The organism is Pandoraea sp. (genome assembly GCF_004297875.1).
Taxonomy (GTDB): domain Bacteria; phylum Pseudomonadota; class Gammaproteobacteria; order Burkholderiales; family Burkholderiaceae; genus Pandoraea.
On sequence record NZ_SCSK01000020.1, the window covers coordinates 1 to 57,671 of the forward strand.

General features: G+C 63.7%; 45 protein-coding genes, 2 pseudogenes and 1 riboswitch (1 of these 48 running past the window's edge). Of the genes and pseudogenes, 29 read left to right on the plus strand and 18 right to left on the minus strand.

From position 1 onward, the window contains the following. Both EPN80_RS06100 and EPN80_RS06105 read right to left on the minus strand, forming a co-directional pair. Positions 1-119 (minus strand): annotated as a pseudogene (locus EPN80_RS06100) (S-(hydroxymethyl)glutathione dehydrogenase); the annotation flags it as partial. 166 nt (positions 120-285) lie between these two features. Next, complete coding sequence (locus EPN80_RS06105; RefSeq protein ID WP_293024822.1) at positions 286-2,493, minus strand: M60 family metallopeptidase; 2,208 nt, start codon at positions 2,491-2,493, stop codon at positions 286-288. Between the two features lie 261 nt (positions 2,494-2,754). Between EPN80_RS06105 and hemF the strand changes: the two genes are divergently transcribed. The 12 genes from hemF to EPN80_RS06165 all read left to right on the plus strand — a co-directional run bounded on the left by hemF (position 2,755) and on the right by EPN80_RS06165 (position 13,871). Further along, on the plus strand, positions 2,755-3,663 hold the full coding sequence (gene hemF, locus EPN80_RS06110) for an oxygen-dependent coproporphyrinogen oxidase (RefSeq protein WP_293024823.1): 909 nt from the start codon (positions 2,755-2,757) through the stop codon (positions 3,661-3,663). 30 nt (positions 3,664-3,693) lie between these two features. Next, positions 3,694-4,407 (plus strand): nicotinate-nucleotide adenylyltransferase, encoded by a 714-nt coding sequence (locus tag EPN80_RS06115; protein WP_293024825.1) that lies wholly within the window; start codon positions 3,694-3,696, stop codon positions 4,405-4,407. Between the two features lie 12 nt (positions 4,408-4,419). Continuing rightward, complete coding sequence (gene rsfS, locus EPN80_RS06120; protein WP_293024828.1) at positions 4,420-4,866, plus strand: ribosome silencing factor; 447 nt, start codon at positions 4,420-4,422, stop codon at positions 4,864-4,866. A gap of 10 nt (positions 4,867-4,876) precedes the next feature. Further along, positions 4,877-5,347 (plus strand): 23S rRNA (pseudouridine(1915)-N(3))-methyltransferase RlmH, encoded by a 471-nt coding sequence (gene rlmH, locus EPN80_RS06125; RefSeq protein ID WP_293024830.1) that lies wholly within the window; start codon positions 4,877-4,879, stop codon positions 5,345-5,347. A 130-nt stretch (positions 5,348-5,477) separates the two neighbouring features. After that, positions 5,478-6,797: a sn-glycerol-3-phosphate ABC transporter substrate-binding protein UgpB gene (gene ugpB, locus EPN80_RS06130; RefSeq protein ID WP_293024832.1), complete on the plus strand. Its 1,320-nt coding sequence runs from the start codon at positions 5,478-5,480 to the stop codon at positions 6,795-6,797. An 89-nt stretch (positions 6,798-6,886) separates the two neighbouring features. After that, positions 6,887-7,783 carry a sn-glycerol-3-phosphate ABC transporter permease UgpA gene (gene ugpA / locus EPN80_RS06135; protein ID WP_293024833.1) on the plus strand — a complete coding sequence of 299 codons (897 nt, stop codon included), beginning with the start codon at positions 6,887-6,889 and terminating at the stop codon, positions 7,781-7,783. Then, positions 7,780-8,625 carry a sn-glycerol-3-phosphate ABC transporter permease UgpE gene (gene ugpE / locus EPN80_RS06140; RefSeq protein WP_293024835.1) on the plus strand — a complete coding sequence of 282 codons (846 nt, stop codon included), beginning with the start codon at positions 7,780-7,782 and terminating at the stop codon, positions 8,623-8,625. Before ugpA ends, ugpE begins: the two co-directional genes overlap by 4 nt. A gap of 63 nt (positions 8,626-8,688) precedes the next feature. Further along, complete coding sequence (locus EPN80_RS06145; RefSeq protein ID WP_293024837.1) at positions 8,689-9,786, plus strand: sn-glycerol-3-phosphate import ATP-binding protein UgpC; 1,098 nt, start codon at positions 8,689-8,691, stop codon at positions 9,784-9,786. After that, positions 9,783-10,541, plus strand: a complete 759-nt coding sequence (ugpQ, locus tag EPN80_RS06150) for a glycerophosphodiester phosphodiesterase (RefSeq protein ID WP_293024839.1) — start codon at positions 9,783-9,785, stop codon at positions 10,539-10,541. Before EPN80_RS06145 ends, ugpQ begins: the two co-directional genes overlap by 4 nt. Further along, the gene (locus EPN80_RS06155; protein ID WP_293024841.1) at positions 10,538-11,143 is read left to right on the plus strand and encodes a nucleoside triphosphate pyrophosphatase; all 606 of its coding nucleotides are present in this window, start codon (positions 10,538-10,540) and stop codon (positions 11,141-11,143) included. The genes ugpQ and EPN80_RS06155 overlap by 4 nt, the downstream gene beginning before the upstream one ends. Before the next feature lie 72 nt (positions 11,144-11,215). Then, a complete protein-coding gene (rng, locus tag EPN80_RS06160) occupies positions 11,216-12,685 on the plus strand; it encodes a ribonuclease G (protein WP_293024843.1) in 1,470 nt (489 codons plus the stop codon). 31 nt (positions 12,686-12,716) lie between these two features. Next, complete coding sequence (locus tag EPN80_RS06165) at positions 12,717-13,871, plus strand: cation diffusion facilitator family transporter (protein ID WP_293024845.1); 1,155 nt, start codon at positions 12,717-12,719, stop codon at positions 13,869-13,871. Positions 13,872-13,894: 23 nt separating this feature from the next. Here the strand turns inward: EPN80_RS06165 and EPN80_RS06170 are convergent, their stop codons facing one another. Together EPN80_RS06170 and msbA are read right to left on the minus strand one after the other, a co-directional pair. Further along, on the minus strand, positions 13,895-14,482 hold the full coding sequence (locus tag EPN80_RS06170; RefSeq protein WP_293024846.1) for a peroxidase-related enzyme: 588 nt from the start codon (positions 14,480-14,482) through the stop codon (positions 13,895-13,897). 21 nt (positions 14,483-14,503) lie between these two features. After that, positions 14,504-16,246 carry a lipid A export permease/ATP-binding protein MsbA gene (gene msbA, locus EPN80_RS06175; protein ID WP_293024848.1) on the minus strand — a complete coding sequence of 581 codons (1,743 nt, stop codon included), beginning with the start codon at positions 16,244-16,246 and terminating at the stop codon, positions 14,504-14,506. A gap of 269 nt (positions 16,247-16,515) precedes the next feature. On the opposite strand from msbA, the gene recQ reads away from it, so the two are divergent. The 3 genes from recQ to EPN80_RS06190 all read left to right on the plus strand — a co-directional run bounded on the left by recQ (position 16,516) and on the right by EPN80_RS06190 (position 20,213). Next, positions 16,516-18,378: a DNA helicase RecQ gene (gene recQ / locus EPN80_RS06180; RefSeq protein WP_293024911.1), complete on the plus strand. Its 1,863-nt coding sequence runs from the start codon at positions 16,516-16,518 to the stop codon at positions 18,376-18,378. Between the two features lie 165 nt (positions 18,379-18,543). Beyond that, positions 18,544-19,389, plus strand: coding sequence for a glycosyltransferase family 2 protein (locus EPN80_RS06185; protein WP_293024850.1), 846 nt, complete (start codon positions 18,544-18,546; stop codon positions 19,387-19,389). 50 nt (positions 19,390-19,439) lie between these two features. Further along, positions 19,440-20,213, plus strand: coding sequence for a glycosyltransferase family 2 protein (locus EPN80_RS06190; RefSeq protein ID WP_293024913.1), 774 nt, complete (start codon positions 19,440-19,442; stop codon positions 20,211-20,213). Positions 20,214-20,258: 45 nt separating this feature from the next. On the opposite strand, the gene dnaE is transcribed toward EPN80_RS06190, so the two are convergent. After that, positions 20,259-23,723 (minus strand): DNA polymerase III subunit alpha, encoded by a 3,465-nt coding sequence (gene dnaE / locus EPN80_RS06195; protein ID WP_293024852.1) that lies wholly within the window; start codon positions 23,721-23,723, stop codon positions 20,259-20,261. Between the two features lie 92 nt (positions 23,724-23,815). Here dnaE and EPN80_RS06200 point away from each other — a divergent pair, with 92 nt between their 5' ends. Beyond that, positions 23,816-24,703, plus strand: coding sequence for a sulfurtransferase (locus EPN80_RS06200; protein WP_293024854.1), 888 nt, complete (start codon positions 23,816-23,818; stop codon positions 24,701-24,703). Between the two features lie 11 nt (positions 24,704-24,714). Then, the gene (gene gluQRS / locus EPN80_RS06205) at positions 24,715-25,629 is read left to right on the plus strand and encodes a tRNA glutamyl-Q(34) synthetase GluQRS (protein ID WP_293024856.1); all 915 of its coding nucleotides are present in this window, start codon (positions 24,715-24,717) and stop codon (positions 25,627-25,629) included. Positions 25,630-25,651: 22 nt separating this feature from the next. On the opposite strand, the gene EPN80_RS06210 is transcribed toward gluQRS, so the two are convergent. The 3 genes from EPN80_RS06210 to EPN80_RS06220 all read right to left on the minus strand — a co-directional run bounded on the left by EPN80_RS06210 (position 25,652) and on the right by EPN80_RS06220 (position 29,557). Next, positions 25,652-27,076 carry a DEAD/DEAH box helicase gene (locus EPN80_RS06210; RefSeq protein WP_293024858.1) on the minus strand — a complete coding sequence of 475 codons (1,425 nt, stop codon included), beginning with the start codon at positions 27,074-27,076 and terminating at the stop codon, positions 25,652-25,654. A gap of 264 nt (positions 27,077-27,340) precedes the next feature. Further along, a complete protein-coding gene (locus EPN80_RS06215; RefSeq protein ID WP_293024860.1) occupies positions 27,341-28,363 on the minus strand; it encodes a bile acid:sodium symporter family protein in 1,023 nt (340 codons plus the stop codon). A 195-nt stretch (positions 28,364-28,558) separates the two neighbouring features. Continuing rightward, on the minus strand, positions 28,559-29,557 hold the full coding sequence (locus tag EPN80_RS06220; RefSeq protein ID WP_293024863.1) for an MBL fold metallo-hydrolase: 999 nt from the start codon (positions 29,555-29,557) through the stop codon (positions 28,559-28,561). 131 nt (positions 29,558-29,688) lie between these two features. Here EPN80_RS06220 and EPN80_RS06225 point away from each other — a divergent pair, with 131 nt between their 5' ends. Next, positions 29,689-31,371 (plus strand): methyl-accepting chemotaxis protein, encoded by a 1,683-nt coding sequence (locus tag EPN80_RS06225; protein WP_293024865.1) that lies wholly within the window; start codon positions 29,689-29,691, stop codon positions 31,369-31,371. Between the two features lie 6 nt (positions 31,372-31,377). Here EPN80_RS06225 and EPN80_RS06230 read toward each other — a convergent pair whose 3' ends face one another. Continuing rightward, positions 31,378-31,815 carry a carboxymuconolactone decarboxylase family protein gene (locus EPN80_RS06230; RefSeq protein ID WP_293024867.1) on the minus strand — a complete coding sequence of 146 codons (438 nt, stop codon included), beginning with the start codon at positions 31,813-31,815 and terminating at the stop codon, positions 31,378-31,380. A 109-nt stretch (positions 31,816-31,924) separates the two neighbouring features. Between EPN80_RS06230 and EPN80_RS06235 the strand changes: the two genes are divergently transcribed. The 3 genes from EPN80_RS06235 (at position 31,925) to EPN80_RS06245 (ending at position 37,271) form a co-directional block, all read left to right on the plus strand. Then, positions 31,925-33,394 carry a PLP-dependent aminotransferase family protein gene (locus tag EPN80_RS06235; RefSeq protein WP_293024869.1) on the plus strand — a complete coding sequence of 490 codons (1,470 nt, stop codon included), beginning with the start codon at positions 31,925-31,927 and terminating at the stop codon, positions 33,392-33,394. Between the two features lie 86 nt (positions 33,395-33,480). Beyond that, a riboswitch (TPP riboswitch) is annotated at positions 33,481-33,578 on the plus strand. A 193-nt stretch (positions 33,579-33,771) separates the two neighbouring features. After that, positions 33,772-35,688 carry a phosphomethylpyrimidine synthase ThiC gene (thiC, locus tag EPN80_RS06240; protein ID WP_293024871.1) on the plus strand — a complete coding sequence of 639 codons (1,917 nt, stop codon included), beginning with the start codon at positions 33,772-33,774 and terminating at the stop codon, positions 35,686-35,688. A gap of 287 nt (positions 35,689-35,975) precedes the next feature. Next, on the plus strand, positions 35,976-37,271 hold the full coding sequence (locus EPN80_RS06245; RefSeq protein ID WP_293024873.1) for a hemolysin family protein: 1,296 nt from the start codon (positions 35,976-35,978) through the stop codon (positions 37,269-37,271). A 33-nt stretch (positions 37,272-37,304) separates the two neighbouring features. On the opposite strand, the pseudogene EPN80_RS06250 reads toward EPN80_RS06245, so the two are convergent. Next, positions 37,305-38,099 (minus strand): annotated as a pseudogene (locus tag EPN80_RS06250) (NYN domain-containing protein); the annotation flags it as partial. Positions 38,100-38,389: 290 nt separating this feature from the next. Between EPN80_RS06250 and EPN80_RS06255 the strand changes: the two are divergent. From EPN80_RS06255 to infA, 3 genes are all read left to right on the plus strand, one after another. After that, on the plus strand, positions 38,390-38,593 hold the full coding sequence (locus tag EPN80_RS06255; protein ID WP_293024875.1) for a cold-shock protein: 204 nt from the start codon (positions 38,390-38,392) through the stop codon (positions 38,591-38,593). 174 nt (positions 38,594-38,767) lie between these two features. Then, complete coding sequence (locus EPN80_RS06260; RefSeq protein WP_293024876.1) at positions 38,768-38,911, plus strand: hypothetical protein; 144 nt, start codon at positions 38,768-38,770, stop codon at positions 38,909-38,911. 151 nt (positions 38,912-39,062) lie between these two features. Further along, positions 39,063-39,320, plus strand: coding sequence for a translation initiation factor IF-1 (gene infA / locus EPN80_RS06265; RefSeq protein WP_293024878.1), 258 nt, complete (start codon positions 39,063-39,065; stop codon positions 39,318-39,320). Positions 39,321-39,389: 69 nt separating this feature from the next. Here infA and EPN80_RS06270 read toward each other — a convergent pair whose 3' ends face one another. From EPN80_RS06270 to recC, 4 genes are read right to left on the minus strand one after another with little or no spacing between them, the layout of a single operon-like run. Further along, positions 39,390-39,692, minus strand: a complete 303-nt coding sequence (locus EPN80_RS06270) for a YciI-like protein (protein ID WP_293024879.1) — start codon at positions 39,690-39,692, stop codon at positions 39,390-39,392. Between the two features lie 38 nt (positions 39,693-39,730). Next, complete coding sequence (gene recD, locus EPN80_RS06275; protein WP_293024881.1) at positions 39,731-41,695, minus strand: exodeoxyribonuclease V subunit alpha; 1,965 nt, start codon at positions 41,693-41,695, stop codon at positions 39,731-39,733. Next, positions 41,692-45,402, minus strand: a complete 3,711-nt coding sequence (recB, locus tag EPN80_RS06280) for an exodeoxyribonuclease V subunit beta (RefSeq protein WP_293024882.1) — start codon at positions 45,400-45,402, stop codon at positions 41,692-41,694. The genes recD and recB overlap by 4 nt, the downstream gene beginning before the upstream one ends. Then, positions 45,399-48,746, minus strand: a complete 3,348-nt coding sequence (gene recC / locus EPN80_RS06285; protein WP_293024884.1) for an exodeoxyribonuclease V subunit gamma — start codon at positions 48,744-48,746, stop codon at positions 45,399-45,401. Before recC ends, recB begins: the two co-directional genes overlap by 4 nt. 183 nt (positions 48,747-48,929) lie before the next feature. On the opposite strand from recC, the gene EPN80_RS06290 reads away from it, so the two are divergent. Continuing rightward, complete coding sequence (locus EPN80_RS06290) at positions 48,930-51,152, plus strand: FUSC family protein (protein ID WP_293024886.1); 2,223 nt, start codon at positions 48,930-48,932, stop codon at positions 51,150-51,152. Positions 51,153-51,158: 6 nt separating this feature from the next. Here EPN80_RS06290 and EPN80_RS06295 read toward each other — a convergent pair whose 3' ends face one another. Continuing rightward, on the minus strand, positions 51,159-51,800 hold the full coding sequence (locus EPN80_RS06295) for a response regulator transcription factor (RefSeq protein ID WP_293024888.1): 642 nt from the start codon (positions 51,798-51,800) through the stop codon (positions 51,159-51,161). Positions 51,801-52,212: 412 nt separating this feature from the next. On the opposite strand from EPN80_RS06295, the gene EPN80_RS06300 reads away from it, so the two are divergent. Then, positions 52,213-52,926 (plus strand): response regulator, encoded by a 714-nt coding sequence (locus EPN80_RS06300; RefSeq protein ID WP_293024890.1) that lies wholly within the window; start codon positions 52,213-52,215, stop codon positions 52,924-52,926. Continuing rightward, complete coding sequence (locus tag EPN80_RS06305) at positions 52,910-54,184, plus strand: ATP-binding protein (protein WP_293024891.1); 1,275 nt, start codon at positions 52,910-52,912, stop codon at positions 54,182-54,184. The genes EPN80_RS06300 and EPN80_RS06305 overlap by 17 nt, the downstream gene beginning before the upstream one ends. A gap of 129 nt (positions 54,185-54,313) precedes the next feature. On the opposite strand, the gene EPN80_RS06310 is transcribed toward EPN80_RS06305, so the two are convergent. The 3 genes from EPN80_RS06310 to EPN80_RS06320 all read right to left on the minus strand — a co-directional run bounded on the left by EPN80_RS06310 (position 54,314) and on the right by EPN80_RS06320 (position 56,051). After that, on the minus strand, positions 54,314-54,604 hold the full coding sequence (locus EPN80_RS06310) for an H-NS histone family protein (RefSeq protein ID WP_293024892.1): 291 nt from the start codon (positions 54,602-54,604) through the stop codon (positions 54,314-54,316). 326 nt (positions 54,605-54,930) lie between these two features. Next, positions 54,931-55,584 carry an NAD(P)H-dependent oxidoreductase gene (locus tag EPN80_RS06315; protein WP_293024893.1) on the minus strand — a complete coding sequence of 218 codons (654 nt, stop codon included), beginning with the start codon at positions 55,582-55,584 and terminating at the stop codon, positions 54,931-54,933. Then, positions 55,581-56,051 carry a GNAT family N-acetyltransferase gene (locus tag EPN80_RS06320; protein ID WP_293024895.1) on the minus strand — a complete coding sequence of 157 codons (471 nt, stop codon included), beginning with the start codon at positions 56,049-56,051 and terminating at the stop codon, positions 55,581-55,583. The genes EPN80_RS06315 and EPN80_RS06320 overlap by 4 nt, the downstream gene beginning before the upstream one ends. A 194-nt stretch (positions 56,052-56,245) precedes the next feature. Here EPN80_RS06320 and EPN80_RS06325 point away from each other — a divergent pair, with 194 nt between their 5' ends. Continuing rightward, positions 56,246-57,442: an amino acid aminotransferase gene (locus tag EPN80_RS06325; RefSeq protein ID WP_293024897.1), complete on the plus strand. Its 1,197-nt coding sequence runs from the start codon at positions 56,246-56,248 to the stop codon at positions 57,440-57,442. Between the two features lie 213 nt (positions 57,443-57,655). Continuing rightward, positions 57,656-57,671 carry the 5' portion of a penicillin-binding protein 2 gene (locus EPN80_RS06330; protein WP_293024899.1) on the plus strand. 1,790 nt of this gene lie beyond the right edge of the window, so only the first 16 of its 1,806 coding nucleotides appear in the window; the start codon lies at positions 57,656-57,658; its stop codon lies beyond the right edge, outside the window.

Here is a 57,671-nt window from a genome sequence, read left to right on the forward strand (position 1 = left end):
CAAATGCCGGTGGCCTTCACTTCAATCAGCACTTCGCCCGCGCGCGGGCCCTCCAGATCGACCTCCTCGATCGTCAACGGTTTGCCCGCTTCCCAGGCGATGGCGGCGCGTGTTTTCATCGGTATCTGTCCTCGGCGTCATTGATCAAAAATTCAACCATACACCAGATGCCTGGCCATGCGCATGCGTGGTTCGATTTCGTGACGCACACTGAACGAACTTTGTCGCATGGAAAAACAACAGGGCCGCGCCACCGGCACGGCCCTGGGCTCTCCAGGCGCGGAATCAGCGCTTATACAGATCCCACGCTTGGCGCCACACAAGCCCTTGGCCCGGCTCGTAGAAACGTGCCGACTTGCTGCACCAGCCGGTGAACGGCCATGGCTTGCATTGATACAGCCTGGCGTCGCGACCGCGAACGACGTCGCCAGCCTGGTAGGCAGTCCCTTCCTTATAGGCCGGATACTGCTGCCCCTGGTCAGCGCCCTGCTCGACCGTCAGCATGTGCTCGGCGTGCGCCTCGATGCTGTTATCCCAGCCTTCCTTGGTCGCCACGGCGGTCATGAGCACTTTGTGCTGGCCCACTGCCTTCGGAGTGAATTGCCACGCCTTGTCGCGCGTGCCGGTCCCTGTGGCCACTTCATTGCCCGTTGCATCGAGCACGCGCCACTGGAAGGTCAGCGCGAAATCCATGACGTCACGCACTCGCCCGCCAAGGGTGACGGTCTCGCCAGTCTTGGCCTTGGCAGGCGCGCGCACGGCCGCCAGCCGCTTATCGACCCGGAATGCATGCACGGTTGAGTCGCTTGCGCCGGTGCGGCGGTCCGACACGGTAAGCTTGAACTTGAAGGTGCCGTCCTGCAGACCGCCGGGCACCGTGAAGGTGGTGCGCGCGCTGCGCGTATCGGCGATCGTCAGCGTTTGCGGACCATCGATCTGCTCCCACAGATACTGCGCGGTGCCGCACTGGGCCACCTTGCCCTCGAGCGGAACTTGCACGTCGCGGCGATAACCACCATCCATCCGCTGCGGCGAAGTCACCGCTGCCTTGATCCCGGAAATGTCGCACTTCCTCGACAGATCGTAGCGAATATCGCTGTCGCGATTCTCCCAGATCGGCTCGACCAAAGGCGTCAGTTGCAGCGACTCGATTTGCTGACGCGTCTGGGGATCGATAAACACTCCCCATTTTTCAAAGAACGGCAGCAGGTTGTAGCCGGAGTGCACGCTGGCTTGATGCATGAAAAGTTGCAGCATCTCCTTGACCTGGCCATAGGGGTCCGTTGGCAGTTTCACACCTTTTGCAGCCATGTCACGGTAGGCGGTGCCAATGTCGGCCAGCAATTGTTTGCCGAAGGTCAAATGCAGTTGCCATGCCATTGCGGCCTGAAAGTGGGGCGTCAGGCGATCGAAATCACGTTTTTCGCTGGCGAAATAGCGCTTCAAGCTTTCCCAGGTGCCTTGAATTTCATAGCGCGATGGCTGGCCGAGCCATTGCTGCAGGTATAGCGCGCCGAGATCATCGACGTCATAGGCCGCGCCGCGCCACTTCATTGGCTTGGGCATGTATTGATGCCCAAGCGCCCCCCAGATGGTCCACGCACTGCGCGTGAGCGCATCCCTGGCAATCATGCGCGCCGCGCCATCGTCGGTATACAGGCGGACGCCCTCCATCACGATGACATCGTGGCCCTGCCTGGTGCCGTTATATGCGTCGACGATGCGCATCGGTCGCGGATCCAGCCGGTGAGGTGGGGTTTTATCGGCGCCAACGCCGTATAGCGTTTGCACGCCGGGCACGATCCGGTCCCAGGTGCGCAGCAGCTCCGAAGGGTCGGCCAGTTGCCTGGCATGCGACGCACGAACGGTAATGGCCACGTGCTGCCCCACCAGTTCGACATACTGCGCATCGGCATAAGTCGCCAGCATCTCCTGCCATTGCGCATTGGTGTGCTTGCCCAACACGAAGTGCGGCAAGGCGCGGCCTCCTTCGCGCAGGGTCACCGTCATTGGGTGCCTGGTCGGCGCGTGTTCATAAACGATATTGACGATGCCGTCTTTCTCCACGGCGATACGGTTTTCTCCCTTGAGCAGTTTGATTTTCTGCGCATAGTGATAGTGCTCGGTATTGTCGGTGGGATGAAGAATCCACACTTCCAGAGGCACGCCCGGTGCAACGCCGGCGTCGTCAAAATCGATCACCATGGTGTCGCCCGCCTTGACCCAGTAGCCCGTGGTTTGAAACGGGTTGCGCGAGTGCGAGGTCAGGTCGGCGTCGCGCATGGCGCCTTCGGACTCATATTGCTTCACTTCAATGTGGCGCGCGGGCACGATGCTGCCGGCCCGCTCGGCCGCACTGCCGGACCCGCCATGCATGCCGGCGGTGGATTGCTCCGCCGCCGAGGCGGGTGTGGCGCCTAGAACGGCGGCGGCCACTAATGCGGCGACGCCGACACGCGCCCAATGTGCACGGTAAACTTGACTTGCTTTCATAAACGTTCAGTTTCCTTTCGAGAGATAAATCACGACCGCCCTATCGGCCGCAACTCACCTCGAATTTTTCGCTCTCCGATACGAAACCCCCAGACGACTTCCGGCATTCGCGCGGCCGAAAGTGCCGGCCAGGACGTCAGAAATCTCGCGGAAACAGAGGAGTTTTCCTGCCCGACGACGGCGTCGGATGGCCGGCACGGGGTGCGCCAGCGATGCCGGGCCGGTACAATTGGGGGATTCAAGCCCCGTGAGGATCCGACGATGAATGCCCTCGAAGTGCGCAACTATTTGCTGGGTTTGCAGGAGCAGATCGTGTCCACCCTGTCCCGCCTGGACGGCACGCCGTTCGTGCAGGACGACTGGCAGCGCCCGGCCGACGGCGCGTTGCGCGGCGACGGCAAGACCCGGGTGCTGGAGAATGGCAAGCTATTCGAGCGGGCCGGCGTGAATTTCTCTCATGTGCAGGGAGATCGCCTGCCGCCGTCGGCCAGCGCGGCTCGGCCGGAGCTGGCCGGACGCGGCTTCGAGGCGCTCGGCGTGTCGCTCGTGCTGCATCCGCGCAATCCCTATTGCCCGACCGTGCATATGAATGTGCGCATGCTGGTCGCCACGCAGGACGGGCAGACGCCGGTTTTCTGGTTCGGTGGCGGTATGGACCTGACGCCGTACTATGGGTTCGAGGAGGACTGCCGCCATTTCCACCTGACTTGCAAGGTCGCGCTCGACCCGTTCGGCACCGAACTCTATCCGCGCTTCAAGCAGTGGTGCGACGAATATTTCTTTCTCAAGCACCGCAATGAACCGCGTGGCATCGGAGGTATTTTCTTCGACGACCACTGCACGCCTGATTTCGCCCGGAGTTTTGCCATGGTGCAGAGCGTGGGCAATGCTTTCCTGCAGGCGTATCTGCCGATCATCGAGCGCCGCAAGGCGATGGCGTACGGCGAGCGCGAGCGCGACTTCCAGGCTTTCCGGCGCGGCCGCTATGTCGAATTCAATCTTGTCTACGATCGCGGCACGCTGTTCGGCCTGCAGTCGGGCGGGCGCACCGAGTCGATCCTGGTGTCGATGCCGCCCGTCGTAAAATGGCGTTATGACTGGCAGCCGATTCCCGGTTCGCTCGAAGCCAAGCTCTACACCGACTATCTGATCCACCGCGAGTGGGTATAAACGTCGCCCTTCCAGCAACTCATCACGGCCATGCCATTGCAGCAACCCCCTTCCTCGCCGATTCGCCGCATTGGCCTGCTGGGCGGCACGTTCGATCCGATCCACGCCGGCCATCTGGCGCTGGGCGAATTGTTCGCCGCGACGCTGGCGCTCGACGAGCTGATCCTGATGCCGGCCGGGCAGCAGCCGCAGAAGCATGACAGTACGCCCGCGCAGCATCGTCTGGCGATGACCCGACTGGCCGCCGCGGTGTTGGCCGAACGCCTGCGGCGCGCCTGCCTGGCAACGACGCTGCGCGTGAGCACGATGGAAATCGAGCGCGAGGGTCCGAGTTACACCATCGACACCTTGCGCGAGTTGCGCCGGCAACTCGGACCGGATGCGTCGCTGACGCTGCTGATCGGGTCCGACCAGTTGCTGCGACTGGACACCTGGCACGAATGGCAACGGCTGTTCGATACCGCGCATATCGGCGTGGCAGCGCGCCCGGGCTTCGACTGGCGCAGCGCGCCGCCGGCGGTGCGCGCGGCCATCGCCGCACGCGGTGCCGACGCCGACACGGTACAATCGAGCCCCTGCGGCCACATTTTGCTGGACGACTCGCTGGCCATCGACATTTCGGCTACCGACCTGCGCGCCGAACTCGCCAGAATGAACGATTCGCGCCGGCCAGCAGGCGCTGCCGCCGACCTGCTGGCGCCCATCCTGGATTACATCCGGGCGCACCACCTTTATCGCACCTGACCAATCATTGCCATGGATATCCGCAAACTGCAGCGCACCATCGTGGATGCGCTGGAAGACGTCAAAGCCCAGGACATCGTCGTATTCAACACCGAGCACCTGACCTCGCTGTTCGATCGCGTCATCATCGCCAGCGGCACGTCCAACCGCCAGACCAAGGCACTGGCCGCCAGCGTGCGCGACAAGGTCAAGGAAGCCGGCGGGGAGATCATCGCCATCGAGGGCGAGGACGTCGGCGAATGGGTTCTGGTCGACTGCGGCGACGCGGTTGTCCATATCATGCAGCCGACCCTGCGCCAGTATTACAACCTCGAAGAAATCTGGGGCGGCAAGCCGGTACGGCTGCGCATGGCGGCCAAGAGCGGGCCGGCCATGGCCGCCGCCGATGACGAGGAGGACGAGGCCGCCGCGGCGCCAGTCAAGGCGCGCGCGGGCCGCGCCACCGGCCGCAAGGCCTGAGCCCGCTTCGATGCGGCTGGTGATCGTAGCGGTCGGGCACAAGATGCCCGACTGGATCGAGACGGGCTTCGGCGAGTATGCCAAGCGCATGCCGCCGGAACTGCGCATCGAACTCAAGGAAATTCGCCCGGAACAGCGCTCGTCGGCCAAAACCGCGCAGACCGTGATGGCCCTCGAGCGGCAACGTATCGAAGCAGCCCTGCCGCGTGCCGGCCGGCTGATCGCGCTGGACGAGCACGGGCGCGATCTGACGACCGTGGCGCTCTCGCAGCGGCTGGAGCAATGGCAACAGGACGGTCGCGACGTCGCCTTCGTGATCGGCGGCGCCGACGGCCTGGACCCGGCGCTCAAGTCCGGCGCCGACATGCTGCTGCGCGTATCGAGCCTGACGCTGCCGCACGGCATGGTGCGCGTGCTGCTCGCCGAGCAGTTGTATCGCGCCTGGAGCATCACGGCCAATCATCCCTATCACCGCGCCTGAACAGACGCGCTGCGCCGATGCTGCCGGATCGCCCGGCACGCTATTGAAATGCCATACAAACATGGTAGGCTACGCGCGCCAACGTCCGCTGGGGCGGACGCGGTTTTCCGTTCAATCTGAGGAGATTGGGATGAAGAAAAATACACTGCGCCTGGCTTGCCTGAGCGCCGTTCTTGCTTTGGGGCTTTGCCGCACGGCAAGCGCCGTCACCGAAATTCAGTTCTGGCATTCGATGGAGTCGGCACTGGGCGATCGCGTCAACGATATCGCCAAGGAGTTCAACGCCTCGCAGACCCAATACAAGATCGTCCCGATCTACAAGGGCAACTACGAGCAAAGCATGGCGGCAGGCATTGCCGCCTATCGCGCCGGCGACCCGCCGGCCATTTTGCAGGTCTACGAAGTCGGCACCGCAACCATGATGGGCGCCGGCAAGGCGATCAAGCCGGTCTGGCAAGTCATGAAGGATGCCGGCGTGCCTTTTAACGAGAGCGCCTTCGTGCCGACGGTCGCCAGCTATTACAGCGACAGCCACAATCATTTGATCTCGATGCCGTTCAACAGCTCCACACCGGTGCTGTACTACAACAAGGATGCCTTCAAGAAGGCAGGCCTGGACCCCAACAAACCGCCGCGCACCTGGGCCGACGTGGCTGCCGACGCCGCCAGGCTCAAGGCTTCGGGCATGTCATGCGGATTCACCACCGGCTGGCAGGGTTGGGTGCAGATCGAGAATTACAGCGCCTGGCATGGCCTGCCGATCGCCACCAAAAACAACGGCTTCGACGGCACGGACGCCGTGCTCGAATTCAACGGCCCGCAGCAGGTCAAGCACATCGCCTTCCTGGCGAATATGGTCAAGCAGGGCACCTTCACCTACGTGGGACGCAAGGACGAAGCGACGTCGAAGTTCTACAGCGGCGACTGCGGCATCATGACCACCAGTTCGGGCGCGTTGGCCAACATCGAGAAATACGCCAAATTCAAATATGGCGTCGGCATGATGCCGTATGACGCGGATGTGAAGGGCGCGCCGCAAAACGCCATCATCGGCGGCGCCAGCCTGTGGGTGATGGGCGGCAAGTCGGCCAACGTCTACAAGGGTGTGGCTGAGTTCCTGCAGTTCCTGACCTCGCCCGAAGTCGCCGCGAAGTGGCATCAGGACACAGGCTACCTGCCGGTGACCAAGGCCGCTTATGAGTTGACGCAAAAGCAGGGCTATTACGCCAAGCATCCGGGCGCCGACGTGGCCATCAAGCAGATGCTCTTCAAACCGCCGCTACCGTTTACGCGCGGCCTGCGTCTGGGTAATATGCCGCAAATCCGCACGGTGGTCGACGAAGAGCTCGAAGCCGTCTGGAGCGGCAAGAAGACCGCCAAGCAGGCGCTCGACTCTGCGGTCAGCCGCGGCAATGTGCTGCTGCGGCGGTTCCAGCAGTCCGGCGGCTAAGCGCCGCCAGATCGCGATTCGGCGAATCGCGATCGACCCCTGCGGCGGGGCCGGTGGCCCCGCCGTCTCGCCCTTGAAGATCGAAGACCATGACGCAAACCTCCCGCGAGCGCCCGCGCTTTGGCACTGGTTGGCTGCCCTACGCCCTGGTGGCGCCACAGATGCTGATTACCGTGATCTTTTTCCTGTGGCCGGCTGGCGAGGCGCTGTGGCAATCGACCTCATCGCAGGATGCGTTCGGTCTTTCGACCCGGTTTGTCGGTCTGGGCAATTTCACCGCGCTATTCCACGACCCGCTTTATCTCGCCTCATTCAAGACCACCATGCTGTTCAGCGGCATGGTGACTTTTTTCGGCCTGACCATTTCGCTGCTGCTCGCGGCAATGGCCGACCGCGTCACCCGCGGCGCGCGCCTGTATCAGGCGCTGTTGATCTGGCCCTATGCAGTCGCCCCGGCGATTGCCGCGGTCATGTGGGCGTTCCTGTTCAACCCCAGCATCGGCATCGTGGCCTACGGGCTGGGCAAGCTCGGAATCGCCTGGAATCACGCGCTCAATGGCGGGCAGGCGATGTTCCTGGTGGTGCTGGCCTCGGTGTGGAAGCAGATCAGCTATAACTTCCTGTTTTTCTACGCCGGCCTGCAAGCGATTCCGCGCTCGCTGATCGAAGCCGCCGCAATCGACGGCGCCGGCCCGGTGCGCCGCTTCTTCGCCATCGCGCTGCCACTGCTCTCGCCGACCACGTTCTTCCTGCTGGTTGTGAATCTGGTCTACTCGTTCTTCGATACTTTTCCGGTGATCGATGCGGCCACCGGCGGGGGCCCCGGCCAGTCGACCGACACCCTGATCTACAAGATCTATTCCGAGGGCTTCCAGGGGCTGGACCTCGGCAGTTCTGCCGCGCAGTCGGTGATCCTGATGAGCATCGTCATCGTCCTGACGGTGATCCAGTTCCGCTTCGTCGAGCGCAAGGTGCAATACGCATGATCGAAAATCGCAAGGGGCTCGACCTGTTCTGCCACGCCATGCTGATCGCCGGCGTGCTGATGGTCCTGTTTCCGCTGTATGTGGCGTTCGTTGCTGCCACCATGAACGAGACACAGATCTTCAACGTGCCGCTGTCGCTGATTCCGAGCACGCATCTGTTGCACAATATCGCGACGGTCTGGCGGCAAGGCGCGGGCGATGCGGCCACGCCGTTCGGCATGATGCTGGGCAACAGCCTGATCATGGCGCTGACGATCACCGTCGGCAAGATATCGGTATCGATCCTGTCGGCCTATGCGATCGTCTATTTCCGATTCCCGCTGCGCAACCTGTTTTTCTGGCTGATTTTCATCACGTTGATGCTGCCGGTCGAAGTACGCATTTTCCCCACCGTGCAGGTCATCTCCGATCTGCACATGATCAACACGTATGCGGGCCTGACCGTGCCGCTGATTGCCTCGGCCACCGCCACCTTTCTGTTCCGGCAATTTTTCATGACGCTGCCCGACGAATTGATCGAAGCCGCCCGCATCGACGGGGCGGGACCGATGCGCTTCTTCTTCGACGTCGTGTTGCCGCTGTCCAAGACGAACATCGCCGCGTTGTTCGTGATCACCTTTATTTACGGCTGGAATCAGTATCTATGGCCGATCCTGGTAACCAACGTGCCCAACATGACGACTGCCGTGATCGGCATCAAGAGCATGATCGGCGGCGGCGACACGGCCACCCAATGGCAATTGGTGATGAGCGCCACGCTGCTGGCGATGCTGCCGCCGCTGCTGGTGGTGATCGTGATGCAACGCTGGTTCGTCAAGGGCCTCGTGGATACCGAAAAATGACCGCCACGCCCGCGCGCCCTGCGCCCGACTCCTTCTCGCCCGATCTCCGATAATTTCAGCGCCATGGCAAAACTCTCGCTCAGCGACGTCAAGAAATCCTACGATGGCAAGCATTTCGTGCTGCACGGCATTGATATCGCCATCGACGACGGCGAATTCGTCGTGATCGTCGGCCCGTCCGGCTGCGGCAAATCGACCCTGCTGCGCATGGTGGCCGGTCTCGAAAGCGTCAGCGCCGGCGATATTCACATTGGCGAGAAGCGGGTCAACGCGCTCGAACCGAAGGATCGTGACATCGCCATGGTGTTTCAGAACTACGCGCTGTATCCGCACATGGACGTGTTCGCCAACATGGCCTATGGCCTGAAGATCCGGCGCATGGATCCGGCCACCATCCGGCAGCGGGTCGAGAACGCCGCGCGCATCCTGGAGCTCGAGCCGCTGCTCGGACGCAAGCCGCGCGAGCTCTCGGGCGGCCAGCGCCAGCGGGTGGCAATGGGCCGCGCCATCGTGCGCGAGCCGGCCGTTTTCCTGTTCGATGAGCCGCTCTCGAATCTCGATGCCAAACTGCGCGTGCAAATGCGCCTGGAAATCAAGCGGCTGCACGCGCGGCTGGCGACCACCAGCCTGTACGTGACGCATGATCAGGTCGAGGCCATGACGCTGGCCAATCGGGTGATCGTGATGAACCAGGGACATGCCGAACAGATCGGCACCCCGGTGGAGGTCTACGAGCGCCCCGCCACGCTGTTCGTCGCGAGCTTCATCGGCTCGCCGGCGATGAATCTGCTGCGCGGGAGTGTCCAGGCCGAGGGCAAATGCTTCACCGTGGCCGGCGGCGGCCCGGCCTTGCCGCTGCCGCAACCGATGCCGGCGCTGGCCGGGCGCAACCTGGTGCTGGGCGTGCGGCCCGAGCATCTGCTGCCCGCCGGAACGACGCAACCCGGCGAGCCCGGCGCCGCACCCATCGAGTTGCCGGTCGACACATGCGAGCTGCTGGGCGCCGATAATCTCGCGCACGGCCGATGGGGCGAACAGGACGTGATCGTGCGCCTGCCCCACGAGCTGCGACCGGGTGCCGGCGAGGTGCTGCGACTGGCTCTGCCGGCGCGCAACCTGCATATTTTCGACGCCGACAGCGGCAAAAGGATCGAATCGTGAGCCAGTCCGCCCCGAACACATGGCCTTATCCGCGTATCGTCGCCCATCGCGGCGGCGGCACGCTGGCGCCGGAAAATACCCTGGCGGGGTTCGATACCGGCGCACGCCTGGGCCTGCGCATGGCCGAATGCGACGCGAAGTTGTCGGCCGACAATGTCGTCTTCCTGTTGCATGACGACACGGTGGACCGTACCAGCAATGGTCACGGCGCCGCCGCTGCCATGCCCTATCAGTCGATTGCCGCGCTCGATGCCGGCGCGTGGTTTTCACCGGCCTTCGCCGGCGAGTCCATGCCCACGCTCGAGGCGGTCGCACGGCGCTGCGCCGAGCGGCACATGGCCATCAATATCGAGATCAAGCCTTGCCCTGGCCGCGACACCGAGACCGGCCGCATCGTCGCGGGCCAGGCCGCCGTGCTTTGGCGGGATCAGACCGCGCCGCTGCTGTCGTCCTTTTCCTACGCGGCGCTGGCCGCCGCGGCCAGCGCCGCGCCCAACCTGCCGCGCGGATTGCTGTTCGAAGCGGTGCCGCCGGACTGGCGCGAGCAATGCGCGAGTCTGGCTTGCGTTTCGCTGCACGCCAGCCATCGCCACCTCAGTGCCGAGCTGGTCGCGCAAGTCAAGGCAGCCGGTTTGTATCTGCTGGCCTATACTGTCAACGAACCCGACCGCGCCCGGGAACTTGCCCGCTGGGGTGTCGATGCGATCTGCACCGATCGCATCGACCTGATCGGCGCCGATTTTCTTGCCTCATGACCGTGCCATCGATTTACCTCGCCTCGCAAAGTCCACGTCGCCAAGAGCTGCTGCGGCAGTTCGGCGTCAGCTATGAATTGCTGCTGCCCGCCAACGACGAAAACACCGAGAGCCTGGAAGCGGTCCTGCCCGGCGAGCCGCCGGACAATTATGTGCAACGGGTATGCCTGCTCAAGGCGCAGGCTGCGATCGCCCGGGCCAGTCGCCGGCAGTTGCCGCCTGCGCCGATTCTGACGGCCGACACCACGGTATGCCTGGACGGCACGATTCTGGGCAAACCCTTCGACGACGCCGACGCCCGGGCGGTGCTGGCCCGACTGTCGGGCACGCGCCACCGCGTGCTCACCGCCGTGGCCATCACCACGGACGCGCGCACGTTCCACGCGTTGAGCATCTCGCATGTCTGGTTTCGCCCGCTGCGCCAGGAAGAAATCGAGCGCTACGTGGCCAGCGGCGAGCCGATGGGCAAGGCCGGCGCCTACGGCATCCAGGGCAAGGCCGCTGAATTCATCATGCGCATCGACGGGAGCTATTCCGGTATCATGGGCTTACCCTTATATGAAACCGCCGCATTGCTGCGCCAGGTCGGCGTCGATTTCTGAACGACCCTCGATAGCCTCGGACGCTCTGGCAGGCCTCGGAAAAAAATAAAGCCCATTCAGCGCCCATCCTTTATGAACGAAGATATTCTGGTCAACATTACCCCGCAGGAGACGCGGGTGGCCCTCATGCAGTTGGGCGCGGTCCAGGAACTGCACATCGAGCGCACCTTGTCGCGCGGCCTGGTGGGCAACATTTATCTCGGCAAGGTCGCGCGCGTGCTGCCGGGCATGCAATCGGCCTTCATCGACATTGGGCTGGAGCGCGCGGCATTCCTGCATGTGGCCGACATCTGGCATCCGCGCAATGATCACGATGGCGCCAGCAACCCGCCCCAGCCGCCGATCGAAAAAATGGTCTTCGAGGGCCAGACCCTGATGGTGCAGGTCATCAAGGACCCGATCGGCACCAAGGGCGCGCGCCTGGCCACGCAAATCAGCATCGCCGGTCGCACGCTGGTGTATCTGCCGCAGGAGCCGCACATCGGCATTTCCCAGCGCATCGAGAGCGAGGCCGAACGCGAGGCCCTGCGCAGCAAGGTGCAGGGGCTGGTGCCCACCGACGAAAAAGGCGGCTTCATCGTGCGCACAATCGCCGAGGACGCGGCTGACAGCGAGCTGTCGAACGATATCGACTACCTGCGCAAGACCTGGGAGACGATTCAATGGCAAGCCACGCGCGTGCCGGCGCCGGCGCTGCTGCATCAGGATCTGAACCTTGCCCAGCGCGTGCTGCGCGATTTCGTGCACGAGGAGACCGGCAAAATCCTGGTCGATTCGCGCGAGACCTTTCAGAAATTGACCGAGTTCGCCGCCGTCTACACGCCGGCCGTGCTGAACAAGCTCTGCCACTATACCGGCGAGCGGCCGCTGTTCGATCTCTATAGTGTCGAGACCGAAATCGAGCGTGCGCTTTCGCGCCGCGTCGATCTGAAATCGGGCGGCTACCTGATGATCGATCAGACCGAAGCGATGACGACCATCGACGTCAATACCGGCGGTTACGTCGGCGCGCGCAATTTCGACGACACGATCTTCAAGACCAATCTCGAGGCGGCGCAGATGATCGCGCGCCAACTGCGGCTGCGCAATCTTGGCGGCATCATCATTCTCGACTTCATCGATATGGTCAACGCTGAGCATCGCGAGTCGGTATTGGCCGAACTGAAGAAAGCCCTGGCACGCGACCGCACGCGCATCACCGTCAATGGTTTCTCGCAACTGGGGCTGGTCGAGATGACCCGCAAGCGCACGCGCGAATCGCTCGCGCATGTGCTGTGCGAGCCGTGCCCGGTATGCGCCGGCAAGGGCCAGTTGAAAACGCCGCGTACGGTGTGCTACGACATCCTGCGCGAAATCCTGCGTGAGTCGCGCCAATTCAACCCGCGCGAATTCCGCCTCGTCGCGGCACAGACCGTGGTGGACCTTTTTCTCGAGGAAGAATCGCAGCATCTGGCGATGCTGTGCGATTTCATCGGCAAGCCCGTGTCGCTGCTGGTGGAAACAACCTTCAGCCAGGAGCAATACGACATCATCCTGATGTAGCGTTGCCGCGACCTCCCCCCAACCTTTCAATATGACTTACAGCGACAAGCAAGCCGTAGCCAGCCGGATTACCTGGGTCAGCATCTGGGTCAACATCGGACTCACGCTACTGCAATTGGTGGTCGGCACACTGGCGCGTTCCCAGGCCTTGATCGCCGACGGCGTGCATTCACTGTCGGACCTGGTGTCGGACGGCGTGGTGCTGGCAGCCAACCATGGCAGCGGTCGAGGGCCCGACGACGAGCATCCGTACGGACACAACCGCTATGAAAACGTCGCCTCGCTATTTCTCGGCGTGATTCTGCTGGTGGTCGGCGCGGGCATGCTGTGGCGCGGCGGCGAGCGGCTGCTCGACACCTCGCAGATACCCGCGGTGCACGTATCCGCACTGGTCGTCGCATTGGCGGTGCTGGTCGCCAAGGAGACCCTGTTTCGCTACATGCTGCGCGAAGCGCAGCGGGTCCGCTCGGCGATGCTGGTAGCCAACGCGTGGCATGCGCGCTCGGACGCGGCCTCGTCGCTGGTGGTGGCCATCGGCATTGCAGGCAATCTGGCGGGCTGGCGCATGCTTGACCCGATCGCCGCAGGCGTGGTTGGCATCATCGTCGGTCATATGGGCTGGCGCTTCACGTGGGACTCGCTGCAGGACCTGATCGACCGCGGCTTGAGCGAGGAGGCGATCGAGGGTATCCGTAGCCGCCTGCTTGGCACTGCCGGCGTGCATGGCATCGATGCGCTACGCACACGGAAGATGGGCGATTCGGCGGTCGTCGACGTGCACATCCTGGTCGACTCGCGAATTTCGGTCTCCGAGGGGCACTACATCGCCGAACAAGCGCGCGCCAACGTCATGCAGGATCCGCTGGTGCTCGACGTGCTGGTGCATGTCGATCCGGAAAGCGATGCGCAGGGCACCGGGGAGATCGCATTGCCCTCTCATGCGGAGCTGCTCGCCGCTGTGCAATCGTTGTGCGCGGAGCACGGCCTGTCGGTATCGGGAATCAATCCTCACTATCTCGAAGGGGCCGCGGAGCTCGACATCTATCTCGGCGCCAGTGCCCGCTTCCCGTCGCCGGCCGTGTGCAGCGCCATCAGCGAGGCGCTGCAGGAACGCTTCGGACTGCGCGGCGTGCGGGTGTTCGCGCGGGTTGCGGGTCAATTACCAACGCAAGTCACGTCGGGCTGAACCGCAGCCTGCCCCGCACTGAGTCATTTCTGTTTGGGAACGCGCCCCATCAGGAAGAATTCGTCGTTCGGGCGCATCGAAATCACGTTGGCGATGCGGTTCGACATGCCGAAGAATGCGGTAATTGCCGCGATGTCCCAGATATCTTCGTCGCTAAAGCCTTGGGCGCGCAGCGCGTCGAAATCGGCGTCGTCGACGGCGCCCGCCTGCTGGCAGACCTTCATGGCGAAAGCCAGCATGGCGCGCTGCCGCGGCGTGATGTCCGCCTTCAGGTAATTCACGGCAAGCTGATCGGCCAGTAGCGGCGCCTTTTCGTAGATGCGCAGGATCGCGCCGTGGGCGACGACGCAATACAGGCAGTCGTTGGCGCCGCTGGTCGCGACCACGATCATCTCGCGCTCGCCCTTGCTCAGTCCGCCGTCCTTGAGCATCAGCGCGTCGTGATAGGCGAAGAACGCGCGGAATTCGTCGGGCCGATGCGCCAACGTCAGGAACACATTGGGCACGAAGCCGGCTTTTTCCTGCACCTCCAGAATGCGCGTCCGGATGTCATCCGGCAGGGCATTGAGGTCGGGTACGGGGTAGCGGCTGATGGGTGCGGCGTGAGTCATGAAGTCGTCTCCTGCGGTGGCCTACGCGTCGCGGCGCGCAAACTGGATGCCGTGCAAATGCGCGTAGATGCCGTTACGGGCCAGCAATTGCTGGTGCGTTCCCTGCTCGACGATTTTGCCATGCTCGAGCACGAGAATGCGGTCGGCGCGCTCGACGGTGGACAAGCGATGCGCGATCACCAGCGTGGTGCGGCCCCGCATCAATACCTCCAGCGCTGCCTGCACGTGGCGCTCCGATTCGGAGTCGAGCGCGGAGGTCGCTTCGTCGAGAATCAGGATCGGCGCGTCCTTGTAGATCGCACGGGCGATCGCCAGGCGCTGACGCTGGCCGCCCGACAGGCGCATGCCGTTGTCGCCGACCATCGTCCTTACCCCGTCGGGCATCGCCTGCACGACATCGCGCAGGTTCGCCGCCGCCAGCGCAGCGTCGACGCGGACCGCATCGATCTCCTGCCCGTACGCGACATTGGCGGCAATGGTGTCGTTGAACAGCACGACGTCCTGGCTGACGAAAGCGATCTGGCGACGCAGGTCGGCCAGGCGGAATTCCTGGATCGGCACGTCGTCCAGGCGAATCTCGCCGGCCGTCGGGTCGAAAAAGCGCGGCAGCAGATTGACCAGTGTGGTTTTGCCGCTGCCCGAAGGCCCTACCAGAGCGATCATCTCGCCAGGCGACACGCTGAAGCTCACGTCGCGCAGCGCGATCGTGTCGAGTCCATAGCGAAAGTCCACATGTTCGAACGCCAATTGCCCACGCGCATGCTCGAGCGGGCGCGGGCCGCCAGCCGATTCGATCGGCTCGTCCATCAACCGGAAAATCATCTCGGCGGCAATCACGCCACGTTGCAGCGGCTGGTTGACATCGATCAGGCGCTTGAGCGGCGAGACCACCAGCAGCATCGCGGTGACAAATGCGACGAACCCGCCCACTGTGGTCTGGTTGCTGGCCGACTGGATCATCGCGAAAGTGATGACGATCGCCAGGGCAATCGAGGCAAGCATCTGCGTGAGCGGCTGGGCCAGTCCACCGGCAATGGTCATGCGCATCGCATAGCCACGCAGGGTCGTTGTCATTGCATCGAAGCGGCGCGTCTCATAAGCCTCGCCATTGTGGATCTTGACGACCTTGTAGCCGCCCGCGGCCTCTTCGACCACGTAGGACAGCTCATTCGTCAGATTCTGGTTTTCGCGATTCAGACGGCGCAGGCGGCGGTTGATCTTGCTGACCAGGAAACCGATGATCGGCATGATCGCGGCAACGACCAGCGTCAGGCGCCAGTTCAGATAGAACAGATAACCAAGCAGCCCGACCACGGTGAGGAAATCCCGCACCATCGTGATCAGCACGCCGGTGAGCACCGATAACACCTGATTGACCTCGAAGACAATCGAGTTGATCAGCGTGCTGGTGGTCTGGCGCTGGAAGAACGCTGCCGGCGCGTGCAACATGCGCTCGAACATGCGCACGCGCAGATCGAGCAATACATGGTTGGAGACCCACGACAGCAAATAATTGGAACTATACTGAGCCAGCCCGCGCAGCACCGCCAACCCGACGATCGCGGTTGGCACGAACCACAGCGCGCTGGGATGCCTGGTGCCGAACCCCTTGTCGAGCACCGGCTTGAGCACCGCAGGAATCGCCGCCTCGGATGCCGCCACCAGCGCCATCGCAAAAATCGCAAGCAGGCCCATTCCCCAGTAAGGACGAAGGTAACCATACAAGCGCCACAGTACCTTGCTTGCGGGCGGGGGAGCGTTCATGAATATCCGGACAAATGCAAACCGGTATTCTAAACCAGCCACTGCCGGGCACTGCATATCCCTGTGCGATCGGTAAAGCCTGGCGTCGCCGGTCGTTGTCCACAGATTTTGTGGACAGCCCTGTGCATAACTTCGCGCACACAGCCCACTGGCGGGCTCCCGGCATGAACGAGCTCGCCGCAGGCGCGTAGCTGTCGCATCTGGTTCCGTCGCGACGTTGGCAACGCAGCGCAATGCGGCGTAAAACTTCAAGTCCGCGCATGCCGGACATGTCGGCCAAGGCGACGGCCGGTATACTGCGGGCCATGGCAACCGCACTCGACCTTCTCCGCACCGTTTTTGGCTATAACGCATTTCGCGGCGATCAGGCCGATATCGTCGAGCATCTCGCGCAAGGCGGCGACGCGCTGGTGCTGATGCCCACCGGGGGCGGCAAGTCGCTGTGCTACCAGATTCCGGCGCTGCTGCGCGCGGGCACTGGCATCGTCGTGTCGCCACTGATCGCACTGATGCAGGACCAGGTCGATGCGCTGCTGCAAGCCGGCGTGCGGGCGGCCTATCTGAACTCCAGCCTGCCGGGCGATGCGGCCGCCGACGTCGAGCGGCGTCTGATGCGCGGCGAGCTCGACCTGCTCTATGTAGCGCCGGAGCGCTTGCTGACCGATCGCTTCCTCGGCCAGCTCGACCGCCTCGACCAACAAAACCGCATTGCCCTGTTCGCGATCGACGAGGCGCACTGCGTGTCGCAATGGGGGCATGACTTCCGCCCCGAATACATTCAACTCTCGGCACTGCATGAACGTTACCCGGCGGTGCCTCGCATCGCCCTGACGGCAACCGCCGACACGGCCACGCGCGACGAGATCCGCGTGCGGCTGGGTCTGGAAAACGCGCGCGTGTTCGTCGCCAGTTTCGATCGGCCCAATATCCGTTACGAAGTCGTCGACCGCGACAATCCGCGCCGTCAGTTGCTGACGTTTCTCGCTCGCCATCGCAGCGAAGCCGGCATCGTCTACTGCCTGTCGCGCAAAAAGGTCGAGGAAACCGCCGTCTGGCTGCAAGCTCAAGGAATCGCGGCGCTGCCCTATCACGCGGGCCTCGACGCCGAAGTGCGACGCGCGCACCAGCAGCGTTTTCTGCGCGATGAGGGATTGGTGATGGTCGCCACAGTGGCGTTCGGCATGGGCATCGACAAGCCCGACGTGCGCTTCGTGGCACACCTGGACTTACCGAAGAGCCTGGAAGCCTATTATCAGGAGACCGGCCGGGCCGGTCGCGACGGCGAACCGGCCGAGGCCTGGATGACCTACGGACTGAACGACGTGGTGGTGCATCGCGGCCGCATCGACGAGTCGGCCGCGCCGGAGACGCAAAAGCGGATCGAGCGGCAAAAGCTCGATGCCATGCTGGCCTATTGCGAGGCGGCGCGCTGCCGCCGCGCCGTGCTGCTCGACTATTTCGGCGAGGCCAGCGCGCCGTGCGGCAATTGCGATGTCTGCCTGAACCCGCCGGAAGTATGGGACGGCACGGTGGCCGCGCAAAAAGCGCTATCGGCGATTTTGCGCACCGGCCAGCGCTTCGGCGCCGGCCATCTGATCGATCTGCTGCGCGGCCGCGCCACTGACAAAATCCGCCAGTTCGGCCATGAAGCCCTGCCGACCTTCGGCGTCGGCGCGGAACTGGACGACGCCGGCTGGCGCGCGGTGTTTCGCCAATTGCTGGCGCATACCATCATCGAAGCCGACGCGACACGCTATGGCGCATTGGTTCTGAACCCGGCCGCACGGCCGGTGCTCAAGGGCGAGATGCGGCTGGATTTTCGCCGCCAGCGCGCGCCGACAGGCAAAGCGGCAGCCAGGCGCGGCCGGCTTGCCGGCTATGGCGACAGCAGCGCGCACGAAGAGCTTGACATTGCCGATCAGCAGGTGTTCGAGCGCTTGCGCCAATGGCGCCAGGAAACCGCCCGCACGCAGCAGGTGCCCGCTTACGTGATCCTGCACGACCGTACCCTGCGCGAGCTGGCGCAGCGCCGCCCGGCCGGCCAGGACGCCCTGTCCGAGATCTCGGGCCTGGGCGTGGCAAAAATCGAGCGTTATGGCGAGGCTTTGCTCAAGGTGCTCGCCGAGACTTAGCCAAAGCACGGCGGGCTTCGAAGCGGTTGCAGTATACTCGGCACGCCCGTGTGATTTGCCCGGCACGCGGAAGCGAACGCCCCCTGCATGTTCGACCCGAATGCATTTCGAGACGATGCCATACACCACCATTTCGCCAGCCGGCGAGCCAAGCGATCGAACCCAATGAACCGCCCAGGACGCATCTCTCTGGTCATCACGACGTACAACCGCCCGGATGCGCTGGCGGCGGTGTTGCGCGCCTGCCTGGACCAGACCGATCAAAACTGTGAGCTGATCGTGGCCGACGACGGATCCGCCGAAGACACCGCCATGCTGGTGGAGTCGGTTCGTGCCGCGGCGCCCGTGCGCGTCGCGCATGTCTGGCAGCCGGACGAAGGCTTTCGCGCGGCAGCCATTCGCAACAAGGGCATCCTGGCCGCTCAGGGCGACTACGTGGTGTTCCTCGACGGCGACTGCGTGCCGCAGCGCACGTTCGTCGCCGCGCATCGCCGCCTGGCCGAAACCGGTCACATCGTGACCGGCAGCCGTATTCTGCTCGACGAGCCGCTCACGCGGCGCCTGCTCGATGAACAGGCCGCGATTCAGCGTCTGCCGCTATCCTTCTGGCTGGCGCAGCGGCGTGAGCGGCATATCAACAAGGTGCTCCCGCTGCTGGGTTTTCAGGCTATGCCGCTGCGCCGCTGGAAGCCGACCAGCCTGCGCGGCATCAAGACCTGCAACCTGGGGGTCTGGCGCGACGATCTCGAGGCCATCAACGGCTTCGACGAGAGCTTCGTCGGCTGGGGGCACGAGGACGCCGATCTGGTTGCCCGGCTCTACAACTACGGGGTGCGCCGCACGCGCGGATATTTCGCCACGGAGGTCTTTCATTTGTGGCACCGCGAAGCGCCGCGGGACCGCGCGCGCGGCAACTATGAAACCGTACAGGCGCGCCTGCGCAGCGGACAGTATCTCGTCGAGCAAGGAATGCGGCCCGGCACGGATCTTCAGGATACCCATCGACCATGAGCAACGGCCCCCACGATGCGAACGCGCCGAGCCGCGCGCCTGCCACGAAGCTGCCATTGAGCGTGATCGTCACCACGCTCAACGAACGCAACAACATCGTGGCATGCCTGGCATCAGTCGAGCCGATCGCCGCCGAGATGATCGTGGTCGATTGCGGCAGCTCCGATGGCACCGTGGAGCTCGCCCGCGAAGCCGGCGCCACGGTGCACGTCACGCCCGACTGGCCGGGCTTTGGTCCGCAGAAAAACCGCGCGCTCGGCCTGGCCACCCAACCGTGGATTCTGTCGATCGACGCCGACGAACGCCTGAGCCCGGCATTGGCCAACGAAATTGCCGATGCGGTAAGCCAGGCGCATCATGCCGGCTACGAAATCCCTCGCCTGTCGCAATTTTGCGGCCACTGGGTAAGGCACTCCGGCTGGTATCCGGATTACGTGCTGCGCCTGTTCAAGCGTGGCGCGGGGCGTTTCAGCGATCATCTGGTTCATGAACGGGTACTCGTCGACGGGACCCTCGGCCGGTTGCGCGAGCAATTGCTGCACTACAGCTACACCACCATGGCCCAAGTCGAGGAGAAGAGCGCGCGTTACGCGAAGGCAGGCGCCGAAGAGCTGTTCCGGCGAGGCGTCAAGGTGTCGGCGCTAACGCCCTGGTACAAGAGCGGCTGGGCGTTCGTGCGCGCTTTCGTGCTGCAGCGCGGCTTCATGGATGGGTGGGCGGGTTTTGCGATCAGCCGTTCTCATGCGCATACGACCTATTCGAAATACCAGCAGCTGCGGGCGCTGCGCCAGCGGCACTCAACCCCGTCTGCTCCGCTCGAATAGCCACGCCGGCGGCAGTGCCGTGCACCATGCCGCCAGCCTCGAGAGTCAATACACCAATTCCACGGCCGCCGGGCTCAGCCACGAAGCCAGTTCCGCAAGCAGTTCGTCACCCGGCTGGACCTTCCAGTCGTCGCCCAGCCTCGATTCGCACTGCGCATCGGAGCGCGCATAGCGAATGTGCACCGGCAAGCCGCTGGCGCCGGCGCCGTTGGCGCCCATGCGGTAGATCGCGCAATGCGGCTGCAGCACCGCGCGCAGGCGCTGCGGGTCGGCGTTGCCATTGAACGACAGGCGCAGCGCGCGGGCATAGCGCGCCCGCGCCGCGCCGAGATCCATGACCGACTCGGTGGTAAAGCGCAGGCCGCCGGTGAAGCTGTCGTGCCGTGCGTTGCCCTGCACGATCAGTAATTCGTCTTCCTTGAAGCAATGGCGATGCGCCTCGTATTGCTCGTTGAACACGGTGACTTCGATCTGGCCGGTACCGTCATCGAGCAGGGCGATAAGCATCTTGCCTCGTTGCGTCATCTGTGTGCGCATGCTGGTGATGACACCGGCAATCAGCTTGTCCCGGCCCTCGCTCAGGTCGCCGAGCTTGATGCGCACGAAGCGGCGCACCTCGTCGCGATAGGCATCGAACAAATGGCCCGACAGATAAAAGCCCAGCGCGGTTTTTTCTTCCTGCAGCTTTTTCTTGTCGGGCCAGGCCGGCTCGTCGACCAGCTCGATCGGCGCATGCAGGTTCTCGCCGTCGGCCAGATCGAACAGGCTGACCTGATTGGCCGAGGCGCTGGCCTGCTCGGCCGCTTCCATCGCCAGGCCGACCGAGGCCATCAATTGCGCGCGATTCGGATTGAGCTGATCGAAAGCCCCGGCGCGAATGAGCGCCTCGACGGTGCGCCGGTTGACCACGCGCCGGTCGATGCGTGCGCAGAAGTCGAACAGATCGGTAAAGGGCCTGTCGGCGCGCGCACGCAGGATGTCTTCGATGGCGCTCTGGCCGCTGCCCTTGATGGCGCCCAAGCCGTAGCGCACGGTTTTCGCATCGGCCGGCTCGAACCGGTAGGCCGACACGTTGACGTCGGGCGGCAGCACCGCCAGACCGTTGGCCAGGCAATCCTCGTAGAGAATCTTGACCTTGTCGGTGTCGTCCATCGCCAAACTCATGTTGGCCGCCATGAATTCGGCTGGATGGTGCGCCTTGAGCCAGGCTGTGTAGTACGCCAGCAGCGCATAGGCGGCCGCGTGCGACTTATTGAAACCGTAGCCGGCGAATTTTTCCATCAAGTCGAAAATTTCGTCGGCTTTTTCGGCCGAAAGCCCGTTCTTGGCGGCCCCATCGCGAAACAATTCGCGATGCTTGGCCATTTCCTCGGCCTTTTTCTTGCCCATCGCGCGGCGCAACAGGTCGGCGCCGCCCAGCGAGTAGCCACCGATGATCTGCGCCATCTGCATCACCTGCTCCTGGTAGACCATGATGCCGTAGGTCTCCTTGAGCACCGGCTCGACGCGCGGATCGGGATACTCGGTGCGCTCGCGGCCGTGCTTGCGCGCGCAGAAGCTGGGAATCAGATCCATCGGGCCGGGACGATACAGCGCCACCAGCGCGATGATGTCCTCGAAGCGATCGGGTTGCGCGTCCTTGAGCATGCCTTGCATGCCGCGGCTTTCCAGCTGGAACACGGCCACCGTGTTGGCCTTTTTGAGCATGCCGAACGCCTGCGGGTCGTCCAGCGGCACCTGCGCGAGCGACCAGTCGGCCATCTCCGGATGCAACCGCTTGATATAGCGTTCGGCCCAGTTCAGGATGGTCAGCGTGGTCAGGCCCAGGAAGTCGAACTTCACCAGGCCGACGGCCTCCACGTCGTCCTTGTCGTATTGGCTGACAACCCCGCCGTCCTCGCCCTGGGTGTACAGCGGGCAGAAGTCGGTCAGCTTGCCCGGGGCGATCAGCACGCCCCCCGCGTGCATGCCGACGTTGCGGGTGAGGCCCTCGACGCGCTGCGCCAATTCCATCAACTGGCGTACTTCGTCTTCGGCGGCGAAGCGCTCGGCCAGCAGTGGCTCCTCCTTCATCGCGTCGTCGAGCGTGACATGCTTGCCCGGCTTGAACGGAATGAGCTTGGCCACGCCGTCGACGAAGTTATAACCGAGGTCGAGCACGCGGCCGACGTCGCGCACCGCGGCCTTGGCAGCCATCGAGCCGAACGTGGCGATCTGCGAGACCGCATCGGCGCCGTACTTTTCCTTGACGTATTGAATGACGCGGTCGCGCCCGTCCTGGCAGAAGTCGATATCGAAGTCGGGCATCGAGACCCGCTCCGGATTCAGGAAGCGTTCGAACAGCAGGTTGTAGCGCAGCGGATCGAGGTCGGTAATGCCCAGCGCATAGGCCACCAGCGAGCCGGCTCCCGAGCCCCGGCCGGGCCCGACCGGGACGCCGTTATTCTTGGCCCAGTTGATGAAGTCGGCCACGATCAGGAAGTAGCCCGGGAATCCCATCTTGATGATGGTGCCGGTCTCGAACGCCAGGCGCTGCTCGTAAGCCGCCCGCTGCGCCTCGCGCTCGGCCGGGTCGGGATAGAGTTGCGCCAGGCGTACTTCCAGTCCATCCTTGGCCTGCTGCACCAGGTAGTCGTCGAGCGACATGCCATCGGGCGTGGGAAACAGCGGCAGCTTGGGCTTGCCCAGTTCCAGCGTCAGATTGCAGCGCTTGGCGATTTCGACGGTGTTGGCCAGCGCCGACGGAATATCGGCGAACAACGCGCACATCTCGTCCTGCGTGCGGAAGTATTGCTCCGCGGTAAAGCGCTTGACGCGGCGCGGATTGGCCAGCATCTCGCCTTCCGAGATGCACACGCGCGCCTCGTGCGCGGTGAAGTCGTCGGGCGTCATGAACTGGATCGGGTGCGTGGCGACCACCGGCAAGCGCAGCGTCGAAGCCAGCATCACCGCCTGCTGGATATATTGTTCGGTGCCGGGCAGGCCGGCTCGCTGCAGTTCGATATAGAACGCGCCGGGAAAAACGCGCGCCCAATGCTCGGCGTGCCGCCGGGCGGCATCGGCGTTGCCGGCCGCGATGGCCTGCCCGATATCGCCCAACTGGGCGCCGGACAAGGCCAGCAGGCCTTCGGCCATGCCGTCCTGCTCGAACCACGCCGGGTCGATCTCGGCTTTGCCGCGTGACTGGTTGGTGAGCCACGCCTTGGTAAGCAACTGGCACAGATTGAGATAGCCGGTGCGGTTTTTCACCAGCAACAGCAGACGCGACGGCTTGTCGCGCTCGGCGCGGTTGGTGATCCAGGCGTCGCAGCCGATGATCGGTTTGACGCCCCGGCCGCGGGCCTCTTTATAAAAACGGATGGCCCCGAACAGATTGGCCAGATCGGTCAGCGCAAGCGCGCCCTGCCCGTCGGCGGCCGCCGCCTCGACGGCGGCGTCGACGCGCGCGATGCCGTCGGCGATCGAGTATTCGGAGTGCAGGCGAAGGTGGAGATAGCGTGGTTCGGACATCCGGCTATTGTACTCTGCCGCCCCTGCGCCGCGGTCAGCCGAAACCCGCTTTGAGCGATAATAGCGAACCATTCGCGAACGCTTCATTCACCATGTCTATCGTCAATATCGCGGCGTATAAGTTCATCGCGCTCGAGAACCCCGCCGCCATGCGCGAGCCGCTGCTCACGCTATGCCAATCGCTCGAACTCAAGGGCACGATCCTGCTTTCCCCGGAGGGCATCAACCTCTTTTTGGCCGGCGCCAGCCAGTGCATCAGCGCGTTCCTGGCGCATCTGCGCGCCGACGAGCGCTTGGCCGACATGCCGGTCAAGGAGAGCCTGTCGCAGGAGCAGCCGTTTCGTCGCATGCTGGTCAAGCTCAAGAAGGAAATCATCACCATGCGCATGCCGGTCATCCGGCCGGCCGAGCGGCGCGCGCCGGTCGTCGATGCCGCCACGCTCAAACGCTGGCTGGACCAGGGGTACGACGACGCCGGACGCGAGGTCATGCTGCTCGACACGCGCAACGCGTTCGAAGTCGATGTCGGCACCTTCGAGGGCGCGATCGATTACCGTCTGCATAAATTCTCCGAGTTCCCCGATGTGATCGCCGCGCACCGCACCGACTTCGCCGGCAAGACTGTGGTGTCGTTTTGCACCGGCGGCATCCGCTGCGAGAAAGCCGTGCTGCACATGGAGAATATCGGCATGGAAAACACCTATCAGCTCGAGGGCGGCATTCTGAAATATTTCGAGGAGGTCGGCGGTGCGCATTACCGGGGCGACTGCTTCGTGTTCGACTACCGCACGGCGCTCACGCCGGGCCTCGCACCCGCACCGACCGTGCAGTGCTTCGCCTGTCGGGCGGTGGTTACCGCCGAGCAGCAGCAATCGCCGGATTACGTCCCGGGCGAGCGCTGCCCGCATTGCGCCGACCAGTCCGCCACCGGCCGACGCGCGGCCGGGGCAGTACTGCAGACCCAGGCCGATCCGGCCTGAGTGGCGCCCCTATGGCCAGCGCACGGCCCTTGATCAAACGGTACAGAGGGCGCTTCGCGCCGTCGCCCACCGGTCCGCTGCATCGCGGCTCGCTGGTCACCGCGCTGGCCAGCTATCTGGATGCCCGCGCGCATGGCGGCGCGTGGCTGATCCGCATCGAAGACCTGGACGAGCCGCGCTGCCTGCCGGGTGTGGCCGAGGATATTCTCGATACGCTCGCGGTGTTGGGCATGCGCCCGGATGAGCCAGTGATTTGGCAACACCAGCGCGTCGCCCGTTATCAGGCCGCGTTCGATGCGCTCGATGCCCGGGGGCTGATTTACCCCTGCGGCTGCACGCGCCGCGAGATTGCCGACTCGCTGGCCAACACCCGCGCACGTCACATGACACTGGCCTATCCCGGCACCTGCCGCAACGGTCTGCAGGGCAAAGCTCCACGGGCGTGGAGAGTGCGCATACCGCAGGGGGATGCCGCGACCATTTCATTTACCGATCGCTGGCTCGGCCAGCAGCGGCAAAACCTTGCTACCGAAGTCGGCGATTTTGTACTCAGGCGCGCCGACGGACCCTGGGCGTATCAATTGGCGGTGGTGGTCGACGATGCCGAGGCCGGCGTCACCGACGTCGTACGCGGCGCCGATCTGCTTGATTCGACAGCGCGTCAAATCTATCTGCAGCAATGCCTGAACGCGCCCACGCCACGTTATATGCACGTGCCGCTGGTATTGGCGCAGGACGGTGAAAAGCTCAGCAAGCAAAACGGCGCACAGGCGCTCGATCGCAGCGCATTGCTGTCGGAATTGACCTGGGCGGCGCGTTTTCTGGGGCTACCGGTGACGAGTGGCAACGCGGCCACCCTGGAAGGTTTCTACGAGTGGGCGGTCGCCGCGTGGGCCCGGCGATGGGTAGCGCGCCCGACGGCGTGACTCGCGACGCTGGCGTGGCGCGTCAGTCGCGCGGCGTCTTGAGCGGCACGCCACCGAGCAACGCGGCCAGTTGCCGCTTGGGCGGCTTGGGCGATGCCGACTCGGGCGTCTTCATCTCGGCGGCCTCATTCTCTTTGGCCGGCGCGGGCTCGTACGGCTTGTAGAAAATCTCATCCTCGGGGGCAATATGCCGCGCACGCGGCGAGCGCGGCGTGCGCCGCTCGAAGGTGGCTGAACGCCCGTTGCGACGATCGTCGCCGTCGCGCTCGTGATGCCCCGGCGTCGGTATCAGTTGCAATTGTCCGCGCGGGATATCCCGCTTGATCAGCTTCTCGATTTCAACCAGATGCTTGCGCTCATCGGGCGCGCACAGCGAGATCGCTTCGCCCGAGGCGCCGGCGCGGGCAGTGCGGCCAATGCGGTGCACATAGTCTTCCGGGTTGTACGGCAGGTCGTAATTGATCACGCCAGGCAACTCGGCGATGTCGAGCCCGCGCGCGGCTACGTCGGTGGCCACCAGGGCGGTGATGCCGCCCTGCTTGAAGGCCTCGAGCGCCTGCATCCGTTCGGCTTGCGATTTATCGCCGTGAATCGCCGCCGTGACCACGCCATCGCGTTCCAGTTGGCGCGCCAGACGGCTCGCGCCGATCTTGCTGTTGACGAATACGATCACCTGCTTGAGATCGCGCTCCCGCAGAAGCTGCACGACGGCCGCACGCTTGTCATCCTCGGCCACTTCATAGACCACTTGCTGGACGTTCTCGGCCGTCGCGTTGCGGCGCGCCACCTCGATCGTGACCGGGTCGCGCAAATAGCTGGCGGCCAGTTTTTTGATCTCGCCGGAGAACGTAGCCGAAAACAACAGGGTTTGGCGAGATTTTGGCAGCAGGTTCAGGATGCGCTGCAGGTCGGGCAGAAAGCCCATGTCGAGCATCCGGTCAGCCTCGTCGAGCACCAGGATCTGCACCTGGCCAAGATCGACCGTGCGTTGCTGTACATGATCCAGCAACCGCCCCGGCGTGGCAATCAGGATTTCCACGCCACGCCGCAATTCGGCTTCCTGGGCGCGCATGTCGACGCCGCCGAATACAACGGTACTGCGCAATGCGGTGTGCTGCGCGTAACCGCGCACGTTATCGGCCACCTGATCAGCCAACTCCCGGGTCGGCGTCAGAATCAGCGCACGCACCGGGTGCCGCGCCGGCGATGTACTGGTGCTGGCGTGCGCGAGCAGGCGCTGGAGGATCGGCAGCGAAAAACTGGCGGTCTTGCCGGTGCCCGTCTGTGCCGCCCCCATGACGTCTCGCCCCGCCAGCACGACCGGAATAGCCTGCGCCTGGATCGGCGTGGGCTGCGTGTAACCTTGGTCGGCCACGGCACGCAGGATATCGGAATGCAGCCCGAAGCTGTCGAAGCCGGCGGAGGGAACAGCATTCACATCAGACATGGGCGAATTTCTCTGGCAAAAGAACGAAGTGGTCGCACGGTCATGCCGTGCAAAGCGTTATCACGAAGATGGTCTGGCTGGCGCAGGAGGCGCCCGGAATCACTGGAACGAGCGCGATGCAAGCAGCACATTCATGCAGCGAGGGCCGCGCCTTTGGGATGGCGGCAACCCTCGGAAAGATGAAAATCAGGCAGATTCTAGCACTTACGAAGAAACATCGTATGTTACCCGGCGAATATCGCATTCCTGCGGATGCCCGCCGCCCTAGTGTGCCGGGGTTTGCTCGCCGTGATGCCGCTCCGGCCCGACCGCCGCCTGGCGCCTGGCCTGATCGACGGCGAAGCGACGCGCGAGCACGGCGCACACCATCAATTGCAGTTGGTGAAACAACATCAGCGGCAATACGATGACGCCAACCGTGCTGCCGGCAAACAGCACGTTGGCCATCGGGATGCCGCTGGCCAGACTCTTTTTCGAGCCACAGAAGATGATGGTGATCTCGTCTTCACGATTGAAGCCGAGATAGCGGCTGGAAAACGTCGTGAACGTCAGCATCAGCCCGAGCAGAATAGCGCACGCCACCAGCAGGCCGCCGAGCGCCAGCAGCGGTATCTGGTGCCATAGCCCGCCGATTACCGCCGCGCTGAACGCCGTGTACACCACCAGCAAAATCGAGCCTTGGTCAACCACCTTGAGAACGATCTTGTGCCGATCGACCCACTCGCCAATCCAGCGCCGCAGGACCTGCCCGGCCATGAAAGGTAGCAGCAACTGCAGCACGATCTTGCCGATCGAATGCAGTTCGCTGCCGGGCCCGCCATGGTGCAGCACCACCAAGCTGACCAGCAGCGGCGTAATGAAGATACCGAACAGGCTCGACCCCGACGCGCTGCAAATCGCCGCCGGCACGTTGCCGCGCGCGATCGACGTGAATGCGATGGCCGATTGCACGGTGGCAGGCAATGTGCACAGGAACAGCAACCCGATGTAGAGGGTCGGCGTTATCAACAGCAGGAAAAGCGGCTTGAGCAGCAGGCCCACCAGCGGAAAAACCGCGAACGTACTGAGAAACACCAGGAGGTGCAGTCGCCAGTGCGTGGCGCCGGCCAGCACGGCCTCGCGCGACAATTTCGCACCATGCAGGAAAAACAGCGCCGCGATGGCGAAGCTGGTCAAGACCTCGAACACCTTGCCGAGTTCGCCCCGGCAAGGCAGGACACTTGCGATCGCCACGGTGGCGACCAGCATCAACGTGAAGTTATCTGGGAGAAAACGGGGGCGGGCCATCACTATCTCGAATTACGGACAAACGCCGCGACGCTTGGCGCCAGGCATGCAAAAACCCCCTTCGACCAGCGCGAACGAGGGTACGGGGCGCATTACAGCGCAAAGACGTTTGAAATGCAAATGCATTTAAAACGGCGATTTATACGTTTTTTGCATTAAACGCGCGGCACACCGTCCCTTGGGGGCGCCAGCGGCTCAGGGGCGAACGAGTCGCGTTTCGCCGTGCTGCAGTATCCAGAAACGCGACGTCGGCAGTTGCCGCGCGCGCAGCGCCTCGAGCAGCTTGCGCGGCGGTTCGTCGAGCGGCTCGTCGGTCAGGTGGAAGGTGCCCCAATGAATCGCCAGGCCCTGGCGGCTGCGGGTATCCTGCAAAATCCTGACTGCCTCGTCCGGATTGACATGCTGTGCACGCATGAACCAGCGCGGCTCATAGGCACCAATCGGGATGGCAGCCAGATCGATGCCGCCAAAGTGTTCGCCGATCGCCTTGAATTCATCGCAATAGGCGGTGTCGCCGGTAAACAGGAAGCGAAAGTCCGCCCATTCCGCGACCCAGCCGCCCCACAGCGTGCGATTGATGTCGCGCAGGCTGCGGCGGCTCCAGTGCTGGGCCGGCACCAGGTGCATGCGCGCCGCGCCCAGCCTGGCATGCTGCCACCAATCGAGCCCGATGACCGGACCGATGCCCCGCCGCAATAGCCAGTCGTGCAACCCCAGGGGGGCAAAAAAGGTCGGCGCGCCGCCGCCTTGGCGAGCCAGCGCGCGCAATGTCGGCAAATCGAGATGATCGTAATGGTTGTGCGAAAGCAACACCGCATCGATGCGCGGCAGCCGGTCGAGTCCTGGCGCGGCAGGCACCAGCCGGCGCGGGCCGAGAAACGGCAATGGCGAGGCACGCTCGCTGAAAATCGGATCGGTCAGCACGTTCAGCCCGCCCGCTTGGACCAGCACCGTGGCGTGCCCCACCCAGGTCACCACTGGCTCGGGGCCTGGGCGCCACACCTGCGGCAACGCATCGGCCACCGGTAAATCCGGCACTGCACCGCGGCCGGCGCCCGCGTGCCGCGCGCGCCAGCGATCCCATTGCCAGCGCCAGAAACTTCCCGAGCGCGCAATCCGCTGCCGGTTGCGAAAACGCCCGTCCCGTGCATCGCGCGGCGCGCCGGTACGCGGTGGTAACTCTGCGGAACTCATGACATGTGCCTCAGGCGAGAAAGTCGCATCAGTGTAATCAGATTCGGCGGCGGGAAAAAACATGACGCCATTAAAGCCGCTGTCACAAAGACATTTCATAGTGCGAAGCGGGGCATTTTTACGGGGAAAATATGCAACACCTGAGTCTAAACAAAAAGCTGTGGCTCGCCTTGGCAGTCGTCTGGTGCGGTTTGATCGTGATGATCGTGTGGGGCGTGGCGACGGCCCGCAACACCATGCTCGACGAGCAGCGCAATACACTCAAAAGCATGATCCAGGCCGCCAACAGCATTGTCGCCACCTACGAGGAATTCTCCACCAGCTACGCCATGACGCCGGACGATGCCAAGCGCGAGGCATTGTCGCAACTGCGCTCGATCCGCTATGGCAAGGATGGCTACATCACCGTCAGCGACGCGCGTCCGGTGGTATTGATGGACCCGGTCGACGGCAGCCTCGAGGGCAAGCCGGCGGCCCGGATCAAAGACAGCCGCGGCACGGCGGTCTTCAGCGCGATCGCCAGGGCAGGCAATGCCAAAGGCGGCGGCTTCGTCCAATATCTGTGGCCCAAACCCAGCGGCGGCAAGCCCATCGAGAAGCTCGCCTATGTCCACTATTTCAAGCCGTGGGGCTGGTACCTGAGCACCGGCGTCTATCTCGACGAGGTCGCTGCGGCCTCGCGTTTGGCCCTGCTGCGCGCGATCGGTCTGGCGCTCGCCGCCGGCCTGGCAGTCACGGCGGTGATGTTGCTCATCATCCGCAACGTCAAGCGCAGCCTGGGGGGTGAGCCGGCCTATGCGGCGGGCGTGGCCGAGCGTATCGCCGATGGGGACCTGCGCCAGCCCGTCGAGATGATGGGCGAAGACCGGCGCAGCATGCTCTACGCGATGCGCCGCATGCAGCAAAATCTGGTCGGCATCGTGACCCGCATCCAGGCCGCCAGCGGCGCGATCACGCATGCCGCGGGCGACATCAGCCAGGGCAATCGCGCCTTGGCCGCGCGCACCGAAGAACAGGCGGCATCGCTCGAAGAGACCGCCGCGAGCCTCGAACAACTGACCGCCAGCGTGCGGCAGAACGCTGAACACGCCACGCTGGCCAGCCAGTTCTCGGCCAGCGCCTCGGCGACGGCCGCGCGCGGCGGCAAGGTGGTCGGCGATGTAGTCGAAACGATCAACGACATTGCCAGTAGTTCGAAGAAAATTGGAGAAATTACCGGCTTGATCGAAAGCATTGCGTTCCAGACCAATATTCTTGCGCTCAATGCCGCGGTCGAAGCGGCCCGCGCCGGCGAACAAGGGCGAGGCTTCGCGGTGGTCGCCGGCGAGGTGCGCGCGCTGGCGCAGCGTTCGGCGGCCGCGGCCAAGGACATCAAGGAACTGATTGCGCAAGCCGCGGGCAAGGTCGACGCCGGCACCCGCCTGGCCGCACAGGCCGGCAGCACGACGGGGGAGATCGTCGCCGCAGTGCAGCGCGTGACGAGCCTGATGGATGAGATTGCCTCGGCCACCGTCGAGCAGAGTCATGGCATCGAACAAGTCAACCAGGCGGTAATGCAAATCGACATGACGACCCGCCAGAACGCCAACCTGGTCGATGAAACCCGCGCCGCGGCACAGGCGCTCGAAGTGCAAGCCGAGCAACTGCATAGCGCAGTCGCGCTGTTTCGCATCGATCACGGCGCGACAGCGCCGGACGCGTACGATGCGTCGGACGACGCGCCCGCCGTCGCGCCGAACGAGGATCATCCGCTCGGCGCGCTGCCCACGCCTGCGATCAGGCCGTTGCGACTGGCCTCGGCACGGCGCGCTTGAGGCAAGTCATTTCACCACGGCGCGAAAGCTGATTGCCAGGCGGTTCCAGGCATTGATATTGGCGATCGCGAATGTCAGGTCGGCGATTTCCTTATCGGAGAAGTGGTCCCTCAGCGCGGCGAATGCCTCGTCCGGCGCGCGCGTCTGGGCAATGCGCGTCACCGCTTCGGTCCAGGCCAGCGCGGCACGCTCACGCTCGGTGAAAAAGGCGGCTTCGCGCCAGGCCGCCAGCACATGCAGGCGTCGCTGGTCCTCGCCGTCGCGCAGGGCCTCGCGTGCATGCATATCGCAGCAGAAAGCACAGCCGTTCATTTGCGACGCGCGCAACCATACCAGGTGCAGCAAACCGATTTCAAGACCGCATTCCCTCAGGTATGAGCCAATGCTGAGCATGCTCTGATAGGGCGGGTTCGACAGCTTTGTGTAATTCAAGCGGGGTTCCACGGCAAGCTCCTTGTATGAGTCGAGAAAGGTTGACTGAATGGCACGGAAGACAGCTTACCCGCGACATGCCCCATTCAACAGGTCCAAAAAACGCTAAAATCGGTGGGCCATGACATCTCGCCCTCCACGCGCGACCGGCGCACCCTCCCAGGCCAGCGGCGGTTTCGATTTCGCCCGCCTGGACCTAGCCGCCACGGCCGGCGCGGGGCCGGCCCCCGTGTATCGGGTGCTCTATCAACGTATCCGCGAGGCCATTCTGACCGGTCAACTGGGCGCCGGCAGCCGGCTGCCGTCGACCCGCGCGTTGGCCAGCACATTGTCGGTAGCACGCGGCACGGTGGAGGCCGCCTATGAGCTGCTGGTTGCCGAAGGGTACGTGATCGGGCGCGGCGCGGCGGGCAGCGCGGTCAATCCGCAACTGGCGGGTACCCGGCCGGTGCGGCGCGACGTCACCGCCAGTGTCATACCGTCGGCAGGACGCCAGGCCGGCGGGCCGTTGCCGCTGCAAAACGGCACGCCCGCACTCGATGCCTTTCCCCGCAAGCTGTGGGCGCGCCTGTCGGCACGTCAGGCGCGCAATTTCCCCAGCTCCGCCCTGCCCTATCAGGATCCCGCCGGCTGGTGGCCGTTGCGCGCGGCCCTGGCCAACTATCTGGCGATCTCGCGCGGCGTGCAATGCGCTCCCGAGCAGATCATGATCACCGCCGGCTACCAGGGCGCGCTCGCGCTCGCCGCCAAGCTGCTGCTGCAACCCGGCGACGAGGTCTGGCACGAAGACCCCGGTTACTTCTTCACGCGCGACGCATTGCAGCTGGCGGGAGCCACTATCATTCCGGTGCCTGTCGACGGGCAGGGAATCGACGTCGCCGCGGGCTTGCGTCGCGCGCCCGGCGCACGTCTGGTGGTCGTCACGCCATCGCATCAGGCGCCGCTCGGCATGGCGCTGTCACTGCCACGCCGGCTGGCGCTGCTGCAGTGGGCGGCCGAGCATGGCGCCTGGATCGTCGAAGACGACTACGACAGCGAGCTGCGTTACAGCGGCGCACCGCTGCCGGCACTCAAGAGCCTCGATCAGCAAGGCCGCGTGCTTTATGCCGGCTCGTTCAGCAAAGTCTTGTTCCCGGGGCTTCGGCTCGGCTACCTGGTGCTGCCGGACGCCCTGATCGAGCGTTTCACTACGGCCAGCACACTATGGTGGTCGGCGCATGGCTGGCTGGAACAGGCCACCGTTGCGGAATTCATGGAACAGGGACATTTCAGCCGGCACGTCCGGCAAATGCGCCAGCTTTACGCCGCGCGGCGCATGGCGCTGGTCGAGGCGCTGCAATGCCATCTGGGCGAGCATATCGATGCCGCGCCGCCGGCCGGCGGCATGCATTTACTCGGCTGGCTACGGCCCGACGCCAGCGACCAGGCGTGCGCGCGGGACGCCCGCCATCACCGTCTGGCGCCCGCGGCGCTCACTCCCTGGTGCATCGAGGCGCGCATGCGCCCGGCGCTGTTGCTCAATTTCACCAACCTGCCCGCCGAGCATGCAGTGCAGACGGTGCGCCGTCTGGCGCGCGTCAAGGGCCTCTGAGATGCGGGCTCGAGGCACGAAGCGGCGCGCTTTTCGGGACGCCGCACAACTTGTGTTCCCTGCCGACTCGGTGTATCGTTGCCCTCAGCTTAGCGCAGGGGTCCTGCAACCACGTTGCGGGTGAGACATACCCTTAGAACCTGATCTGGATAATGCCAGCGCAGGGAGCGTGACACCTCCCCTCGTGTGAATTGTCCCCTGTGCCGCCGACCGGGCATCAACCGGTCACTTTTGTATGTTGGGGCTGAATCCAAAGCAAGCAGAGCAGTTCCGCAGTCTCGATGCCGACGCAGGCAGCATGCGCGGCACGGCAGGAATGCGGCACTGCTGCAGAATTCTTTTGATCCAGTCCCCCGTGCCAGCCAGGAGACAATTGCATGAACGCCAACCCCAAGTTTCTCTCAGCCACCGCCCACGTCGATGACGCGGCGATTCAACCGCTGCCCAATTCGCGCAAAATCTATGTGACGGGCTCGCGCCCGGACATTCGCGTGCCGATGCGCGAGATTTCGCAAGCCGATACTCCGACCAGCTTTGGCGGCGAGACCAACCCGCCGGTGTTCGTGTACGACACATCCGGCCCCTACAGCGACCCGGATGCGAAAATCGACATCCGCTCCGGCCTGCCCCCGTTGCGCGCAGCCTGGATCGAGGAACGCGGTGACACCGAAGTGCTGCCGGGCCTGACCAGCGCCTACGGCCGCGAGCGCGCCGCCGACCCGCAACTCGACGAACTGCGTTTTCCCGGCCTGCACCGCACGCCGCGCCGCGCCAAGGCGGGCAAGAATGTCACACAGATGCATTACGCGCGGCAAGGCATCATCACGCCGGAAATGGAATACATTGCGATTCGCGAAAACCTGCGCCGCGAGGAATACGTGCAAAGCCTGCGCGAGTCCGGACCGCAAGGCGAAAAACTGGCCAACCTGATGACCCGCCAGCATCCCGGCCAGCACTTCGGCGCCGCGATTCCGGCGCGGATCACGCCGGAATTCGTGCGCGACGAAGTCGCTCGCGGGCGCGCCATCATCCCCAACAACATCAATCACCCGGAAAGCGAGCCAATGATCATCGGCCGCAACTTCCTGGTGAAGATCAACGCCAACATCGGTAACTCGGCGGTCACCTCGTCGATCGGGGAAGAAGTCGACAAGATGACCTGGGCGATCCGCTGGGGCGGCGACACGGTGATGGATCTGTCCACCGGCAAGCACATTCATGAAACGCGCGAATGGATCATTCGCAACAGCCCGGTGCCGATCGGCACGGTGCCGATCTATCAAGCGCTGGAAAAGGTCAACGGCAAGGCCGAGGATCTCACCTGGGAAATCTTCCGCGACACGCTGATCGAGCAAGCCGAGCAGGGCGTCGACTATTTCACGATCCACGCCGGCGTGCGCCTGCCGTTCGTGCCGATGACGGCCAGCCGCATGACCGGCATCGTCAGCCGCGGCGGCTCGATCATGGCCAAATGGTGCCTGGCGCACCACCAGGAAAGTTTCCTGTACACGCACTTCGAAGATATCTGCGAGATCATGAAGGCGTACGACGTGGCGTTCTCGCTCGGCGACGGCCTGCGCCCCGGCTCGATCTACGATGCCAACGACGAGGCCCAACTGGCCGAGCTCAAGACCCTGGGCGAATTGACGCAGATCGCCTGGAAGCACGATGTGCAGGTGATGATCGAAGGTCCTGGTCACGTGCCGATGCACCTGATCAAGGAAAACATGGATCTGCAGCTCGAATACTGCGACGAAGCGCCGTTCTACACGCTCGGGCCGCTGACTACCGACATCGCGCCCGGCTACGATCACATCACCTCGGGCATCGGCGCGGCCACCATCGGCTGGTACGGCACCGCGATGCTGTGCTACGTCACGCCGAAGGAGCACCTGGGTCTGCCCAACAAGGACGACGTCAAGGAAGGCATCATCACCTACAAGCTCGCCGCCCACGCGGCCGATCTGGCGAAGGGCCATCCGGGCGCGCAGATTCGCGACAATGCCTTGTCCAAGGCGCGCTTCGAGTTCCGCTGGGAAGATCAGTTCAACCTGGGCCTGGACCCGGACAAGGCGCGTGAATTCCACGACGAGACGCTGCCCAAGGATTCGGCCAAGGTGGCGCACTTCTGCTCGATGTGCGGTCCGCACTTCTGCTCGATGAAGATCACGCAGGACGTGCGCGAATACGCCGCCAAGCAGGGCCTCTCCGAACAGGACGCGCTCAAGCAGGGCATGGAAGTCAAGGCGGTCGAGTTCGTCAAGAGCGGCGCGCAGATCTACCAGCGCACCTGAGGCAGCCCCCGCCACGGGCGACGCGCCGTGCGCGCGGGTGCCCGCTGCAATCCCCGGCGCACGCTTCGCGCGCCGGGGATTTTTCTTTAACGGCGCGATGCAATCCGGCAATCGACCCAATCAGGCCCCCTCTGGTGCGCGGCCCATCTCGCCACCGCCCGGTTTTGTGGCATGCTGTCGAGGCTTCTCCTGCCCCAGGCCCTTGTTCACCGATTCGCCGACCGAAGTTTCCTCATTCAAACAACCACAAACCTTTTGGTAACAACCGTCATTCCCCGGGTGCCGTCATGAGTGCGTATGCTTTCCTTTTCTCGCTCGTTCTGCTGATACTTCTCAGTGCCTTCTTCTCGATCTCCGAGATCGCCCTGACTGCCTCCAAGCGAACCAAGCTGCAAGTCCTGTCGGAAAAAGGCGAGCAACGCGCGCTGAAAATCATGCTGCTCAAGGAGCAACCCGGCAATTTCTTTACCGTGGTGCAAATTGGCGTCAACGCGGTGGCAATCCTGGGCGGTATTCTCAGTGAGGGTGCCCTCAACGGGTATCTGCGCGAAGCGGCCTTGCCGTTCTTCGCGCCCGTGGCGGCCGAGCGCATTGGCAGCATCGGCTCGTTTCTGATCATCACCGTGCTATTCATTCAATTCGCCGATCTGATTCCCAAGCGGTTGGCGATGATCAATCCGGAGCAAGTGGCGTTGCGCATCATCGAACCGATGTTGATGTGCATTCGCCTGCTCAAGCCCCTGGTCCTGGTCTTCAATGGCCTGGCCAATCTGGTGCTGCACCTGTGCAAGTTGCCCACCCGCTCGATCGAGCACGTCACCTCGGAAGACATCAGCGCAATCATGGATGCCGGCGCCGAGGCGGGCGTGCTGCGCAAGCAGGAACTGCACCTGATTGAAAACATCTTCGAGCTGGAATCGAAGAACATCGCCTCCGTCATGACCTATCGCGACGACGTGGTGTACTTCACGATCGCCGGCGACGAAAAGGGCATACGCGAGAAAATAAACGCGCGGCCGCATGCCAAATATCTGGTGTGCCGTGACGATATCGACAGCGTGCTTGGTTTCATCGACTCCAAGGACTTGCTGCAACGCGTGGCCAACGATGATTTCAGCAGCGTGATTCGCAATATCGAGAAGTTCTACAACAAGAAGCTGCTGGTCATTCCCGACACGCTGAATCTGTCGGAAGCGCTGGCCAGATTCAAGGAAGCCAGGGAGAACTTTGCCGTGATCATCAACGAATATGGGCTGGTGGTCGGTATCGCAACGCTCAACGATATCGTCACGGCGCTCATGGGCAGTGTGATCTACCCGAGCGACGACGAGCAAATCGTCAAGCGCGACGAGAGTTCGTGGCTGGTTGATGGCGTCACGCCGATCGACGACGTAAAAAAGACGTTGCAGATCGACGAGTTGCCCGGCGAAGGTGACTACGAAACCATCGCCGGCTTCATGATTCACGCGCTCAAGCGAATCCCGAAGAAATCGGAAGCGGTCGAGGCGGCAGGTTTCCGGTTCGAGGTAGTGGACATCGACAACTACAAAATCGACCAGTTGCTGATCTCCCGCCTGACGTGAGCGATGCTAGCGCCCGGCCGGCAGGCGCACCGTGTACTGGCCCGATTTCTCGTCGTGCAGCACCCGCACCAGGTCATGCCTCTCCGCATCCTCGACCAGTTCCTTGAATGAACGGTATCCGTAATAGGCCTCGTTGAACCCCGGCGCGCGGCGTTTGAGGGTCTGCTTGACCATCGAGCCCCAGATTTTTTCGTCGGAATCACGCTCGGCAATCAGCGCTTCGACGGTTTCCACCAGCAGATCGAAGACTTCCTGTTGCTTCTCGTTCTCGGCCACCGCGCCGGCGCTCGACTTGGCCGCCCCACCACGCGCGCCGGTCTTGCGAGGCGCGCGCTTTTTCTTGGCTTCCTGCGCCTGCACCAGATCGTCGTAGAAAATGAATTCGTCGCAGTTGGCCGTCAATAGATCGGAGGTCGAATTCTTTACCCCGACACCGATCACGTGTTTATTGTTCTCGCGCAGTTTCGACACCAGCGGTGAGAAATCGGAGTCACCACTGAGAATCACGAACGTGTCGACGTGAGCCTTCGTGTAACACAAATCGAGGGCGTCGACGACCATGCGGATGTCGGCGGAGTTCTTGCCGGATTGCCGCACATGCGGAATTTCGATCAACTCGAACGCCGCCTCATGCATCGGCCCCTTGAAGTCCTTGTAGCGCTCCCAGTCGCAATAGGCCTTCTTGACGACGATGCTGCCCTTGAGCAGCAGGCGCTCGAGCACTTTCTTGATGTCGAACTGGGCATACTTCGCGTCACGTACACCCAAGGCTACATTCTCGAAGTCGCAAAACAACGCCATGTTGGTGATTTCTATTTGACCAGCCATTGGGGTTCTTCCTGGTGAGAGTGGAGTGGCAGCGCCGGGCGCACAGGTGCCAGCCTAACATGCAGGGCCATTTGCTGGCGTATCACAAAAATTTGCAATCAGTGTTTGCCTATTCCGACGAATCAGCGTATAAACAGGAGCTAGGCAAGTCAAGATGAAAGTCCGTTGATCGCCGGTTCTCTCTGCAGTTGTTCGCACTCAGCGCTTCCGTTCTCAATTTTCCTTGTTTGTCTTCCACGTGGCGTCGCATTCCGCGTTCGTCATTGTCAAGTTTTTTGTCAGGAAATATCATGAGTTCAGGTACAGTCAAGTGGTTCAACGATGCCAAGGGTTTCGGTTTCATTACGCCGGACGACGGCGGTGACGATCTCTTCGCGCATTTCTCCGCGATCGAGGGCGACGGTTTCAAGTCGCTGCAGGAAAATCAAAAGGTCTCCTTTGAAATAACCAAAGGGCCGAAAGGCATGCAGGCCTCGCGTATCCGCCCGGCCTGAGTCTGCGCCAGACTGATCGCAACATCGGCGCATCCGTCAGGATGCGCCGTTTTGTTTGGATCGCGGCGATGCGGCCAACGCATGCGCCTCGGCGCCGCTTCACGCGAAGTCCGATGCGCTGCAACGCCTCGGTCGAATCCTTTACGGTTGGCGAGACTCAAGGAGAACGACATCATGGCCAAAGGACAATTACGCGGCAACAAGGAAGCCAAGAAGCCGAAGCAGAGCAAGCTGCCGGGCAAGCCCGTTTCGCCCGACGCGCCGCTGCGCACGGCCTCCGTCGTCACCGTCGTGCCCGATCGCCACAAGAAGAAATAGCCGGCTGCCAATACGCTGCCAGCACAATGCCCACCGGCCAGGGGCCGGGCGGCCGCCTGTGCGCATCGGCCCCAAGGCCGATCCATTCTCGCCATCCCATCGGCCGCCCTACCGGCCGGCTGTCTGGCATTCAACCGACAAGGAAATCGCAATGGCAAAAGAAGAACTGATAGCAATGAACGGCATGGTCGACGAAGTGCTGCCGGATTCGCGCTTGCGCGTCACGCTCGAGAACGGCCACAGCCTGATCGCGTACACCTCGGGCAAGATGCGCAAAAGCCACATCCGCGTGCTCGCCGGCGACAAGGTGTCGCTCGAGCTATCACCGTACGATCTCAACAATGGCCGCGTGACTTTCCGTCACATCGAAGGGCGCGGCGCCTTCACGCCGGCACGCCGCCGCTACTGAACGATATGTGTTTGGCCGAGTCAGGGCCGGCGGCGTTGCCGCTGGCCGTTCGGCTCGGCATTGCGTCCCTTACTCGGCGCGCACAGGGTTGGCCGCGGCGTCGCCGACCACCGTGTTCCATGCCCGCACGCGCCACGCTTTGACCAGTCCCTCCCGCACATAGGGATCAGCGCTGGCAAACGCCTCGGCCACGGCCGGCGAATCCCCCTGAAACAGAAGCACGGCGGAGTCAGCCGGCTCGGCGAGCGCGCCGCCCAGCAATAGTTCGCCGCGGCGTGCCGCCTGCCAAGCCAGCGCCAGATGCGCGTCGCGAAACTGCGCGCGGCGCTCCAGATAATCGTCGCAAAGGTCGTAGAACAATATGTAATGCATGGTGTTCGCTCCTCAGCCGTGACGGCCCGCGGGTTATCTCATGGTATCGGATCGCCCAACGCTTCGAACAATCGATCCGTCAAGCCGGATGCGCGCCGGCTGGGCGTAGCCACCGCCGCGGCGACAACCGGCCATGATGCATACAGCGCGACGCTCGTGCGCGCGCGCGTCACCGCAGTGTAAATCAGCTCCCGGGACAACACTCGGCTGCCCTGTTCGGGCAGCACCACGGCAACGCGCTCGAACTCCGAGCCCTGCGATTTGTGCACCGTCATCGCGAACGCCGTCTCGTGCAGCGGCAAGCTGGCTGGCGAAAACAAGCGATAGGCGCCGTGCTCGCCAGGAAAGGCCACGCGCAATGCACCATCGCTTCCCGCTGGTAAGGCAATCCCGATATCGCCGTTGAATAGACCCAGCGCATAGTCGTTGCGGGTGACGATAACCGGCCGCCCGACATACCATGCGTCGGCCGAAAGCAAGGTCGTGGAACCCAACCCGACGCGCTGCACGAAGGCGCTCGCCAGTTGCCCGTTGAGCGCCTCCACGCCACGCCGCCCACCGCGTGTGGCGCACAGCACGCGAAACCGGTTGAATGCGGCGAACAATTCGGTGGCGGCTCGGTCGGACTCCGCCCGGCGCAGCGCCGCCACCCTATCACCGTACTCGGCATAGCCGTCGGCCAGTTGTGCCAGGTGCGCGCTGTCGAGCGACGGGCGCGCGGTTTCGTACAGCACCACGCTCTGCTCGCCGTGCAACGGATCACCGCCTGCCAATACTTGCCGCACGTCGCTGACACGCCCGTGCTTGATGCCCTCGGCCACGCGGCCGATCGCCGAGGCGCCGCCGAACCGGTAGTTGCGTTCGAGCCAAATCACACTATCTCGCAGCGGGGACGGCACGGCGGGCGCCTGGGCCGATTGCAGCAGCGCCGCGGGAATCGCCATGTCGCACGCCAGCGCCTCGCGACAAGTCGGCGACAGCGCCGGACTGGCGCTCAATTCACCAAATACCGCGCCGGCCTCGACTGCAGCCAACTGATCCTTGTCGCCCAACATAATCAGGCGGGCGCCAACTGGCACGGCCTCGAGCAAATGGGTGGCAAGCGACACGTCGATCATCGATGCCTCGTCGATCACCACCAGGTCATAGGGCAGCGGATTGTCGGCATGATGACGAAAGCGCCGGCCGGCTCGCCGTGCGCCCTGCGGCACCACCCCGAGCAGACGGTGCAGCGTCAACGCTGCCGCCGGCAAGGCATTGCGCACCGCGGAAGGCAAATGCTCGGCGCGCGCGGCGAGCGCCTCCTGCATGCGCTGCGCCGCCTTGCCTGTGGGCGCGGCCAGGGCCACGCGCAGCCCTGGCTGACGTTCGAGCAGGCAGGCCAGCAAGCCGACCACCGTGGTGGTCTTGCCGGTGCCCGGCCCGCCGCTCAGAATCACGATGTGCTGGCGCAGCGCCAGCGCGGCCGCCGCCATCTGCCAGTTCACCTCTGGCGCGCCGCCGGACGCGTCGGCACGGATATCGCCGGCCCCGAAATAGCGCGCCAGAAGCGCGCCATTTCCGTTCACGGGCAAACCGCCCTGGGCCGCGCCGCCGGCATCGGGCGTGCGATGAACGGCCAGCGCATGCGCCAGACGGCGCTCGTAGTCGTAATAGCGCGCCAGATACAGCCGGTCTCTGGCGTCGAGCACCAACGGCGCGTCGCTGTCAGCGGCCGCCTGCGGCGCGCAAATGCCGCTGCCCAGCAGGGCATCGCGCCACGCCGCCAGGGCCGGTGCGTCGTCGGGGAACAACTCGTGCGTGGCCGGTTCGTCATGCAAATCGCTCAACGGCACGCAGACGTGTCCGTCGGCCGTGGCCACGCTGAGCGCAAACGCTGCGCGCCAGACTCGCTGACACACCGCTTCGGAGCTGCCATGAAGACGGGCGAGCATCACCATGCGCCGCGCAAAGGCTTGTGCCAGGGCTTGTGTCGGCGAGCAAGCCTGCAGCGTCGGCATCATGATGCGTTCTCCTGCAAATCGGCTGACTGCATCAGGCGATCGAGCGCCTCGACCAGGGCGAGCGGCACGCGCTCGGCGAAAACGCCCGGCACGTCGCCCGATGTTTCATCCGGACTGCGCCAGGTGACCCTCGCGCCCCGAATGAACAGCCACAGGCAGCCGCCGATATCGCGCTCGTAGTCATAGGCAGGCAAGCGATTTCGCAAATAGCGGTGCAGCGCCACCGTGTACAGCAGATACTGCAGGTGGTAGCCATGCTCGGCCATCGCAAGCGCCAGCGCCGGACGGGCGTAGGCAGCCGCATCGTACCCGAGGTGATTGGATTTCCAGTCGGCAATCCACCAACGCCCCCGATGCACGAAAACCAGGTCGATGAATCCTTTCATGTAGCCGCGCAAGGTCGCGGCATCGAGCGCGATCTCCGCATACCCATGAGTGCGCAGCAATGCCCGCAGCGCCTCGAGCGGAACCACACCCAGCGGATAGGTAAATTCGAGTTCGGTCAGGCGCTGGGCCGGCGCGATCTCGGCAAGCCGCAGCCCCGGCTGAAGTTCGCACGCGACCAGTTCGCGCATCAGGCGTTGCATCATCGCAGGCCAGTGGGTGGCCGAGGTGGCGCCGGCCGGTGCGGGCGGCCGCTCGCGCAGCGCTTGCGCTGCAGCGTCGGGCCAACTGTCGGGACGCGTGAAGTCAGCCAACTCGAGCAACCGGTGCAGGCACTCGCCGGCGGCAGGCCCGCGCGGGAAATGCAGAATATCGTCGGCGGCCGGCCCGGCAGGGACGCTCGCGACCAATGGCGGCGCCAGCTCGCTCAGTGATGCGAGCGCGTCGTGATCGGGGCGCGGCCGCTCGCTGCGCGCGTGCTCGGCCTGACTAAGCAGCGCGCTGAAGCTGGCGATGCGCCATGTCTCGCGCAGCGCACGGCGTGCCCGGCGAGACTCGAGCCGTGCCGGTGCCTCGCGCGCCGTCAACGGTACGGCAGCGCGCGACTCGGGCAGCATGCTCACGCGCAATGCCCTGTCATCAAGCCCGCGCCATGCGGCAACGATCTGCTGCGCAGCGACGGCGCCGTCGGACCAAGCATCAAAACTCGTCTCCTGCCCCGCGACCAGCCAGTTGAGCATGCTGGCGCAGGCTTCCCTGGTGTTGCGCTTGGCCGTGTAGATGCCGGCCACCAGATAGCACCGGTACACTGCCCGCGTGAGTGCCACGTACAGCAGGCGCGCCTGCTCGGCGGCCTGTTCGCGATGCAGCGCGGCGCTCGCACGCGCGCGGGCGTGCTCATCGCGCCCATAGTCGATTACCGCCGCGCCGCCATCGTGATATTCGATGGCCAGTTGTTTGCCGGCATCGCGCACGCGGCCATCCCACAGGAACGGGCAGAATACGATCGCATATTCCAGCCCCTTGGACTTGTGCACGGTAACGATCTGCACCAGATGGCGATCCGATTCGAGGCGCAACTGCGCCTCGTCGCCACCGCCCCCCCGCCGGCGGCGCGCCGCCAGCCAGCGCAACAAAGCCGTCATGCCGGGCTGCTCGACCCAGCGTGCCTGCAACAGTTCTGCCAGATGCGACAGATTGGTCAGGCGGCGCTCGCCGCCCGCGCCCGCGACCAGCCGCGGCGCCACCTCGAGCTCGCGCATCAGGGTCCGCCACATGGCGATGAAGCCGCGTTCGAGCCAAAGCTGGCGGTAGCGCTGCAGACGCTCGATCCAGGCGATCGCGCCAGTCTCGGGCAAATCAGCCGCCTCGGTGTCCTGCAGGCGGAAAATCGCCATCGCATCGAGTCCGAACAGCGGTGTGGCCAGCGCGGCACGCAGCACGCGCAAGTCGCCAGGCGCCTCGACGGCCAGCAGCACGCGCTCGATCATTTCGGCTTCCTCGCTGGCGAACACCGAGTCCTGGGTCAGCTCGACGCTGCCGATGCCATATTGCGCCAGGACCTGCTTCATCCAGCTGCCCTGCACGTGAGTCTGCACGATGACAGCGATGTCGCCAGGCGTGAGGGGGGCATCCCCCAGGCGCACCGTGCCGGCCGTGGCGCCCTCAAGCAACCGCGCAATCTCGGCGGCGGTAGCGGCCGCCGCTTTCGCTTGCGCGTCGGCCTTGGTCAGCGCGACGTCGCCATCCGGCAGCAGCCAGACATTCAGCCCGGCGGCCGGCTCCGGGTCATGTAACGGCGCCCGCTCGCGCGTGCCGGCGCGCACTGGCGGGTAGTCCAGACCGTCGAGCACGAAGGCACGCGCGTTGCGGCCGAACAGTTTATTGCCGGCGTCGATCACTGCGCCCGTCGAGCGCTGATTGACGGCCAGCGTATAAGCAGCGTCGGCGGTGTCGCGCGCTGCCAGGTAAGTATGCAGATCGGCGGCGCGAAAGCTGTAGATTGCCTGCTTGGGATCGCCCACCATGAACAGCGGGCCGCGCGACGCCTGCCCGGACGCCGCACCGTAGATGTGGTCGAAAATCTCGAATTGCAGCGGATCGGTGTCCTGGAATTCGTCGATCAGCGCGCATGGGTAGCGCTCGCGCAGCACGCCGCCTAGCCAGGGGTGGGCCCGCAACGCGTGATGCAAATTGCTCAGCAGATCGTCGAACGAAACGGTGCGCGCCTCGCGCTTGCTCTCGCGCAGTGCATCGGGCGCCCACGTCAGCCAGTTGCGCAGCAATTCGAGCCAGCGCAGCGCATGACGGTCGGTCTGCGCATCGCGAGCCGACAGCAGTGCATCGGCCAGCGCGAAAAACGGCGCGTCCGGTGGCGCGGCATTTTTCTTCGCGCCCTGTTTCAACTTGGCCGCGCCCAGCAAGAGTGCCTTGGCACCTAGCGGCGCGCCGGTATCGCCCGCATCGAAGTAACGCTGCCAGGCCTGCCGCGCGCTCTCGATGCCGTCGGCGGTATAAATATTGGCCTTGAGATTCGGCAATGCATCCTGCACGAGCTGCGCCGGCGATGTCGCGCCCGACTGCCACGCGTGACGCGCGGCTGCATACAGCGCGTGCAGCGCGGGCTCGTCTTCGCCGGCGGGCATGGCCGGCCAGCGCAATTCGGCCTGCGGCTTTTTCAGGCGCCGCGCCAATTCGCCGACGAGCGCATCCGGGGTCATCTTGTTGTCGACCAGCCAAGCAGGGAAACCTTCGTGGCGCGCCGCGGCCGGCTCAACCTCGCGCCGCCAGAACTCGACCGCCAGATCATGACGAATAGCCTCGTCATCGGGCATCAGCTCGAACACCAGCGGCAGGCCGGCGGCAAAAGGGGTCTCGGACAGCGCACGCTGGCAAAAGCCGTGAATCGTATGGACGGCCGCCTGATCGAATGAATTGAGTGCCAGGCGCAAGCGCAGCAAGGCCTGCTCGGCGCTGATATGCCCATTCAGGATAAGCCGCTCGACCAGGGCCGACACCATCGGATCCGCCAATGGGCCGGCGTCGGGCGCGGCCGCCTTGTCGTCTGCTGTCTCCCCGCTCAGCGAGGCCAGCGCTCGGGCCAGACCGGCCAGTCGCGAGCGGATCCGTTCGCGCAACTCGGCGGTGGCGGCATTGGTGAAGGTCACCACCAAAATCTGCTCTATCGTGTAGTCCTTTTCCAACAGCAGGCGTACGACCAGCGCGCAGATATTCCACGTCTTGCCGGTGCCGGCCGATGCTTCGATCAGTTGCACCCCATCGAGCGGACAGTCAAACACATCGAGTTCGGGGAAGCGGCTCATGCCGGAGCCCCCCCGGCAACGAGATGCGCGGCCAGCGGCTCGCACACGCCGCGCGCGATGGTCTCGAACGGCTCAGCCAGCGGCGCGTCAATGCCGCGCCACGCCAACCGGTAATACGCTTCGTCGCCCTCGCCAAACGAGAATTGCGAGCCCAGCCAGGCCTTTTCCGCGTTGGCCAGTTGCCCGGTACTTACCAGCTCCCAAGCGCTGCGCGGAAAAAATGGCAGCGGTCGGGTCATGCCGACGTGCTGCAGCGCGACCAGTTGCGCGAGCTGGCCGATGGGGTCCTCCACCGGCCGCAAGGCAAAGCTTTCGTCGTCGCCGAACCAGCGCGTGCGCGGCGTCACGCCAGGCAATTCGCCGCGCGCAACAAGCGCCCCCAACACGAGATGCCGAAGCCAGGCATCGAGATAGTCACTCGCGCGTGCGCGGCCATACCGGTACAACACCAGGCCGTTCGGCGTCAGGGGCGCTAGCCGGCCCTGCAGGCGGCAAGCCAGGCCTTGCGGCCATTGCCATTCGTGGGGCCACTCGGGCGCAGCCCGCAGCGCAAGCGACAGGCTGAACGCATGCGCGCTACTGCCGGCGCCGAGCGCGTCACGCACCGCGCCGGCCAGCAGTTGCAACCCGCCCATCTCGCGCACGCGCCACAAGGCGCCGGTCGCTCCCGCGGGCAATTCGTGACTGGCTGCGGCGATGCGCGCTACGCGCTGCGGCGCCTCGCCGGCCAGCAAGCGCGGCAGCACACGCTCGGCAAACGTGCGGCGGGCCTCGGCATCGACCTCGAAAGGCTCGTCATCGTCGAGCTCGGCCTCGGCCTCGCGCAGCGCCACACCCAGCCGTTCGCGCACCCAGACGCGGGTTGGGTGCCGCCAGAAACGCAGCAGATCATCCAGTTCGAGCGCATCGGCGCGCGCCGGCGGGCGCGGCAATGGCGTTTGACAGAAGGCTGTCTCGTCACGCGGCGCGGCACCGGCGCCGAGTATCACACGCGCCGTCTCGGCCTGCATCGCGTCATAGCTGAACAGCCGCGGCGACGCTCCGTCGAAGTAGGCCGGCGCGAACGGCTGCAGCGGATGCTCGGTCACCAGGCTCGCGCGGTGGCGCGCCAACGCCTGCTCGCCGGCGCCTGGGCCCGCCAGTATGTCGGCCAGATGATCGAGCAGCTCGGCGACCACGGCCGACGGCGGCAGAATAGCGTTGTCGCGGATACTGCGCCCGTTGTAGGCGATCAGCACGCGCTCGCGCGCGGCAAGCAGCAAATCGAGAAACAGGTTGCGTTCGTCGTCGCGCCGCTGGCGGTCGCCCCGTTGCGGCAATGCATGCATCAGATCGAACTCGTCGCCGCGCCGCAAGCCAGGCAGCACGCCATCGTCCATCCCGAGCAGGCAAATGACCCGATAGGGCAGCGCCCGCAAGCTCGGCAGCGCCGCGAAGGTCACCCGGCCCGACGGCACGCCGCCGCGTGCCGGGTCGTCGAGCCAGCGCGCGAGCGCGGCGTCGATGACGCCGACCGGCAGTTCGGTATCGGGCGCGCCGTCGTGCATCGCCGCGCACAACTGATCGATCGCCTGACGCACCTCGGCAATATCGTCGGCAAAGGCTGCGTCGGGGGAGAAAAACGTTTCAAGCAACGTCAGCAGGGTATCTCGCCAGGCCAGCGCGTTACGGGGCTGCCCGAGCGCGAGCGCGCTCGCTTCCAGCGCGTCGATCACGCCAGCCAGACTGCCCAGCGCCTGGGCGCGCCCGCCCTCGATGCCGCCGATCGGCAGCCAGTCGGCGCTCGGCATGGCGTCATCGGGCTGCGCATAGCCGAGCAGCAGGCGCATTAACGCGTCTCCCAGCGTGTGGCGTTGCTCTGCCTCGGCCGCGCCGGCCGAGGCGCTCGCGCGCGCCAGACGCATCAGCGGGTCGCTGGCCCAGCCGCGCCGGGCACCGGCTGCCCGCAGCCACTGCTGAATCTGCTCGAGCGCGGCCTCGTCGAACTGGAATTGGTGCGCCACCGCTTCGGTGCGAATCAACTCGATGATGTCGGCGGCGCCGACGCGGCGCCGCGGTAGCGCCAGCAGTTGCCGAACAGCGCGCGCCACCATATTGGTATGGCTGGCTGGCAGACCGGTGACCAGATAGGGGATGCGTGGCGACGCCGTACCGAATACCGCATCGATCAGCGAAGCGGCCTGGCTCAGGTCGGGCACCGCAATCAGCACATCGTCCGGTTGCAGGCTGGGGTCGGCCTCGAACCAGTCGAGCAATTGGTCGTGCGTGACTTCGAGCTGGCGCGCCAGACTGTGACAGGCATGGACGGCAAGACTGCCGTCACCGGCGCCTGGCGCGTCGGTCTCGGGCCGTGGCGCCAGCCAAAGGATGCCGTTTTGCAGCGTACTCAGCAGCGTCGAGGCCGGATTGGGCGTGAACACCGCATCGTCGCACAGCGCGCCCTCGGCCATTTCGGCATACAGAAGATCAATGTGGGATTGGGTCTGCCGGCCCCACTCGGCCAGCAATGGATGGCCGGTTTCGTGATATCCGGATGCGCCGCGCGCCTGCAGATAGCTCAGGCGCGCTGCCGGGACGATCTCGAACCAATATTCCTGGCATGGGTTGAGGGCATAGATGCGCACGTCGATGAGCCGCGACAGCTCCTTGAGCAGTTGCATCGACAGCGGCGGCATCGCGGGCAGCGCGAACACGGCGACGCGCGCCGGCCAGCCGGCCGGCACCTGGCCCGCCGGTAGCGCGCGCAGGATCTCGATGAAGCGCTGCGCCGGATGCTCGCCCGCAATCTCGAGCCGCGTGAGCAATTGTCGCCATAGCTCGGCCTGCCAACGTTCGTCCTCGAATTGCGGGGGGCCCCAATGCACCAACGCCGCAGGCGCTGTCGGGGCGATCGACGCGCCGTGCTGCCAGTGCGTCAGCCAGGGCAGCCGGTATGTCAGGTATTGGTCGAACAGGCTCGCCAGCCGCTCCGCCAATTCATAGCGCATGACCGGATCGGCCTGCCGCAGATAAGCGGTCAAGCGCGGGAAATCGCTGGTCCAGCCGGCATCGTCGAGACACCGGTATATCGGCCACACCAAACGATCCGGGGCAAAAGGCGAGGTCCGCGGCACCGGCAATGCACGCCCAAGTTGCTCCCATAACCATTGCGCCAGATAGGCGAATTGCACATTGGCGCACACGCCGAAACACTGCGCATAATCGAGTTCGAGACGTCGACGCACTGCCGCGCTGGGCACCAGGATGACTTCGCGCGCCAGCGGATCGGCCGGCTGCGCGGCGACGTCGCGCAGCAAGGCGGCCGCGAGATTTTCATAACGATTCGAAAAAAACAGTGAAAGCATGCCGGCAATCGGGTCCGAGGGGGCGCACGAAGCGCAGCGCGACGGTGTGGCGCAACGGGCTGCTTCATGCTTGACGGGTAGCATAACAAAGCGCCGCTCGAAATGAGCGTACGCCCGCAAAATTGCGCGACGGCGCGGCGAGATACGCTAGACTTCGCTGTGACGAGGACCCGCTTGCCGACGATGGATTATCCAAGACAAATCAAGAAATTCCTCTACAGCCACTACTTTTTCAGCGGCGCTCGCCAGGCGGTCGGGGTCACGCTGCCGGCCCTGGTGCTTTTCTGGGGCCTGGATCAACATCTGCTCGGACTGGCTGTCGCCTCCGGCGCGCTGTGCGCGAGCGTGGCCGACGTCAACGGTCCGCTGCGCCACAAGCATATCGAGTTGCTGGCCTGCTCGGTGCTGGGCGCCGCGACGGCCGCGCTGACCGGCCTGTCGTCGGCCCACCCGGTCACATTGTGGCTCTGCGTGGGCGGGCTGAGCTTTTTCCTCTCGCTGCTGGTGGTCTACGGGTACCGGGCCTCGCTGGTGAGCTTCGCCTGCCTGCTGATCATGGTGCTCAACGTCGAGACCGTGGTCTCCCCTGGCGCGGCGCTCCTGAACGCTGGCGCCGTGCTCGCCGGCGGCTTGTGGTACACCTATTTCAGTCTGGCGGTGTGCCGCGTCCTGTGGTTTCGCCTGGAGCAGCAGACGCTGGCCGAATGTTTTTTTGCCACCGCGCAGTATCTGGAGGCCAAAGGGGCGTTCTACGACGTTGATCAGGATCTGGACGAATGCTATCGGCGTCTGATCGCCACGCAGGTCAACGTGGTGGAAAAGCAGCAGGCGGCGCGCGAGATGATTTTGCGCGATCTGCCCCGCTTGCGCCGAGGTCAGCTCGATAAGCGGCGCGCGATGCTGCTCAACCTGTTCGTCAACGTCGTCGATCTGCATGAGGTGGTCGTCTCGGTGCACACCGATTACCCGCTGCTGCGCAAGACGTTCGAACACGCCGACATTCTGATTTTTTTCCGCGATCTGATCCGCAAGGCGGCTGCCGATGTCGACAGCGTCGGCTTCGCGATCGCCAGCGACCAGCCGGCGCGCTCGCGCAGCAGCTGGAAAGCGGAATTCCGCGCGATCGAATACGAAATCGAATTGCTCAAGGAAAAGCGCTTCCAGCAGGACATGCCGGACGCCTACGACGCCCTGGTGGCCACTTTCCGGCGCGTGTGGAGCACGTCACGGCAGATCGAGAAGCTTTATCGGAATATCCAGCGCGACGGCGGCATGCCGAATATGGAAACTCGCCTGGATCAGGCGCTGAACCGCTTTGTGTCACGCCAGAGCTTCAGTCCAAAGCTGCTCTGGCACAACCTGACATTTGCCTCGCCGAGCTTTCGCCACGCGCTGCGCGTGAGCATTGCGATACTGGGCGGGCTGGCACTCGCCCACTTCCTGCCGCTGCTCAAGGGCCAATCGCACAGCTACTGGATCCTGCTGACGACGATCGTGATTCTTAAGCCAGGTTTCAGCCTGACCAAGCAAAAGAATTTCCAGCGCCTGTCGGGCACGCTCATCGGCTGCCTGCTGGTGCTGGCGATCCTGTTCGTCGTGCACAAGCCGTGGGCACTGCTCGGGCTGATGTTCTTCTTCATGGTGATGGGCAACAGTCTGGCTCTCTTCAACTACGGCCTGGCCGTGGTATTCACGTCCGCCTATGTGCTGTTGCTGTTTCATTTTCTGGTGCCCGGCTCGATCCTGGTCGTCGGCGAACGGGCTCTGGATACGGCTATCGGTTCGCTGGTCGCGCTCGTCTGCAGCTACTTCTTCCCGTATTGGGAATATCGCCTGATGAGTCCGCTGGTGCGCGGCGCCGTGCTCTCGACCCGGGATTACCTGCAGTCATGCCTTGGCCGCGACGGTGTCGTCGACGAGTTTGCCTACCGGATGGCGCGCAAGAATATGCATATCGCCTTCGCCAATTTCGGTGCGGCATTCAAGCGGATGATGCTCGAGCCGAAGTCCAAGCAGGTGTCGGTGGCGGAACTCAATGGGCTTCTGGTGCAGACTCACGTGCTCGCCTCGCACATCACGAGCATCTCGGAGATACTCGCGCGTCACTTGCTGCGCGACAAGAGCGGCGAACTTAACGCCGCGGTACAGGCCATTCTGGGTATGCTGCAGCAGGCGGCCGACGCCCCCGTGGCAGGTCAGCGCGGCGGCGACGTCGATCCGGCAGAAACACTTAGGGACTTCACCCGACGGCTGGACGCGCTGGTGGTGCACCAGGAGCAGCAACCCGGCGCCAGTATCGAAGACATTCAGGAATTGAAGCTGATCGCGCACCAGATCAAGCAGATGCTGCGTGTCGGCGAACTGATTTTCAAGGACATGCGCGCAATGCGCCTGCCGGCCGGCTAACGCCGGTCAACCGATACCGCTGCGGGTGGCATATTTGTAAAGATCGACGTCGCGGCCGATGCCCAGCTTGCGCATCGCGTTGTTCTTTTGCGAGCTGACGGTCTTGATGCTGCGGTTCAGGCGTGCGGCAATTTCGGTGATGGTCATGCCGGAGACGAATAGACGAACCACTTCGACCTCGCGGGCGCTGAGCAGCGGCGCCTCGCCTCCCCAGCTCTCGTCGGATGACGCCTGATTGAGCCGGGCCGCCAGCGTCGCCGGCACATAGTGACTGCCGTCAGCCACCACAGTGACGGCCTCGGCGATCTTCTCCTGGTCGTCGGATTTGCACAGAATCGAATGCACGCCGAGCTTGAGCATGCTGCGCAGGATCGCCAGATTTTCCAGCATGGTCAAAACCACCACTTTGACCTCCGGATAGTAGCGCCGAATGTAGCTGATCAGATACAGCCCATCCTTGTAGGATCCGCCCGGCATGGAATAGTCGGTAATGACGACATCGCACGGCATTTTCCCGAGTTGTGCGATCAACTCCGACGAGTCGGACGCCTCACCCACGATCTCCACGTTGAGCCGGTCTTTCAGCATCAGGCGAATACCGAGCCGCACGATCGGATGATCATCCGCGATGATGACTTTGATGGTCATGTTGCTTCTCACATTATTGAACGGTTGGAAACCCCGAGGGTGGCAACGGGCTACGCACTGGCCGCCACCTCTTGTTAAGGGCGGCAACAATCGGATTCATCCGAGGTTTGTTGGAGCCCGGGGTATTCTGTCAAACCTTCCGAACCACTTTAATGGGATTCATCCTAAATGGCCGGTTGGCTGCGCCAGACCCACCCGGGTTGCGACGCAGGTCATCGGCAAACAACGGATGGGGTCGAAAAAGAGGAATGCATGGGGCGCACGGCCGCGAGCAGATCTGCGAACGCCCTCGGTAACATGGTAATTGTTACGGCGCATTACAAATGATGGCTGTCGTAATGAATCGAAACATATCGAAAATCAAATGGCAGCCAAGGTCACTATGATGATGAATCAAATGCACTCTGTCCCCATGAAAATTCTTGTTGTCGACGACGATCCCGAGTTGCGCGACCTGCTGCGCGAATATTTGACGCGACATGGCTTTGCCGTCGCCGTCATGCACGACGGCGAGGGCCTGGCCGCGCGCCTCGAACGCGAGCGGCCCGCCCTGATCGTGCTCGATCTGATGATGCCCAAGGTCGACGGCCTGAGCGCGCTGCGTGACCTGCGCTCGCGCAACGACGACGTCCCGGTTATTTTGCTGACCGCCCGCAGCGACGAGATCGATCGCATCGTGGGGCTGGAGATCGGCGCCGACGACTACCTCGGCAAGCCGTTCAATCCGCGCGAGCTGCTCGCGCGCATCAATGCCGTAATGCGACGCCATCGCGTCACCAACGCGGCGGCGCCCGAGCAGCGTGAGGACTATGCATTCGGTGAGTTCCGCCTGAACTTTCACGCCCGCACCCTCGCCCGCGATAACCAGATCATTCCGATGAGCGATGGCGAGTATGGGCTGCTCAAGCTGCTGGTCAATCACGCGATGCAGGTCCTGAGTCGAGAGCGCATTATCGACTTGCTCTACGGCGCGCACAGCGAAGTCAGCGATCGCGGCATCGACGTGCAAATCTGGCGCCTGCGCAAGCTCCTGAACGAAGATCCGCAAAATCCCCGTTTCATCCAGACCGTGCGAGGGCGCGGCTACATCTTCGTACCGGACGACCAGCATGAAACGCCGCTTTGACACGCTGTTCGGACGACTCGCGCTGCTGATTATCGCGGTGCTGGTCATCAGCCATTTTTCCTGGCTGACCATTTTGCGCAACGACCGCCGTGAACGGCTATTCGAATATTCCGCCGATCAGATGGCGTTTATTTTCCGCAGCGCACAGGCCGTCATGGACGGCAGCTCCCATATTCCGCTGCCGGATTCCGTGCACTTCGAGAAGACGCTGTTCGACGGCCGGAATGCGTTCACGCCGGCCGGCCAATCCGAACATTTGACCCAGCAGCTGGCACAACGCCTGCCCAAGGGCACCGATCTGCGCATCGAACAAAGCACGCCACCGCGCATGTGGGCAAAGTTGCCTGGCGCGAACCAGTGGATTTCGACGCCCATCGTCATGGTTCATACGCCACCGAGCGCGCTTAGGGCGATCCTGCCCGGCGTGCTGACGGTGTTGCTGATCACGGTAATTTTCTCGCTGCTGACGGCGTGGCTGCTGCAGCGCCCGGTGCGAGACATGGCCGCCGCCGCGGAAAAACTGGCCATCGGCGAAGACGTCAAGCCGCTCAAGGAGCGCGGCCCACGGGAACTGCGGCAACTGACAGAACGCTTCAACCGAATGATTACCGATATCGCGCAAGCGGAGCGCGAGCGCAACACGATGCTCGCCGGCATTGCGCACGATCTCAAGACGCCGCTGTCGCGACTGCGTCTGCGCGCCGAAATCATCGACGATGCGGCGCTCACCCGCGGCATCGTCCGCGACGTCGAGTCGATGGCGCGCATCGTCGATCAGTTCCTTTTGTTCGCACGCGGCGTCGAATCCCTTGGCCCGCCGGCGCCGGTCGACTGCCGGCTGCCTTACGTGCTGCAGGTTTTCAGCGACCAGGGACACACGATCAATACGGCATTGCACGCCGGGCCGCAGTTCCAGCTCAAGACGACCCATCTCGAGCGTATCGTCAATAATCTGCTCGACAATGCCGTCAGCTATGGCCGGGCGCCGCTGAGCGTGTGCACGGCACGCACGGCCAATGGCTGGGAGTTGGCCGTCGAGGACAGCGGCCCCGGCATCCCGGAAGAAGATCTGGCGCGTATCGTGCGTCCGTTCGTACGCCTGGATCCGGCGCGCAGCGGCAATGCGCATTGCGGCCTGGGTTTGGCGATCGTCGATAAACTGGCTCAGCAACTCGGCGGAAAGCTTGTGCTGAACAATCGTCCGTCGGGGGGGTTGAGAGCTGCGGTGATTTTCCCGTTGCGGGATAACGCGGCTTGATCGATGCAAGTTACGCAGGGAACGTTACAACTGCCGTTTCACACCGGCGGGGGCGGATATTGACAGGCTGATACTTGTGGGCCCTGACGCTCGCCGCTTGAATCGTGTCGACTAGGCGCGTGCAATGCGCTATTCGATCAGAAATTTTTCTCGATTTCGTCCGATCCATTTGGGCGCTCTGCCCCGTCCCGACCAAGTCTCGCCAGTTGCCGGATTCATATACCTGGCGACCACCGGTCCCTTGCTGGCCCTGCGTTGCTTGCGCTCGACCGATAAACCCAGATCTTTGGCAGTCAACTCGTATTCTTCGATTTTCTGCTTGATATCGGCGATGACCGCTGCCACTTCCCTGGCGCGCGCTTCCTCGATCTGCTTTTCTATCTTTTCACGTTGAGCAATCAGTTCTTTATAGCTGGCCATGCCATGTTTCCTTGATTATTTATATGAGCTCATAAAATAGCAGAATTTTAATCAGAAAAAAATTGGGGCAAACAGCACAGCTACTGAAGAAATACTCAATTGAGTCCCGAATTCAATAAGATCATTCTCTATTTCTTATCTTTTCGACATCATTTGTATCACGAAGAATTGGATATTTCCGTTTCAACTTGTCAAATTCGACTCATCGTCTTGTAGGAATTTTTCTATTCTCATTTGATAAACAAATAAATGAATTTGAAATCCGCTTTCAATTGAATACAAATCGATTAAATCGGATCCTTTAAAAAAATTTCGTCAGTCCATGCTCATCTGGCAGCGTTCAATTCCGGCAACCGGGTTTTGGCGCCATCGTCACTCGACGCATTCAGGAGCGACCATGCCCGATGCTCCACTTCGGCATCCGTCAGCGGTCGGCGTGTCAGTCCTTCGAGCGCCAGGAACTCGACACTGCGTATGCCGATAGTCGCCAGGATGCTGCGCAGATACGGCGTCAGGAAGTCTGGTTGGCGGGCCTCATCTCCGGTGTAAATGCCGCCGGCGGCTACCACGATGTATGTGGGACGATCCGGCAACAAGCCCATTTTGCCGGCCGGCGTGCCGCGAAAAGTGCGGTGTATGCGCACCACATGATCGATCCATGCCTTGAGCGCCGCTGGCACCGTATAGTTGTGCATCGGCGTGCCAATCACCAGGCAATCCGACTGCTCCAGTTCATCGATCAACATTTCCGAATAATCAAACACCGCGACTTCTCCGGGATCCCCCGTCAAAGCGCCCGCCAGCACCGCCTCGGCATACGCCCGGCTGATAAGCGGCGGCGGATCGGCGCTCAGATTGCGCTCGATGACACGCGCTTGCGGTGCAGCCTGCTGCAATTGCTCGAGCAATGCGCGTGCCACGCGAGCACTTTGCGACCCAGCGCCGCGCGGGCTGCATTCAATATACAAAATGGCTTTCATGTCGGCCGCACCTGTTCGTGCAGCGCCAGATTGAACCGCATGGCGGTGGCCAGCATTCCCTGGCGATAATAAAAACGCTGCGCCAGAGCGTTCGAGAGCGCCGTATCCAGCACAAGTTTCGCGCAGCCCTGCACGCGCGCCTCGTCAGCCAAAGCCTCGAGCATTCGCTGCCCGAGCCGGCCCCGGCGCTCGGTCTCCAGCGCGATGAGGTCGTCGACATAAAGAAAACGGCCGTACACCAGGTTTTCCTGCAACCGGTAGCCCGCCAAAGCCACGGCGCGCGTACCGCGCCAGGCCGCCAGTAGCCGGTAACCTTGCGCAAACTGGCGGGATAGGCGAGCCATGAATTCCTGCTGCGAGCTCAGGTGAGGCCGCAATTCCCGCATCGCAGGGTAGCAGGCGGCAATTTCCTCATCATTGACGGGATGTCGCAAAACCGTCGCCTCGGCAGTGGCGTCTGGGGACATGATGCATTTCTCCGGATGGTATCGAGCCCTCAATTTAGCGCTGCGATGGTTCAGGATGAAGAGCCAAGTTTCGTCGATTTGTCTGGGCCATCGATGGCGATAATGGCTGACTTCTGGTAAATATGGGGGCGCTACGCCGCCCGACTGGCGGCGCAACACGACTATCCCCCCCTTTTTTTACAAGAGTCTGTCTTATGTTCGAGCATGTCGAAGCCTACGCCGGCGATCCTATTCTCAGCCTGGGCGAAGCCTTTCAAAAAGATCCCCGCCCCAACAAGGTCAATCTGAGCGTCGGCCTGTATTACGATGAAGAGGGCCGATTGCCGTTGCTCAAGTCGGTACAGCAAGCCGAGGTGCGCCACGCCGCCAAGCTCTCGCCGCGCCCCTATCTGCCGATGGAAGGCGACGCGGCCTATCGCGGCGCGGTGCAGCAGTTGCTGTTCGGCGCCGGCCACGCAGCTGTCAGGGCAGGGCGCATCGCGACCATCCAGAGTATCGGCGGCTCGGGCGCACTCAAGGTCGGGGCCGATCTGCTCAAGCGCTACTTCCCCGCCAGCCAGGTCTGGGTCAGCTCGCCCACCTGGGAAAACCATCGTGCGATATTCGAGGGCGCGGGTTTTACCGTCAACGACTACCCGTACTACGACAAGACCACCGGCGGCGTGCAATTCGAGGCCATGCTCGCGACCCTTGCGCAACTGCCGGCCCAGTCGATCGTGCTGCTGCACCCCTGCTGCCACAACCCGACCGGCGTCGATCTGGACCGCACCCAATGGCAGGAAGTTGTCCGAGTGGCCAAGGAGCGCCAACTGATCCCGTTCATGGATATCGCCTACCAGGGCTTCGGCGACGGACTCGATGAAGACGCTTATGCGATTCGGGCCATGACCGATGCCGGCGTCAGCTTCTTCGTCAGCAATTCATTCTCCAAGAACCTGTCGTTCTATGGCGAGCGCTGCGGCGGCCTGTCGGTCGTTTGCCGCGATGCAGAGGAGGCCGCCCGCGTGCTGGGGCAATTGAAGGCGACCGTGCGCCGCAACTACTCCAACCCGCCGACCTACGGCGAGCAGATCGCCGTTACTGTGCTGACCGACCCGGCATTGCGCAAGGAGTGGGAAGACGAAGTCGCCCAGATGCGCGTGCGCATCAAGTCGATGCGCACGCAGTTGCACGACGCGCTCGTCAAGCAGTGCCCGGGCGTTGACTTCAGCTACATCGTCAAGCAGCGCGGCATGTTCAGCTATACCGGCCTGTCGCGCGAACAGGTCGAGCGCCTGCGGGACGAATTCGCGGTGTATCTGGTCGGGTCCGGGCGCATGTGCGTGGCCGGACTGAATGCGAAAAACGTGGCTTACACAGCACAGGCATTTGCCGCAGTCATGCAGCAGTGAGTCGAGTCCGACCGCGGCTGGCGCCAACGTAGCCAGTCACGGTCGGCGGCCTGAGGGGATGCGCGCGGACATGTAAAAGAATTCATTGCTGCGACCACGCCGGCGCCACGGCGCTGGCGAGAAACCGCCAGAGCCGCTGCATTGAAATGCCTCCCCGGGCCACCGGGAATGCACTATCATCGCAGAAATCACGCGGCAGGCACGACACCGGACATGAAGAGCGCCCCCC

Coding starts and splice junctions, on each gene's coding strand:
- EPN80_RS06105 (WP_293024822.1), bottom strand. CDS start 2,493: ATGAAAGCAAGTCAAGTTTACCGTGCACATTGGGCGCGTGTCGGCGTC.
- hemF (WP_293024823.1), top strand. CDS start 2,755: ATGAATGCCCTCGAAGTGCGCAACTATTTGCTGGGTTTGCAGGAGCAG.
- EPN80_RS06115 (WP_293024825.1), top strand. CDS start 3,694: ATGCCATTGCAGCAACCCCCTTCCTCGCCGATTCGCCGCATTGGCCTG.
- rsfS (WP_293024828.1), top strand. CDS start 4,420: ATGGATATCCGCAAACTGCAGCGCACCATCGTGGATGCGCTGGAAGAC.
- rlmH (WP_293024830.1), top strand. CDS start 4,877: ATGCGGCTGGTGATCGTAGCGGTCGGGCACAAGATGCCCGACTGGATC.
- ugpB (WP_293024832.1), top strand. CDS start 5,478: ATGAAGAAAAATACACTGCGCCTGGCTTGCCTGAGCGCCGTTCTTGCT.
- ugpA (WP_293024833.1), top strand. CDS start 6,887: ATGACGCAAACCTCCCGCGAGCGCCCGCGCTTTGGCACTGGTTGGCTG.
- ugpE (WP_293024835.1), top strand. CDS start 7,780: ATGATCGAAAATCGCAAGGGGCTCGACCTGTTCTGCCACGCCATGCTG.
- EPN80_RS06145 (WP_293024837.1), top strand. CDS start 8,689: ATGGCAAAACTCTCGCTCAGCGACGTCAAGAAATCCTACGATGGCAAG.
- EPN80_RS06155 (WP_293024841.1), top strand. CDS start 10,538: ATGACCGTGCCATCGATTTACCTCGCCTCGCAAAGTCCACGTCGCCAA.
- rng (WP_293024843.1), top strand. CDS start 11,216: ATGAACGAAGATATTCTGGTCAACATTACCCCGCAGGAGACGCGGGTG.
- EPN80_RS06165 (WP_293024845.1), top strand. CDS start 12,717: ATGACTTACAGCGACAAGCAAGCCGTAGCCAGCCGGATTACCTGGGTC.
- EPN80_RS06170 (WP_293024846.1), bottom strand. CDS start 14,482: ATGACTCACGCCGCACCCATCAGCCGCTACCCCGTACCCGACCTCAAT.
- msbA (WP_293024848.1), bottom strand. CDS start 16,246: ATGAACGCTCCCCCGCCCGCAAGCAAGGTACTGTGGCGCTTGTATGGT.
- recQ (WP_293024911.1), top strand. CDS start 16,516: ATGTCGGCCAAGGCGACGGCCGGTATACTGCGGGCCATGGCAACCGCA.
- EPN80_RS06185 (WP_293024850.1), top strand. CDS start 18,544: ATGAACCGCCCAGGACGCATCTCTCTGGTCATCACGACGTACAACCGC.
- dnaE (WP_293024852.1), bottom strand. CDS start 23,723: ATGTCCGAACCACGCTATCTCCACCTTCGCCTGCACTCCGAATACTCG.
- EPN80_RS06200 (WP_293024854.1), top strand. CDS start 23,816: ATGTCTATCGTCAATATCGCGGCGTATAAGTTCATCGCGCTCGAGAAC.
- gluQRS (WP_293024856.1), top strand. CDS start 24,715: ATGGCCAGCGCACGGCCCTTGATCAAACGGTACAGAGGGCGCTTCGCG.
- EPN80_RS06210 (WP_293024858.1), bottom strand. CDS start 27,076: ATGTCTGATGTGAATGCTGTTCCCTCCGCCGGCTTCGACAGCTTCGGG.
- EPN80_RS06215 (WP_293024860.1), bottom strand. CDS start 28,363: ATGGCCCGCCCCCGTTTTCTCCCAGATAACTTCACGTTGATGCTGGTC.
- EPN80_RS06220 (WP_293024863.1), bottom strand. CDS start 29,557: ATGAGTTCCGCAGAGTTACCACCGCGTACCGGCGCGCCGCGCGATGCA.
- EPN80_RS06225 (WP_293024865.1), top strand. CDS start 29,689: ATGCAACACCTGAGTCTAAACAAAAAGCTGTGGCTCGCCTTGGCAGTC.
- EPN80_RS06235 (WP_293024869.1), top strand. CDS start 31,925: ATGACATCTCGCCCTCCACGCGCGACCGGCGCACCCTCCCAGGCCAGC.
- thiC (WP_293024871.1), top strand. CDS start 33,772: ATGAACGCCAACCCCAAGTTTCTCTCAGCCACCGCCCACGTCGATGAC.
- EPN80_RS06245 (WP_293024873.1), top strand. CDS start 35,976: ATGAGTGCGTATGCTTTCCTTTTCTCGCTCGTTCTGCTGATACTTCTC.
- EPN80_RS06255 (WP_293024875.1), top strand. CDS start 38,390: ATGAGTTCAGGTACAGTCAAGTGGTTCAACGATGCCAAGGGTTTCGGT.
- EPN80_RS06260 (WP_293024876.1), top strand. CDS start 38,768: ATGGCCAAAGGACAATTACGCGGCAACAAGGAAGCCAAGAAGCCGAAG.
- infA (WP_293024878.1), top strand. CDS start 39,063: ATGGCAAAAGAAGAACTGATAGCAATGAACGGCATGGTCGACGAAGTG.
- EPN80_RS06270 (WP_293024879.1), bottom strand. CDS start 39,692: ATGCATTACATATTGTTCTACGACCTTTGCGACGATTATCTGGAGCGC.
- recD (WP_293024881.1), bottom strand. CDS start 41,695: ATGATGCCGACGCTGCAGGCTTGCTCGCCGACACAAGCCCTGGCACAA.
- recB (WP_293024882.1), bottom strand. CDS start 45,402: ATGAGCCGCTTCCCCGAACTCGATGTGTTTGACTGTCCGCTCGATGGG.
- recC (WP_293024884.1), bottom strand. CDS start 48,746: ATGCTTTCACTGTTTTTTTCGAATCGTTATGAAAATCTCGCGGCCGCC.
- EPN80_RS06290 (WP_293024886.1), top strand. CDS start 48,930: ATGGATTATCCAAGACAAATCAAGAAATTCCTCTACAGCCACTACTTT.
- EPN80_RS06295 (WP_293024888.1), bottom strand. CDS start 51,800: ATGACCATCAAAGTCATCATCGCGGATGATCATCCGATCGTGCGGCTC.
- EPN80_RS06300 (WP_293024890.1), top strand. CDS start 52,213: ATGAAAATTCTTGTTGTCGACGACGATCCCGAGTTGCGCGACCTGCTG.
- EPN80_RS06305 (WP_293024891.1), top strand. CDS start 52,910: ATGAAACGCCGCTTTGACACGCTGTTCGGACGACTCGCGCTGCTGATT.
- EPN80_RS06310 (WP_293024892.1), bottom strand. CDS start 54,604: ATGGCCAGCTATAAAGAACTGATTGCTCAACGTGAAAAGATAGAAAAG.
- EPN80_RS06315 (WP_293024893.1), bottom strand. CDS start 55,584: ATGAAAGCCATTTTGTATATTGAATGCAGCCCGCGCGGCGCTGGGTCG.
- EPN80_RS06320 (WP_293024895.1), bottom strand. CDS start 56,051: ATGTCCCCAGACGCCACTGCCGAGGCGACGGTTTTGCGACATCCCGTC.
- EPN80_RS06325 (WP_293024897.1), top strand. CDS start 56,246: ATGTTCGAGCATGTCGAAGCCTACGCCGGCGATCCTATTCTCAGCCTG.